Here is a 57,671-nt window from a genome sequence, read left to right as displayed (position 1 = left end):
CTTGATTTGAAATATGGGTAAGGAAAGGTACAACGCATTCCTTCCATTTACCTTGAACATCAGAAATCAGTGATTATAATTGTAGGCAAATTGCCTTTACCTGGTTAGTATCGATCACGATTGAACCTTAACTCTATTATGGATAAGAAAGAATTGCGCAGCCGAGGCTGGTTTGGAAAAAAAGGAAAAGATGGATTTATATATCGGGCCTGGATGAAAAATCAGGGATTTCCGGCCGATGAATTTGAGGGACGTCCTGTCATTGGGATTTGTAATACTTTTTCGGAACTCACGCCCTGCAACGGGCATTTCCGCGAATTGGCCGAGTCCGTCAAGCGTGGGGTTTGGGAAGCGGGCGGTTTCCCGCTCGAATTTCCGGTCATGTCGCTGGGCGAAACGCTCATCAAGCCAACGGCAATGCTTTACCGAAACCTGGCAAGTATGGACGTCGAGGAGTCGATCCGGGCCAATCCAATTGACGGTGTCGTGCTGCTTTGTGGCTGCGACAAAACCACGCCTTCGCTGGTAATGGGCGCGTGTAGTGTGGATATTCCTACGATCGTTGTGTCGGGTGGACCAATGCTCACCGGTCGCTACCGGGGCAAAAGCATCGGAACGAGCGACATTTGGCGGTTTAGTGAAGCCTACCGGCAGGGTCAGATTTCGCAGGACGAGCTAACCACCGCCGAAGCCTGCATGTGCCGCAGTCAGGGACATTGTGCCGTCATGGGCACGGCCTCTACGATGGCTTGTATGGTTGAATCGCTGGGGTTGACACTCCCCGAAAATGCAGCAATTCCCGCGGCTGATTCGCGGCGTAAAGTAAATGCCCACTTGTCGGGTCGGCGCATTGTGAGTATGGTCAAAGAAGATCTCCGGCTTTCACAGATTCTGACAAGAGAGGCCTTTGAAAACGCTATAAAAATCAACGCTGCTATTGGAGGTTCTACCAATTTCGTGATTCACCTGTTGGCTATTGCCGGGCGCATTGGCGTAGATCTCACGCTCGAAGATTTTGACCATCTTTCTGCCGAAATTCCGTTATTGGCTAATTTGCAGCCTTCCGGCGGGTATTTTATGGAAGACTTTTACTATGCTGGCGGCTTGCCGGTAGTAATCAAAGAACTGCTTTCAAGGTTGCATGGCGGCATCATTACGGCAAACGGTAAAACCGTTGAGGAAAACTGCGTAGCTGCCGAATGCTTTGATCCCGAAGTTATTGGTACACTCGAAAAGCCGGTGAAAGAATTAACCGGTCTGGTAGTTGTAAAGGGAAACCTGGCGGAAAATGGTGCCGTCCTCAAACCTTCGGCCTCACTCAAACCGGAACTGCTTCAACACCGCGGACGCGCGCTTGTCTTTGAAGATATTGATCATTATAAATTGCGCCTCGAAGATCCGGATCTGGATGTTGATGAAAATACGGTGATGGTTCTCAAAAATGTTGGTCCAAAAGGATACCCCGGCATGCCGGAAGTGGGCAATATGTCTTTACCAAAAAAACTCCTGGAAAAAGGGGTCATGGATATGGTACGTATTTCGGATGGCCGCATGAGCGGTACGGGCTTTGGTACTGTGGTACTGCACGTTTCGCCCGAGGCCGCAATCGGTGGCGTGCTGGCACTGGTGCAGGATGGTGACATGATTGAACTCGACGTTGAAAACCGCCGATTGCATCTGGATGTGTCGGATGAAGAACTTGCCCGCCGCCGGGCCAACTGGAAGCCTCTCGAACTGGGCTACGCTCGCGGGTATGTCAATCTGCATATCAACCACGTGATGCAGGCGCACGAAGGAGCCGATATGGATTTTCTGCGGGGAGGCTCGGGTGATGTGGTGACGCGTGATTCTCACTGATTTTTAAATTTTAGTTTTCCCAAAATAATGTTTGGCGCCTTTGGGCAACGTATAAAAACCAGATGAACGATTCACTTTTTGCCAATCAGGTAGCACTCGTAACGGGTGCAGGACAAGGAATCGGCTTTGAAATCGCACGGCAGCTTTCTCTCCGGGGAGCTGCCGTTGTGCTCAACGACCGTGACGCCACGCTTGCGCATCAGGCCGCCGAGGCAATTCAGCAGGAAGGTGGCACTTGCCTGGCAATGCCCGGCGACGCTGCCGATGAGCCTTTCATTCAGGCCCTTGTGCAGATGGCTGTGGAACGCTTCGGAAAGTTGACCATTGCTGTAGCCAATGCGGGCATTACGCTTTTTGGTGATTTCTTTGATTATCCTTCCGCTGATTTGCGCCGGGTTCTTGATGTCAATTTGGTCGGTTCGTTTTTACTCACTCAGGCAGCTTCCCGGCAGATGCGGACGCAAAAATCAGGTGGCCGTATCCTGCTTATGTCTTCGGTAGTTGGGCATCAGGCACATCAGCAATTAGCTGCGTATGCCATGACCAAAGCAGGGCTCGAAATGCTGGCCAAAAATCTGGTGGTAGAACTTTCGCCCTTCGGAATTACGATTAATGCCGTGGCACCGGGGGCCACGCTCACCGAACGTACGCAACAGGAAGACCCGACCTATTCGGATGTGTGGTCTGCCATTACGCCTATGGGCCGGCCTGCTACCCGGGAGGACATTGCGAACGCAGCTTTGTTTTTGCTCTCTCCTTTTTCGGGGCACATTACCGGCCAAAGCCTCGTGGTAGATGGTGGCTGGACTTCCGTAAGCCCCTTGCCTGACCTGAGCAATATGGATAAAAAGTAAGTTGTCTAACTTTCTTCAAACCATTTTTTGAAAATAGGTACTCGTTCTTTACTAATGAGAATCAGTTGATTGGAAATAGGATGAACGCGTATCAATAAGCGGCCGTTGAAGTAAAATTCAATTTCGCGAATACACCCCCGCGCCACAATAAACTGTCGGTTGGCCCGAAAAAACCGATCAGAATCCAGCAGATTTTCCAGTTCTTCCAGCGATTTTTCGATGGGGTACGTACGTTCGTCGTTGAGCGTACCCACTACTATTCCGTTTTGAATCGTGAACCAGGCAAATTCCTCATCTTTCACCGGAATCAACTTGTCGCGGTAGGGGACCAGAAAATTGCGACGGGTATTTTTCCGGGCCAAAAGTTGATGATGAATAATTTCTTCCAGCGAATGCACCTTCATTTTTAACAGTTCGCTGTTGGACTGATGAAACTTGTCGAGACTGCTGTGCAGGGCCGAAGATTTGATCGGTTTTAACAAATAATCCACGCTGTTGAGCCGGAACGCATCAATGGCGTATTCGTCGTGAGCCGTGGTAAAAATCACCGGACAGCGCACTGATACCTGTTCAAAAATTTCAAAGCAGGTGCCGTCGCCGAGTTGTACGTCCAGAAAAATCAGATCGGGAGAAGGGTGACTGCTGAGCCATTCGACCGACAGTTCCACACTTTCCAGAATAGCCAAAACCTGAGCTGACGGATCAATTTGCAGAATAAGATTTTGCAGGTATACGCCTGCCGGAGATTCATCTTCAATAATTAATATACGAGTCATGGAGATTCAATAAGGGGCACGCTTACGGTAAACTGTTGGGCATCTTCTGAGGACGAGGTCGTTTTACCCAAAATCAGCTGATTTCGTTTACCTAAGTTACTTAATCCAATGCCGAGACTTTCGGCCTGGGTTTTCTTGTTTATTGAGTTTGTAATAATGAGTTGGCTTTTGGCTTCATTAACCCAAACTTTGATATGCAATACACTGTTGGACGTAATGACGTTGTGCTTGATGGCATTTTCAATCAATATTTGGAGTGAAAGTGGCACAATGTACCACACCTTGCGAGTATCTGTATTTTCAAAACTAAACAAAAGTTTCTCACCAAAACGCGCTTTGTAAAGTCCCAGATACGATTGGGCCACATCGAGTTCTTCGGAAAGCCGCACGAGATTCTGATTCTGGATTTTTAGATTATAGCGTAAAATATCCGACAGATTATGCACGATATTCTGGGCACCTTCGGGGTCAGTAGTGATGGAGACATTCAGAATGTTGAGCGCATTGAATAAAAAATGCGGATTAAGCTGATTGCTCAACGCTTCCAGCTGATTCTTGACTTTTAATCGTTTAAGTTGCTCATTTTCAATCGTTACCTGATTGCTCTCGTGCACAACACTAATGAAGTACCAAAATCCACGAATGGCGCCTAAAATAACGAGATGTCTTACGAAGTAAGAAAAATGGTAAAAGCTAATTTCCGTAACAGGTTCGGCTATTGCCACCTCAATCTGAAACAGGAGCTCGGTGAGCAAAAGGAAAAGTATAGCCTGCACCGTTATTTTTATGGCAGACAACTGCCGATGATACCAAAGCGCAAGCGGATGGTGCGAATCAATTTCTACGAATGCAAACGTAATGCCGAACAACAGACTCGTGGAAAACTGCAACAGGAGTGCATAAAAACTGAACCCACCGAGCGATTCGAAGTAATGCGGGTTCCAGAAAAAGGTCAGAAAGCGGGGTAAATTGACGATCAGGCATATAACTATGCAAAAACGCCACAGATGTGCGGTACCAAAATAGCGCTGCGTTGCCATAATATTCAGGATTTTATTTGGATTTTTCCTGCACAAAGGCAGAACACAACACAAATGTCAGAAAATCAGGCACTCATACTTAGTTCGCTGTACATATTTATTTTGCGGCGAATTCCCCCGCGGGTTTCTTTTAGCAAAGACGCCACCGCTTTCAAAAGATCTATTTCGGCATTCTGCCAATTTCTTTCCTTAATTGAATCTTCCACACCGAGGTAAGTCCGTTCGCCATTGGGCCTGGGAATGAGCACTTCGTAGGTCGAGCCAAACGGAGTGTTTAGGTTTTTTTGTCCGGGCGCTACAATTTCGTGTAAAATGGCAGCCGATGCCTGAGTGGAAGATGCCGCTTCGCGAATGTAAACCCGGCTAAGTTCCATAATATCCAGAAGTACCTTCAACGCGTTTTCAATCCGGTTTTCGGTGGAGTGATAGAGTTCAGAAGCACAGCGGGCGGCTACTTTATGATACAACGAACGTTGATTCTGCTCTCCCTGAGCGATTTTTGTGGCCACCCTGTTTTCCCAACCTCGAATCACTTCTTTAAGAATTCCCTCCCATAAGTCCGGTTGTTGCGCGGGTAAAGACAATGCGTGTGAACAGGAGTGCTCAGTGATGTGACCTGCAACCGTGCCTTCTTCCTGAACAATAAGGCATGGCATAGAATAGCCCAGCACATGTACCAAATCACCGCACGCACCGTCGGCAAGCGATTCGTTTGTAACTAAGAGTTCGAACTTTGATTGGTAGCAGGCAAGCAATGCCTGTTTTTTGCTACTTACTACTTTTATTTTAACCTCGTAACCCGAAGATTGAAGGGTTTGAATGAGACAATTTTGCCATTCCTCACGAATTGACACCAAAAGAAGTTGTAAAGATTCCATAATGAGTTTTTCATTTTTAGCAGTTTCAAATCAGGATAAATAATGAAAAGGGACTCTACCAGTATGTATGAAGCTTCGGAGGTGATAACAGTCAAATGTGCGGATAGTTTGACTCAAAAGTTAGGAAATACATGCCAACGTCTGAAATATGTAGTTCAATGGGTGGAGTTTGGTGGTAGGCACGTGTTCAGTATGGTGCAGGATCTTAGGCCAGGTAGATTGGAATTGCCATCCGGGCAGGCCAGAAAATGGAGGGAAAGTGATGGAAATATGTAGTATAGGTATTTTTTGAGTAATTATACTACTATTATTTTTAATTAAAAAACCTGCATTTTTTATAGACAAAAAATAGTAATATCCTGTTACAAAAAAGAATAGTTATATAATTCACCAAAATAGGTATTTCATTTACTGTTCTGCTTCCTTTGATTAGCTATCAAAGGAAGCTGTGAATAAAAATGGGCTGGCTGAGCGAAAAGTTGAGGGGCGATCTGAACAGGTTCAGCCCTGAATTTTTCAGTTTCACTTATTTTTTCTCCTGCATTTTGCTTTCAAGATGTGAAATTCAAGCTGTCAAACCGAGGCACGAGGCAAAAACTATTTGGTGGACTGCTACAAGCCGAAGGTGATGCAAACCCTGTTTTTTCCTAAACAATTACTCAACGATGAACGCAAACAAGGCAATTTCACGACGGTATTTTTACCAGATTATGAACGGCATGAACTCCGAAGCCGCGTACGAAATTCTGGATCCTGAATTTGTATTTACTCTTCCTACGCACCCTGAACCCTTCCGCGGGCCGGACGGCTTTCTGGGTTTGGTGCAGATGCTCCACGGCGCTTTTCCTGATTTTTACATCAATCCTCAGGATATGGTGGCTGGCGATGACTGGGTTGTAACCCGCTGGATTGGCGGCGGTACGCACACCGGCGGCCCGTTGGTTACGGTCAAAGGCGATATTGAAGCCAACGGTCGTTCCTTTGAGATTGACGGCATGACGTGGCATACGATCAAAAATGGAAAAATTACCGAATCTATTGGTCATGAAGATACCCTTGGCCTGATGATGCAGCTCGGGGTAATTCCGTCTGAAACTCCCACGCCCGAAACGACCGCCGAACAAAACGAACAACTGGCGTATCGCTATTTTGAAGAAATCATGAGTCAGGGCAAGCTGGAAGTCATTGAAGAAATTCTCGATCCTTCCTTTGCCTTTATTATTCCTACGCAACCCGAGCCCATCGCGGGCTATGAAGCTTTCCGTGGATTTGTGATGTATCTGCGCAATGCCTTCCCGGACATCAAGTTTTCCGTACTTCGCCAAACCTCAGAAGGCAATAAAGTGGCTTCGCGCTGGTCGATTGAAGGGACTCACAACGGCGAGTTTTTGGGTGCAGCGCCTACTGGCAATCGCATCAAGGATTTTGGTATCGACATCTTCACGATTCGCCATGGCAAAATCGTCTCCGTACACGTCAATGAAAATGATTTTGGTTTGATGCAGCAGTTGGGGGTAATCCCGGCCTAAACAAACCTCACGCACATTTTTTTACTGACGCGAATTACGCACGCACAATTCCCAAAAAGAGAAGATTATGTCGACACTTCAAGAAAAAAATAAGGAAGTCGTCCGCCGGTATTGGTTTGAGCTTTGGAATGAAAAAAAAGGAGAGGTGCTGGACGAAATTGCGCTCGATCCTGTAACATTTCACTTTCCGGGCGGACAGGCGCATCAGCCACCTACGCTTCACAAATGGTTTGAAACCGCCCTTATTGCGTTTCCCGATGTGCACTTTCAGCTGCACGAAGAGCTGGCCGAAGGTGATAAAGTCGTAAGCAGATGGTCATATGTGGCTACCAACACGGGCGAGTTTTTAGGCCGACCGGCCACTCAGCTAAAAGTTACCGATCAGGGCATTGATATTTTTAGGCTGGAAGACGGAAAAATTGTAGAAATGTGGGTGGCGCAGGATAGTCTGGGCTTGCTTCAGCAGCTGGGTGTACTGCCCGAGTAGCTTCTGAACCATTCGCTATTTTTAAATCCCACCATGGATTTTTGATTTTATACAATAATTAATTTACTGTTAACTATTTAATTTACAAAACGTTATGTCATTTACTCCTGAACAAAACAACGCAATCTGCGTAGAATTTTTTGAAGCCGCCTGGAATACCGGCGAAGTACGCGAAGACCTTTTGGCGTCTGATGCCCTGGATCACTCACAAGTAGGCGGCAAGCAAAAAACCGAGCCGGGTTCCGGTTCTTTCAAGCACATTGTTGGCATGTTTCGTGGCGCAATGCCCGACGTAAAGCTGACGATTGAAGACGAAATTTACACAGCCGACAAGGTGGTTCACCGGTGGCGCCTCAACGGCACCGATACGGGCGGTGTCATGGGTATGCCGCCTTCCGGCAAAGCGATCACGATGTCGGGTACGACTACCGTGCGCATGCAGGATGGAAAAATTGCGGAACGCTGGGCGAATGTGGATGAGCTGGGTCTGCTTCAGCAATTGGGCGTAGTGCCTCCACCTCCCGGAGCCTAAGATTTCCTCTTTTCCATAGCTCATTTCGAGCTATGGAATCCCTTGATTTTCACAAAACTCTTCCATCAATTTTACTAAATTTTAAATAAGTCAATGGCAACTGCACAGGAGAATGAAAAGAAAATACTCTCCTTCTTCCGGGATATATGGAGTGAAGCGAATCTGGATGTAGTGGATCAGTTACTGGATCCCGATTTCAATTTTATCCTGTCTTTTGCTCATATAAAAGACCGCGAATCGTTCAAAAAGCTTGTTCAATTTAACCATCAGGCTTTTGAGAAACTGACGTATCACGTTGATGATGAAGAAGGGGATGTAGTGGCAGACGAAACAAAAGGGGCCGGGTTCTGGCGCATGACCTCCAAACATGTAGGTATGTGGCGGAACATACCGGGTAGCAACAAAGAAGTTGAAATCACGGGGCTCAGCTATTTCAAATTTTCCCCGGAAGGCCTGATTACCGAAGTCCGGGTTCATAATGATGTCATGGGACTGATGCAGCAAATCGGTGGTATCGAGCTAGTGTATGCATCCTGATTCAAAAAAACTTTTAAGAAATCTAATCTCTCGTAAATCATGTCAATTCAAAAAAATAAGGAAATCGTGCTTGGCTATGTGGATGCCATTCTGATCAACCGTGATTTCAGCAAGTTCAGGGACTTTACCGCCGACGATTTTTACATCGATCGCTCGGCAGTTCCAGAAGCTATTCAGGGTGAAGATGGCCTGCATACACAAATGGATATGCTCTACTCGGCTTTTCCGGATTTAGATTTAAAAGTAGTGAATGTAGTGGCTGAGGATGATATGGTAGTCGTGCGTTTTGCGGCGCCGGGTACTCACAAAGGTAATTTTGCCGGGATAGAACCTACCGGTCGCGTGGCAACCTGGAAAGGCTTGGTTATGTACCACGTAGTAGATGGAAAGATCAAGGAAGCCTGGGCCAATTGGGACGACTGGGGGCTGATTGAACAGCTTAAATAAGAACTTTTACTCAACGAGATTTAAACTACAACGTAACCAAAAAAAGCGAAGTTATGTCAAAGAAAATATTAGCCATTCTATCTGAATACGGCTACTGGGGCGTAGAGTTGGTGGGACCACTGGAAAAGCTGGAAGAAGCCGGCTATACCGTAGAGTTCATGACCAAGCATGGTAAAAAAGCAGAAGCGCTGCCGCCAAGTTATGATACTACCTACGTAGATCCTCCGCTCGGAATGTGCGTCACCACGCCCGAAGCCGCCGAAAAAGTAAAAGCATTTGAAGCTACTGACCGCCTGGCCGACTGCATGAATATGTCGGAGATGATTCCGGAGCGGCCATATTTTTCAACGCCTGATTTTTTACGGCAATTTGAAAAATACTACGCAGATCTGAAAGTAGCACAGGATAAGCTCACGAGCGAGTACGCTGCGGTATTTCTGGTAGGCGGCAGCGGGCCCATTATTGACATGGTCAACAATCAGCGCGTGCACGATATTATCCTGGCATTTTACAACAAAAATATGCCCGTTGCGGGAATCTGCTACGGTGTGGCGCCACTGGCTTTTGCCCGTGATTTCAACGAGCGCAAGTCAATTATCCGGGGCAAGCACGTAACCGGCCACTGCATTGAATACGACTACCACGACGGCACGGGCTTCCTGCATACCGATCTGAACATGGGACCACCGCCCTACGTACTCGAATATGTACTGGCAGACGCCGTTGGGCCGGAAGGACAATACCACGGGAATTTTGGAAAAGAAACCTCCGTAATAGTAGACTACCCCTTCATCACCGCGCGCTCGTTGCAGTGTTCGTTTGAGTTTGGAGAACAGTTTGTCAATGTGTTGGATAGTGGATTGAAGCGCTATGGCTGGTAAAACCGGAAATCAAAAGATCATCGAGCAGTTTCTGGCCGATGGCATGGACCACATGTTTGGCAATCCCGGCACGGTAGAACAAGGCTTCCTTGACGCCCTGGCCGAGTACCCTGACATGAAGTACATCCTGACGCTTCAGGAAAGTGTGGCCGTGATGGCGGGCGACGGCTATGCCCGCGCCACCCAAAAACCTACGCTGGTACAGCTGCACAGCTCGCCCGGCATAGGCAATGCCGTGGGCGCGGTGTATCAGGCCAAGCGTGGACATGCGCCGCTGGTGATTATTGGCTCAGACGCAGGAGTAAAATACATGAACATGGACGCCCAAATGGCCAACGATCTCGTGGCAATGATGGCTCCCGTGACCAAGTATTCGACCATGGCAATGTCGTCCAAATCGGTGTTACGTACGTTGCGTCGCGCCATCAAGATCGCCGCTACGCCACCGATGGGCCCTGTGTATGTGTGTTTGCCCATGGATGTGCTGGATGAACTGAACGATGAACCGGTTTTTCCGACGGCTATTCCTTCCACTCAGGTATTGCCCGCGCCCGACCTTGTACGTCAGTCAGCCGAAATACTACTGGCATCTCAAAAGCCCATGATTTTTGTGGGCGACGGCGTGGCTTATTCTGGTGCAGTGCCGGCCCTCACGCGTGTGGCCGAGTTGCTCGGTGCGGAAGTGTACGGGGTTGAATTTGGTGATTTGGTAATGGACAATACGCATCCTTTGTATCAGGGAACGACGGGTCATATGTTCGGCAGTTTTAGTTTGCCAATAACGACCAAAGGAGATGCCAACCTGATCGTAGGTACGTACATGGTTCCTGAGGTTTTTCCTACGCTGGACGATATTTACGCCCCAGATGCCAAAGTCATTCATTTTGATTTGAACGCCTACGAAATTGCCAAGAATCACCGGGTAGATTTAGGTGTAGTTTCTGATCCTCGGTTGTCGCTCGAAGCTCTGGCTGATATGCTGGAAGAACTGATGACGCCCGAATTTAAGGCTGCCGCTGAGCGCCGTACCTGTGAAATTACCGATGCTAAGGCTCCAAAAATCAAAGCAGAACTTGATAAAGACGTCGCGTTGGCGGGTGGACATCCGCTGCAAATGGCTCAATTTGCTCAGGTTTTGGCCACCAAAGTGCCCGATGATGTGATCATTTTTGACGAAGCCCTCACAAGCTCACCGGCTGTTTCCCGATACTTACCTCCACGCTTACCCGGTCATTACTTCGTCACACGTGGCGGGTCGCTGGGAGTTGGCTTTCCGGGAGCAATTGGTGCCAAATTGGCGCATCCTCAAAAAACCGTCATTGGCTTCTCGGGCGATGGCGGCAGCATGTACACGATTCAGGCGTTATGGTCAGCGGTGCGGCACAATACAGGCGCTAAATTTATTGTCTGTAACAACGGCTCATACAAACTGCTGCAACTAAATATTGATGTTTACTGGCAAGAGCGGGATATTCCCAAACACGATCATCCGCTTCCTTTCGATTTATCATACCCCGCCATTCGCTTTGATCTTCTGGCTCAGTCCATGGGAGTAGAGGCGGTACGGGTAGAGAAGGAGGAAGAAATAGCCCCGGCGATTGAACGAATGCTTGCCGACGACAAACCCTTCCTGATTGACCTGGTCCTTGAAGGCGACCATAAATCAGACTGGGTGCAGATCAATTGTTCTCAATAAAGACCTTCCCATTTACTCAACGTTATGAATTCTCAATCTACTTTTGACTACATCATCATCGGCGCCGGAGCCTCCGGTTGTGTACTGGCCAATCGCCTGAGCGCACAAGGTTCGCTGCGGGTGCTTGTGCTGGAAGCCGGGGCGTCTGACAACGATCCGGCGGTGCATCAGCCTGGCGGTTTTGTGAGCCTGTGGGGCTCTGCCAAAGACTGGGTTTTGCCTACCACTCCGCAGGAAAGCATGGGTGGGCGTGTTGTTACCATCAATCAGGGCAAAGTTGTGGGGGGCAGTACATCCATCAATGCGATGATGTACGTGCGGGGCAATCCTGGAAATTTTGACGAATGGGCCGCTTTGGGTGCCGAAGGATGGAGTTACGAAGAAGTATTGCCCTATTTTAAAAAACTGGAAAACTACGAAGGAGGTGCCTCAGATTTACATGGAACCGACGGAGAGCTGAGCATTCGGGATTGCCCGGATGACGTCATGCGCTCGGAACATTTTCTTAAAGGTGCCACCGAATTGGGCTACGATGGTCCAAACTGGGACTACAACGGTGCCCGACAGGAAAATGGCTCCGGGTTACTTCAATTTCACATTGATGCAAACGGCGAACGCGCCAGCGCAGCTACTGCATTTCTGCATCCAATTGCCAGCCGTCCCAATCTGTCTGTGCAATTGGGTGTGCAGGTAACTAAAATCAATGTCGAAAATGGCCGTGCCACTGGTGTAGTTTGCACAGATGCAGCCGGAGAAACGCAGACTTTTCTGGCTGAAAAGGAGGTAATTGTATCGGCAGGAGCGCTCGCTTCTCCCAAACTGCTTCTGCTTTCGGGCATTGGCCCGGCTCAGGATCTGACGAGCCTTGGTATTTCGGTCGTAGCCGACCGACCCGGCGTGGGGAAAAATTTACAGGATCACCTGCAATTACCCATGATTTTCCGGTCAAAAATCCCGATGGACATGACAACGCTGCTGACAGGAAACGTACTTTTTACCCGGACTCGCTCTGGTGAAGGCGTGCCTGATCTGCAACTCAATTTTACGCCGTCCATTCCGGCCCCGCTCGCCCCGGTTTTACCAGATTTGGGCGGTCCGGCCTGCATTTTTCTGCCGATTCTGGTGCAGCCCGAAAGCAAAGGAGAGGTGAAACTGGCCTCAGCTAATCCGGCAGATGCACCGCTGATTAATCCTAATTATTTGCAGGAAGAAGCGGATGTACAAACCCTCGTCAAAGCCGTTGAACTGGTGCGTTCCCTGGCCGCTACGCCAACTTTTCAGAAGTTAAGCGGTGGCGAACTCATGCCCGGTGAAGGCGCCGACCTGCCCGGCTTTATCCGTTCGCAGGCGTCGACGCTTTGGCACCCGGCAGGAACCTGTAAGATTGGCGCTGCTACCGACGAACTCGCCGTGGTAGATCCTCAGCTGAGGGTGTATGGCGTGGAGGGATTACGAGTGGCGGATGCTTCGGTAATGCCTACCGTTACGTCGGGAAATACCGTGGCTGCATGTTTTATGATTGGCGAAAAACTAGCAGACATGATTTTAAGTGAATAAAATTTTCTTTTTATAATAAATTGATTACTAGTTAATTACAAAAAAATACGTTATCCGGCATTACACACACCAAATTATTTTAACCAATAAACTTACTAATAACGCTATGCTTACTCAGGAAACAATACAAACATTTGCCGAAGACTGGTACAAGAAACTCGACGTACATGCACCCATGGTAGAAGTACTACCTATGCTGATTGATGAAGGCCTTGAAATGGTTTTCCCGGAAGCGACCGTCTACGGCTACGCAGGATTTGAAGGATGGTTTCAGCGCGTAATCCGCATCTTTTTTGATGAAGTACACACCGTAAAAAGTGTTGAATCTGAAATCAGCGGCGACACCGCCGTGTCGAAAGTAGTGGTGCAGTGGGAGGCAAGCGTCTGGAATGCACCCGAAGCATACAGCAAGCGCATCAAGCTGGACGCCTATCAAACCTGGGGCATAAAGACCGGCCCGGATGGCAAGCCGCAGATTACGCGCTACACGGTAGATGAGCTCAAATACCACGAAGGTTCTGCCGAGCTCTAATCCTGAACTATTCTTAAACCCATTCTTAAAAACCAAATTTTCTCAACGAATGAAAAACGTACCCGATACCAAACTGGGCCGAATGTACAAGGAGCACATTCAGCATATTCTGGATAAAAATATTGAAGCACTCCTGGACCAATATACCGACGACGCCTTGCTCATCAGCAGCTTTTCCAAAAGCCCGGTAATTTATAAAGGTCGCGAGCAGGTCAACGAGCACATGCAGGGAATTTTGGGCATCGATGGCCTCGAAACGGACATTGTGTTTTGGGCTGAAACCGAAGAACCCGAAACGCTGATGATTACCGAGCAGATAACGATGACCGTTGACGGCCAAAAAAGCGAGATGCGATTTGCCGATAGCTGGGTGCTGAAAGATGGAAAAATCGCCATACACTTTGCCGGCATGGTCCAACATCCCGACGGCACCCTGGCTTAATCCCCCATTGATTTACTACTCAACGACTACCCGTTTATGAGCACAAGTACTTCATTTAATCCGTACGAATCGGCAGGAATGCCTGCGTTTCATCTTTTGCCGCCACTTGCTATGGAGCCGCCCCAAAATTTTCACTCCTACCCACTGTCTGGTTTCGATGCTGTCATCGAGAAAGACGGAGGATTGTTGATTGGCGCTTCTACTACGTTTGAGACGCTGTTCAAAAATCCGTTGGTGCGCGAGTATACGGCTTTATACATGGCACTCAAAACCAGTACCTCGCCCGTGTGTCGGCGCGATAAAACGCTGGGCCGTGTGCTGTATCAGGATCGGGAAGCGCAGGGGCTGGCAGCGGCGCTCATGGCTTTTGATGCTACGCTTTTTGTGCTTGGGCCCAGGGGCGAGCGGGTCATCAGTTTGATTGATTATCTGACGCTGGAAAATACTCCGCTCACACCAGGCGAAACGGTCCGTCATTTTTTTGTGTCTGGGGAAGCTCGTCAAAGTAGTGTTTATCAGTCGGTTGACTACCTCCGGACCGGGCAGCCGCTCTGTGGCGTTGCGACCTGGGCAAGTCGTCAGAATGATGTTCTGGAACAGGTTCGTATTGTGCTGTCGGGCTGTACACCTGTGCCCATTCCGCTTCGACGGGTGAGTGCGTCGCTGTGTGGCAAAGAATGCTCGACGGAGCAGATCGAAGCTGCCACGCGGAAATTGGGAGAAGAGCGGCTGATGCTGTATAATCCGTCCATAACCATTGGAAGCCATTTGTTTAACCTTGCAAAAACCTTGATAAAAAGGGCCGTTCTGACCCTGTAAATATTCTCCTGAACCATTCAAAAAAAACTGCATCAGATATGAAATTGACAGGTAAAAAAATTGGGATACTGTTTGAAGCGGATTTTTTCGAAAACGAAATTTTCTACTACAAATTCAGATTTCCGGAAGAGGGAGCCGAAATCCATTTCCTGAGCCGGTTGTGGGGACAGCCTCGCCTCACGTTTCTTGGGCACGAGTATCGTGCCCCCATGGAATGCTGGGAAAGTTTTGAAAATATGTCGGACGAAGAACTCCGAAGCTACGACGCCATCATCGTGCCGTCGGGCATGGTGTCGGACCGCCTCCGCTACACCGAAGACGTCGAGAAGATTCCACCAGCAACGGAGTTTCTGAAACGGGCTTTTGCCGAAAAGTCGATCCTGAAAGGCATCATCTGCCACGGCTTATGGCTCGTCGCCCCGGCCACTGAGCTCGTTAAAGGCCGACCGCTCGTCTGTCACAACAACCTCATTGGCGATGCCAAAGCGTACGGCGCCATTTATACCAATCAGGATGTGGTGGTTGATGGCGATCTTGTTACGGGCCGTTCGGGAGGGCACGCACATTTATTTGCTAAAAAAATCATTGAAATTTTATCTGAACCCACCCAATAACCGCTGGCTGACGCATGAAAACTACCTTTTTTCACCTGGCTGTAACCGTCAGGGATTTGGCCAAATTTGAAGCATTTTATGCCAAATATTTCGGATTTCGTCGCGCCCGTGTCATTGACCTGGGCGATGATGCAGAATTGGTTTTTCTGAAAAACGACGACGGATTTTACTTCGAGGTTTTTCCGCCCGAAGAAGAGCGCCCGTATCCCATGGCCGCCGCCGACGGGTCACATTATCCCGGCCTGCGGCACATCGCTTTTCAGGTGGACGACGTAGATTCCAAGCTCGAAGAAATGGGGGAAGATGCACAGATTACGCTCGGGCCGCTTCGGTTTGATGATTTTATCAGCGGTTGGAAAACCGTTTGGCTTAAAGATCCAGAAGGCAATATCGTCGAAATTACCCAGGGATATAAAGATCAGGAAGGGTTGGAGTAAGGCGTTTTTTACAACTTGAATTCCCTCAAAATATCTGATTTACTTAACGTTATGAAAACTTCTATTCACTCTTAAAATTATTGATTTATGAATCTTGATTTCACCTTTTCGGATACTATCGCCGGGTATGTTTTGGAGTTTCAGCCGCAGGAACGGTGGTTTTTGCTGGAAACCTCGGATAAACGTCAATTCAAAGTAAACCTCATAGCTTCTACCTACGCTCGCACGCTTCGCAACCTGACGGAGCCCTATCAGGACGCTTCCGGGCAGATGGAGCATTTGCTGGCCAATGAAGGTCAGTTTGTGTATGTATACGGTACTTTTTATCCAAATGAAGATTCCGCGCAAACAGTTTTTGAAGCGCAGTGGATGATTTTCCCGGCAGCTGAGGCGGGTGTGTATCGGCAGGAAGAACAGGATTGGTGGATTGAGCAGATTAAATCTATTGCGACTAGTTACCTCAAATGGCAGTTTAACTATCCGCTGGAACCCATAAACTACAAAAATTACCGAACGTCGATTAATCTGGCAGGGTCCAAAAAAGGAGATTATTTGCAGGAAACCGACACCATTTCCCGAATGATTTATGGTTTTGCTTCGGCCTATATGCTTACCGGTCAGGATGAATTTCTGGAAGGTGCCGAGCTTGGTACTGAGTACCTGCGCGACCACATGCGGTTTTTTGATCAGGACGACGACCTTGTGTACTGGTACCACGGCCTGAAAGTAGAAGGACAGAAAGAAACCAAACTGCTTACGTCTGAATTTGGTGACGACTACGACTCCATTCCGATGTATGAGCAGATTTATGCGCTCGCCGGACCTACCCAAACCTACCGCATCACGGGCGATCCGCGCATTATGTTTGATATTGAAAAGACAATTGATCTTTTTGAAAAATACTACAAAGACAACGAACAGGAAGGCTATTTTTCCCACATTCACCCCATCAGCCTTGATCCGCGGGAAGACTCGCTGGCGCACAACCGGGCACGCAAAAACTGGAACTCTGTCGGTGACCACGCTCCCGCATACCTGATCAACCTGTATTTGGCCACGGGAGAAAAAAAATACGCTGACTTCCTGGAATATACCTTCGATACCATCACTCAGTATTTCCCGGACTACGAAAACAGTCCGTTTGTGCAGGAGAAGTTTTTTGAAGATTGGAGCAAAGACCAAACCTGGGGCTGGCAACAAAATCGTGCCGTGGTAGGCCACAACCTGAAAATCGCCTGGAACCTGATGCGCATGCAATCGCTCAAATCCAAGGAGTCGTATCAGGAATTTGCCGAGAAAATTGCCGCCCTGATGCCCGCCGCAGGCTCAGACCAACAGCGCGGAGGCTGGTATGATGTAGTAGAACGCGAGCTGAAAGTGAACGGTCATCATCAGTTTGTGTGGCACGACCGCAAGGCGTGGTGGCAGCAGGAGCAGGCGATTTTGGCCTACATGATTTTGTACGGAGTTTTGGGCAAAGACGAATACCTGAAATATGCCCGCGAATCAGCAGCGTTTTACAATGCGTTCTTTTTGGATACGGACGATGGCGGGGTTTACTTCAACGTGTTCAGCAACGGTATGCCGTATTTGTTAGGAACCGAGCGCTTCAAAGGCAGCCACTCCATGAGTGCCTACCACAGCACGGAGCTTTGCTTTCTGTCGGCGGTATATACCAATTTGCTGATTACTAAAAAACCAACGTACTTCTACTTTAAGCCCTATCCAAGGTCATTCAAAAACAATACATTGTTTGTTTCGCCGGATATTTTGCCCGAAGGAAGTATTTATATCAGCGAATGCTTCATCAACGATGAGCCTTACACAAATTATGACGGAAAGGCACTCAGCGTGACCCTGCCCGACACCGATCAGCAGGTGCGTGTGAAAGTTCTGATCTCACCGGTCCAGTAGTTGACCTCCAAAACCAGTACGATTATGAACGTTACAATTAAGACAGTTAAAGATATCACGGTCATTGAGGCCGAAGGGAGTATCGACAGCCGGACTGCCAGTGAGTTTGAGAAAAACACCGTAGAGGCTACGCAGGAGGAGGACAAGGTGATTATTGACCTCACCAAAGTTGAGTTTCTTTCGAGTGCCGGGCTTCGGGTATTGCTCATGCTTTACCGGCAGGTCAAAGCCCGTAATGGCAAGATTGTACTTGTGGGGGTTTCGGAAGAGATTCAGGATGTGATGGAAAACACGGGATTTATTAATTTTTTCATTCTGGCCGAACTCCTCGAAGACGGCGTAAATGCACTCAGCTGATATGGCAACAACCTCAGGAACAAACGATATACGCATCGATTATTACCCCACGCACGAGCACGAGGGCATCAAGTTTCGGCGGGGACATGCGCTGCCGTTTGGAGCTACTACGGTTCCTAACGGTGTCAATTTCAGCATCAGTTCCAGTGCGGCAACGTCGTGTACGCTGGTGCTGTTTGATCGGGGAGCTGCGCAGCCTTTTGCCGAAATTCCGTTTCCGGACGAGTTTCGGGTCGGCGATGTGTACTGCATGACGGTCTTTGACCTCGACGTGGAGCGGCTCGAATATGGCTACCGCATGGATGGACCCTTTGCCCCCGAACTGGGTCATCGGTTCAATAAAAATATAATCCTGAGTGACCCTTACGCCCGCTCGCTTGGCGGCCGGGACACCTGGCTGGCTCAGCCAAACTGGGATGATATTTATCCCTACCGCTCCCGGTTGGCGTTTGAGGATTTTGACTGGGAAAATGATCACCCGCTCGAATATCCCATCGAAGATCTGGTGATTTACGAAATGCACGTACGGGCTTTTACGCAGCACCCTACAGCCAAAGTCAAAAATTCGGGTACGTTCAGCGCGATTAAGAGCAAGATAAAATACCTAAAAGAACTGGGCGTCAATTGTATTGAGTTGATGCCGATTTATGAGTACGATGAATGGGAAAACAGCAAACCGAATCCGGTAACGGGCGAAATGCTCGTCAATTTCTGGGGATATAGTACGGTTAATTTTTTCTCGCCCAAAGCGGGCTATGCCGCTACCGGAAAGTTTGGGATGCAGGTCGATGAACTCAAAACGGTCATTAAAGAACTTCACAAAAATGGCATTGAGGTTATTCTGGACGTGGTTTTTAACCATACCGCCGAAGGCGACCACCGCGGGCACACGATTTCGTTTCGCGGAATTGACAACAAAACGTACTACATGCTCACGCCCGAGGGCTACTATTTTAACTTTTCAGGAACGGGTAATACGCTGAACTGTAACAACCCCGTGGTGCGCAACATGGTGCTTGACTGCCTGCGTTACTGGGCCGCCGACTACCACATCGACGGATTCCGCTTTGACCTTGCTGCTATTTTGGGCCGGGCGCAGGACGGCAGCCCGCTTAGTAACCCGCCGCTGCTCGAATCGCTGGCGTACGATCCGATCCTGGCCAAATGCAAGCTGATTGCCGAAGCATGGGATGCGGGCGGATTGTATCAGGTGGGTACATTTCCGGCCTATGGCCGCTGGGCCGAGTGGAACGGCAAGTACCGCGATTCGGTACGGAAATTTCTGAAAGGCGACGAAGGACTGGTAGGCGAAATGGCCCAACGGATTCAGGGTTCACCGGATTTGTACTACTACCGTGGGCCCACCGCAAGCATCAATTTCATTGCCTGTCACGATGGATTTACGCTCTATGATTTGTTTTCATATAACGAAAAGCACAACGAGGCAAACGGCGAAAACAACAACGACGGCGGCAACGACAATCACTCCTGGAACTGCGGCTGGGAAGGCGAAACCGACGACATCGAAATTAACTTTCTGCGGCATAAGCAAATCAAAAATGCGCTGTCGATTTTGTTCGTAAGTCAGGGTGTACCCATGCTGCTGATGGGTGACGAAATGGGGCGTACCAAGCTCGGCAACAACAATACCTACTGCCACGACAACGAGCTGAACTGGCTTGACTGGTCGCTGCTCAAAAAGAATAAACACCTGTTTGATTTTGCCCAAAGCATGATCAAATTCCGCAAGGCGCATCCGGTTTTGCGAAGCTCTACGCATTTTACACATTCTGATTACGTAGGCAGTGGCTATCCCGACATTAGTTTTCACGGCACCCGTGCCTGGCAAATGGATTGGTCAGCCAACAATCGTTCGTTTGCGTTCATGCTTTGTGGCGAACATGCCAAGCAGGGAGCCATCAAAGATGATATGATTTATGTAGCCATGAATATGTACTGGGAAGCGCTTTCGTTTGAGTTGCCGGCACTGAGCCGGGACCGGAAGTGGCACGTGTACGCCAACACCGATATGCCCGCAGCGGAGCAGGTAAGTACTTTGGGTAAAGAGCCCCTCGTACAGCATCAGGATCATATTATTGCGGGCGCCCGCTCCATCATTATTCTGGTAGGGAAATAAGTAAGAGAACCCCGCTTTTTAGCTAATTCCAAATCACTCAAACCTAAAAAACAATCAACAATGAGCTTTTCAATAAATTCAACTGTATCAGAAAATGCCGAAGGCGCCAAGGTGGCCCTGATCACGCTTACGGGCGAACTTGATTCTTTATCGGCACGTCTTTTTCAAAAAGAAATAGAAAAAGTTGCGCTGGAATCTCCCAAAGATTTGGTGCTCGACATGGAGCAACTATCCTTCATGGCATCGGCAGGTTTGCGGGTTTTGATTTTTTCCAAACAGAAAATCGGGCCGGCATTGAGTATCTATATCGTTAAACCTCAGGAGCCTATCGTAGATACGCTCGACAAAACCGGGCTTTTGCATAGCGTTACAATTGTTGATAAATATCCCAGCTAATCTTTTGTCTGATGGAATCAAGAACATTTCCGGGTACGGTCGATTCCATTGATCAAATCCGGCACTATATCATGGAAATATCTCAGGCGGCGGGCTTAGGCAAAAAGCCGACCTACAACCTCATGTTGGCTGCCGACGAAATAGCCACCAACATTATTCTGTACGGCTATCAGGAAGCAAATCAGGAAGGAGATATCGACGTGATCCATAGCCTGACGGACACGGAGCTTACGGTGATTTTTGAAGATACGGCCACTCCGTTTGACCCGCTTCAACGCGAACTGCCCGACGAAGAGGACCTCACAAAGCCCCTCGAAGAGCGGTCTATTGGCGGATTGGGAATATTTTTGACGGTGCAGGGAGTTGATGAATTTTCGTATGAATATGTAGAAAATCGAAACCGCAATATTTTCAAAATGTATGTAGTATCTTCGGAATAATATGTATGTAAATTGCATACAAACTTTGCTGAAAAACATAGCCTTCGGGCCTTTTGACATTACCTAATTTATCAGTTCCGGATACACAGGATGTGTTTTTTCAGGTTTCTGCATTAGTACAAGATATATGTCTGTTAACAGTCGATATACGAATCCATTTCCCGGCCTCAGAAGTTTTGAATCGCAGGATTCGGACCTTTTCTTTGGCCGGGAAAGTCATATCAAAGTATTACGGAATAAGCTTTCGCTTACTCGTTTTCTGGCCATCGTGGCGTCGTCAGGAAGTGGAAAGTCTTCGTTAATTAAGGCGGGCTTAATTCCTTCGTTGAGGCGGGAAAAATTGCAGGGAGCGGTGGCCGACGCCTGGGAAATAATCCTGTTTAAACCCGGTGCCAAACCGCTTACGGCCTTTTGCAAAGCCATCTATCGGGCGCTTTACGGCAGCTCAGCAGGCTATGAGGCTTTTGAAGAGGAGCTCAAACATGACCCGCAGGCGGTTTTTCCTTACCTGAAAAAAATGGCCGATAAGAACATCCTGTTGGTTATTGATCAGTTTGAGGAAGCATTTCGCTACGCAGAGTCAGAACCCGACGACTCCAACGTGACCCAAACTACGCGCCTGATTGCGCTCATCCTGCGGTTGATTGTGCAGCAGGAATGCCAGGTTTATGTAGTACTTACGATGCGGTCGGATTATCTGGATGAATGCACCAATTATCCGGGTTTTACAGAAGTTATCAACGAAGGATACTACCTGCTGCCCAAAATGAACCCGGAAGAAATCAGGCAGGCAATTACGCAACCCGTGGTTCTGAAAGGGGCGGTTATTGCGCCGGGGCTGACCGAGCGCCTGCTTACGGAGGTGCATACGAGCTACGATCCGCTGCCAATTTTGCAACATGCGCTGATGCGTACCTGGGATTATTGGGAAAAGCACGACCCAACGCACCCGCTGGACGAAGTTCATTATGAGGCGATTGGTACTATGAAAGAAGCAATTTCGCGCCATGCAGAAGAAATCTACCACGCCCTGCCCGACTCCCAAAGCCGGGTGGCTACGGAGCGGCTCTTCAAGGCGCTTATTGTGCTGGCACCCGGCGATATTGGCATCATGCGCCCGGCGCGGCTACGTACGATCGTTCGTGTAACGGGCATGCCCGAAGACGTTTTGATGGATGTGATCAACCGGTTCAGGCAGCAGGGAACGTCCATTTTGACGCCTTCTTATACCCAAAAAATAGACCGTGAATCGTTTGTCGATATTTCTCTTGAAAAAATAATGCTGCTTTGGGAGCGTCTCCGGGAGTGGATTCAGGAAGAAACGGAGTCGGCAAAGCTGTACAAAAAACTAGGGGTTTCGGCACAGCTGAATCAGGCCGGAAAAACGGGTTTGCTCATCAATCCCGAACTACAAACGGCCCTGAAATGGCTCAAAGAAAAGCAACCGTCCAAAGAGTGGGCCGAAAAACATGATCCTTACTTTGAACGGGTAATTAACTACCTGGATCACAGTAGGATCGAGTACGAAAACACCATTAAGAGTAACGAAGACAAGCAGAAAAGAGAGCTGAAACGAGCCCGATACTTTGCGATTGTGATGGGCATTGGCTCGCTGATGTCGCTGTTGTTTCTGGTCATCTCGCTGGTGCTTCGCTACGACGCGGAGCAGAGCCGAAAGCAGTCGCTGGAAAAGGAAAAGCTCGCTATGTCGGAGCGCTCGCGGGCAGAAGAGCAAACCAAAGAATCTATTTCACAAAAAAGAATTGCGGAGCAGCAGGAGATGATTGCGGAGCAGCAGCGCCGCCTCACCGAAGAGCAGCGCTCTATTGCGGTACGTGAACAGCAACTTGCTCAGGTAAAACGCCTGGAAGCCGAAGTGGCCAAGCAGGTGGCCGTACTGGAACGTATGAAGGCCGATACGGCCCAACGGATTGCGGTCAAACAAAAAGACCTTGCCGTACTGGCCAAAGCCGAAGCTGACCTGATGCGCTTTCAGGCTGACTCGGCGCGGCGTGTGGCGATTCTTTCACAAAAAGATGCCGAAGAGCAACGCGGAAAAGCCATTGCTCGCTCCGTGGCTATTCAGTCGTATCAAATGGCCGACAACGCGCAGGACGCTCTGCCCGGTCTGCTGGCGATTCAGGCATACCGCTTCAACGTCAGAAACAAAGGACAGGCCGACAATCCGGATATTTTCAGGGCACTTTCCAAAGCTACGGATTCCAAAACGATTTTGCGCTGGCACCGCGACATTGTGCGCACGCTTGTGCCCACCGGCAAAGCCGATCAGTATGCCTCTACCGGCGACGATGGTACGGTTAAGCTGTGGAGCACAAACCTGGATCAGCAGCCGACGGTTCAGACGTTTGCAACTGCCGAAAAGGTAGCGCCCTCGTTACGGGCAATTGGTATCGCGGCAGATGGCGCCTCGCTGCTTGCGGGCAGTTCCAGGGGTATGCTGTATCATTGGTCAACGGCGGATCCGGCAGCTTTGCCCAAAGTGGTGAAAGCGCATGCCGGCGTAGTTACGAGCATCATTGTCCCAAAAAAATCTTCTCAGGTTATTACCGTAGGTGGCGACGGAACCATTCGTACCTGGAAACTATCAGCTAACGGCCTGGATTCGCTGCAAAATTTGAAATCGGGGATTGATATTTTCTGCGCCCGGCTTACACCCGATGGCAAACGACTCGCCTGCGGGTCGAGCAAAGGCCGGGTAGTGATTTTTGATTTGGCCAATTTGGACAAAGAACCCGAAACCTACAATTACTACGGTTTTGGTACCAGGGTAACGGCTCTCGCTTTTTCACCCAGCGGAACAAACCTCATCACGGCTAATTCTTCGGGCGCGCTGTACCAATGGAATTTTACAAAAAATAAAATAGATCGCATTGGCCTGCCGCTTTCGGGGCGGCATACGTCGTCGGTCAACGACATCGTGTTTTCTCCCAACGGAGCATTCATGGCTACGTGTAGCTACGATTGGACGGTTCATTTGTGGAACTATGAAAATATTTCCAACCGACAAATCCAGCCCATCGTGATTGACGATTACGATACGTGGGTGCTTGGGCTTGCTTTTTCACCCGATAGCAAGCAGTTGGTTGCCTGTGGAGCCGACCGTACCATCCGAGCCTGGAATATTGACCCAAGAGATTTGTACGAACAGGTGGTGAAAAAAGCGGATCGCGACATGACGGTTGATGAGTGGAACCGGTTTATCGGGAAGGATATTCCTTACGAAAAAATAGTACAGAGTACGACGCAGTAAGAAGCCTGAATAAAGTGCCGAATTTGAAAATGAACGTGTTGAAAAAACTTCTAAAAAAAATGAAAAGCCTGCCTTTGCTGCTTGCATGCTGTATGCTGGCCGCATTGCCGCACACGCATGCTCAGCAGCCGGGCGTCTGCGATCAGACAATCCTGATTCCGGAAGCTGAAAAAAGGTACGCAACCGGCAACTTCGACGAAGTGCTGAGTCAGCTGCTGCCGTGCATCGAATCGGGCTTCAACGAGGATGGGAAAGTGCAGGCCTACAAAACCATAATCAAAACCTACCTGGCCATTGATTCCGTTCAGCAGGCACGAACCAGTATTCTCCGGATTCTGGAAATCAACCCTGCTTTTGAGCCCGATTTTTCCGCTTCGGAGCAGTTTAAAGTTCTTGTGCAGGAAATGAAAGATTTGCAGGAACAGATTATTCAAATTACGTCGGTATCCAAAAAAGCGGAGAATTTGTTGCAGGTTCCTGCTACTGTAATGGTAATTACGGAAAAAGATATCGAACAACGGGGCTACCAAAGTCTCGAACAAATGCTCCACGATTTGCCCGGATTTGATATTGCCAAGGGCAACGGCCCCGGTTACTCCTATTTTTATCAGCGAGGCTACCGGGCCGTAGCCAACGACCGCACCCTGCTGCTGATCGATGGAGTCGAGGAAAATGATCTGGTTTCCAATAATATTCCGATTTCCCGCCAATACCCCATTTCAGATATTGAACGGGTGGAGGTTATTTACGGCCCGGCGTCTACGCTGTATGGAGCCAATGCTTTTGCCGGGGTTATTAACGTAATTACTAAAAGTCATAAAAGCATAATCGGACTGACCAAAAAGCTGGAAGTAAAAGGGCAGGCCCGGCACGGCACCTGGAATTCGAGTTTTGTAGACGGCATCATAACCGGAAAAACCAAAGATTTGGCGTTCTCTGTGACGGGACGGTATTTCCGATCCGATGAGATGAATCTATCCCAAATGTATCCTACCTGGAACTACGACGCGCGAACACCGGCTGATTATGAAGGCGTACTTGCGATTTCGGGCAAAGATGCCAACGGTAACTTCCTGGCCCAAAACTACCTGAATAGCAGTGGATTATTGACCAAACATCCCGGAAGTAATCTGTTTGATATAACGTATTCAGGCGCGCAGGCATCTGAAATAAAACTTTCGCCGGAAGGCGTGCAGAAAGCCGCTTTGCTGGATAATCAGCAAGTGTTTGAAGGAAAAATCAATGGCGAACCCATTGGTTTTAATAACGATAGCCGCGATTGGTTCATGCGTGCCAAGCTCGAATTTAAAGAACTTACACTTTCCTTTTACAGCTGGCGCACCGATGAAGGCGCAACGCCCTGGTATACCAACAAGTCCCGGCTTTCGGCACCGAATTTTTCCCGCTGGATCACAACAAATACTGCATTCTCATCTATTTACACCAAAATATTTAGTGAAAAATTACAGGTATTGAATATTTCTTCTTTCAAAATCCATGAGATCGACGGCGGCACAAACCTTGCGTCCTATTCGGGGTACTACAATGCCCGGTATACGCTCCTGGATTTGGCCAATGGCCGCCTGCCAACAACTACCACGCAGTACAATTACCGGTATTCCAATCAGATTCGAAACGAGCTTCGGGTCTTTTGGACACCTACGCCAAAGCTCGACATCAGTAGTGGTCTGGAAGTTCGGGCGAGTTATATTCAGGGTGATTACATTCGGTCGGCGCTACCGTTTCCTGACGAAACCGGCTACATCGTCGATTCAATCGTTGGGGGTAATAACTACCGAAGCTACGACATTGGTTTGTACTCACAGCTGACGTATCAGCCCCTGAGCTATCTGAAACTGGTGGCCGGGCTACGGCTCGACGATAACCGGATTCGGAACAATGGAGGCTACGGCACGGTGCTGAATCCACGTTTGGCGGCGATTTATACCAAAGGGAAATTTATCTTCAAAGGGATTTACGCAACGGCATTTAAGGACGCATCAAACCTTCAAAAATACGGCACCGCGCCTGACCGCCGCCTCAACAACCCAACTTTGCTGCCTGAGCGCGTGCAAAATACCGAAGTGAGTGTCAACATGCGCCTCTCCAAAGAGTTCTCGATCAGTGCGGTTGCGTACAATGCTGAGTATAGCAACGTGATTGGTACGGCGCAGGTGCAGCTCCCCAACGGTACGTTTACCAATCAGTTTCAACCTATCGGAAAGCAGAGCATTTGGGGCGTGCAGGGCGAAGCATCCTACCGAGTCGACCGCTTCAATGCCTGGGGAAATTTTACGGTCACGAATCCGAAGGATCAGGAAAATGATTTGAGAATCAGTGATATAGCTGATTTTATGTGTAATGTAGGAGCTAACTACGAAGTAACTCCCAAACTAAATGTTAACCTGAGCGGCAACTACGTGGGGGCCCGCAAAACGGGAGCTGGTACGTCCGGGAGTCGCAATCCCATCACCCGCTTTGATCCCTACCTGATTATGGATGCAGCCCTTACGTATCAAAATATTTTGCAGGGGCTTTCGCTGCAACTTACAGTAAACAACCTATTCAATACCGAATATTTTTTCCCCGGCATTCGGGAAGCAGACAACCGAACCTTTGCCTCGCAGTTGCCGCAGGAGCGCCGCGCCATTTCGGTCGGTATGTTGGTTCATTTGAGATAATGAGTCAAGACCACACTTTTACAAATAATTCATTATTAAGTATTTAACCATGCTTGCACAACACTCAACGTTAACAAAATTCGGCATGACACACCCTCTAACACGTTCGCCACAACAAGCAGGCCTGGAACTTCTGGAAGTCGATTATCCGGAAAAGATCAAGGAAATCGGTCGTTTCAGAATCAAAGGCTGGAAAATGGAAAAAGGGGTAGATCCGGCATTTTTTTCAAAAGATACCTGGATTGATTCGCTGGATCAGCGCGCCAATCATTGGGTAATTACCAAAAACCAACAGATTGTGGCGGCCTCGCGGCTGAGTTTTCATGATTCGCTGCACGATGTGCCTTATGCCGATTTTATGAAAGATGAACACAAACGACTGGTCGAAAACCGTCGGATTGCATCCATCAATCGCCTCGTGGTGGCCCCGGATTACCGGGGAATTGGGCTCTCAGGCCTGTTGGATCAGGTCCGCATTGACCGGGCAGTAGCGCAAAAAGCGGAAGTCATCATTGCTTTTCCGCAATTGGTACGGCTGGAACCGCTCAAAAAAAAGGGGTTTATACTAATTGATCAACTGGAAAATATTCCGGAAATGCCCGAACGACCCTTCTTTTTGATGATAAAGAATTTATAAATACATATTCATAAACTAATAGCCGGGACCGGATATAATTACACTCAACCCAACAAAAGCTTGACCAAAGAAACGCTATATCGACTAGTTGACCTGAAAGAAGGCGAAGAGAAGGCCGTAGGGCTATTTATCGGCTATTCCTTCTTTATGGGCGTCGCTGTGGCCATTTTTTACACCGCCACTACCTCTTTGTTTTTGCATTCTTTTGAAAAAACGATGCTGCCCAAAGCGTACATTGTAGGCGGGCTGATGGTCTATGTGCTGGGTTGGTTTACGAGCTATATTCAGAAAAAAGTCCGGTTTTCGTCCCTGGTAAGCGGCTTGATTTACTTCCTGATGATATCCGTCACCGGGCTGCTGCTGTGCTATCAGTTCAGCGATATCAAATGGTTTATTTTCTTTTTGTTTATCTGGAACCGCATCTTTGTTTTTGTCAATGGCATCACGTTTTGGTCAACGGCTTCCCGCATTTTTAACCTGCAACAGGGCAAGCGACTCTTCGGGCTCATTAGTGCCGGGGAGGTTATTTCGTCTATTCTGAGTTATTTTTCGGTACCCTTGCTGCTCCGATTCCTGGCCACCGATCAGCTGCTTTACCTGGCCGCCGGGGCGGTAGTTGCCTGTATTTTTCTGATGAGTACCATCGTTGCCCGTTATAAAAATGAGTTGAGCGGAGTGGGCAGTGAGGTAACTTTTGCCGAAGGCAAAGACACGAGAACCTGGAAAGATTTCCTCCAAAATCCCTACTATGTGTTGCTTTTTCTGGTAGCGATGATGCCCGTGGTTGGGTTGTTTTTTGTTGATTTTATGTTCGCAATTGAATCCAAGAATGTCTTTCCCGACAACGAATTACTGGCGAGCTTTCTAGGTGTATTTTTTGGCTTTTGTGCGTTGGTTGAAATCAGTATAAAAACGGCGCTTTACGGAAAACTCATTCGTCGTTTTGGACTCAAACTTGCCATTTCATTGCTACCCCTCACGCTGCTTTTCAGTGTGACCCTTGCCGTTGGGTACGGGATGTTCAATGGCACCACGGCGCTCTTTTTTGCCTTTATCGTGCTGAGTCGTTTTTTCATGAGCTCCGTCCGAAAATCCATACACGAACCTTCCTTTCAGCTTCTTTTACAACCCATTATGGGCTACGAGCGGGCCGTGCTGCAAAGCCGAATTGAGGGAGGACCCAAGGCAATCGGCAACATTGTTCCCGGTTTACTATTGCTGTTGCTTACAAGTTTCAGTTTTGTGGGGATGGTCGAAATCGCCGCATTTTTTCTCCTGATTCTGATCGTTTGGTACTATTTATCCTTAAAAATTCAGGTTGAATACCGCAATGTGTTGGGAACATTGCTTGAAAAATCTCAGGAGACTTTTCAGCAGGGCCGAGATTTGTACGCGCAGATTGGCCGTAGAATCGTCCGTGACAAAAAAGCCCCGATCCTGAATTATGAAGGAAGTAATTTTGATTTTATTGTAAAACTGGCCGCATCCAGTCGCGTACCCGACCGCATTTTGGCCGCTGAGTTGCTGCGCGAATCGGGTCGTTATTTTGCTTACCGCCACCTGATCGCCCTGATCAATGATCCGGACTGCGACGTCAAAAAAGCGGCTCTACTGGCAGCGGGCGAAATCCGTAAACCAGAACTATGGCCTTTGCTTATCAACCATTTGGCCACGGATCGCTTCCATCAATCAGCGGCTTACGCCCTGATCAGCGTGGGCGAGCCGGTGGTGCGTGAATTGAGCCGGGCCTTCACACGTTCGGGGGGCAATACCACCGTACAGCTGCGCCTGCTGCGCATTCTCCGCCAAATTGGTGGACCTTCGGTGCTCAAATTTTTGCGCTCGGTGATGAATTATCCCGACGTGCTGATTCGGGATGAAGTATTTGAATCGCTTAAATGTTTGAGCTACCATGTCAATTCTACGGAGCGCAGTTTCATCGCTTCCGAAATCGAAGATCGAATCGCCCTGCTTGTCTGGATTATGGCCTCACAGCGCGACCTGGAAAAATACCCGCCCTGGTCTCCGATTCATGTGGCACTTGACCGCGAAAAACGGCGCCTGATTCCGAAACTATTTACCTTGCTTTCGCTGCTTCCGGGCGTGCAGTCGTTTGATTTTATAAGTGAAAAATTATTGAGCGACGACGAAGAAACTTACGGCTATTTGCTGGAAGTAATGAATATGACCTTACCGGAGGAATGGAAAAATAATTTGATTATGCTGTTTGAGGATAAACCCCTGTCTGAGCGTCTTCGGCAGTGTGAGCCTTTTTACCCGCATGCCAACCTGAGTCCTGAGGAACGATTGAAAAATATCATTAACCGCCATTTTTCCCGAATTTCCTGCTGGTTAAAGGTCATGGCTCTGGACGAGCTAACCCGGATTCCGGGCGATCATACGCTGATTTTGGCTGCACATGCCATTTCTCCCGATGAAATTATGGCCGAAACTTCCCTCTACACGCTGCATCGCACCAACCGAGTTCGGTTCGATGAATTGCAGGCCGTCATTCAGCAGCAAAAGGATAGTTTTCATAGCCGCATCATTTTTAAGGTAGAAAGCTCTCCGGGAAATCATGACCTGATGATTCATAAGGTGTGGGTACTACGGCAAACGGAGCTCATGGCTGCGCTCCACGAAGACGAACTCCTGCCGGTTGCCTGTTCGCTTTTTACTTACAAAACCGAAGAAGGACCGCTGCCTGATTTTGCCCTGCGCGGGCAGCACGAAAATTTTGTGATGGTGATGGCCGCCGGCAGCATGGTGGTTTCCTGGCCCGATGGGCGCGAGCAGATTCTGGAAACATTCGACACCCTTGAATTGTCGCGTGAACAGCTCGATCAGGTCCGAATCTGGTTGCGCGAAACCTCAGAAATTTATTGCATCGATGGACAAAAGATAAACGCCGTTTTACCCGAATCATTTATTGAAGAAGACCAACGGCAGGCCGTGGGCGAAGTTTCGTCAGAAGAAGTCCTATGAATTTAATTGCTCCCCGAACGCTCAATGCTATGATACGTTGTGTACTGCATATGGAAATTTACCCTGAACGAACCGCTGCCGGATTTTTCCGACAATTGGCGCTTTGGTTGTGCCTGCTGGGCTGCGGCGTGTTCTGGCCAATGCACACGCTGTACGCGCAGGCATTTGTGGGAGAAATGGGCAATCCGATTGCTGAACTACACACCGCCCGTGAATACAACGCGCACGGACAGAATTTTGCGATGGTGCAGGACAAGCGGGGATTGATGTATTTCGGAAATTTTGCGGGTATACTAGAATACGACGGCATGACGTGGCGCACCATCACGACGAAGAATTATGCCAAGGTTTCGGCGCTCTATCTCGATCCATCCGGGCGTATTTTTGTGGGGGCCAACGGCGAGTTTGGCTATCTGCAACCCGATGCTAAAGGCACGCTTTTCTTCAAAAGTATCAGCGATAGCCTGAAAACAGCCTTTGGAGAAATTTTGACGATCGTCGGAAAGCCCGAAGGAATTTATTTTGTATCTAAAAAAAATGTGTACCTCTGGAAAAACAACCGGGTTGTGAAGGAGTGGTACACCGATGACCCGATTTTGTCTGCTTTTGAAGTAAGCGGACAAATGTTTTTTTACCAGAAAAATAAAGGAATCACCCGTTTTAATGGTAAGTCGATCACAAAAATTCCGGTCAATCCCCGACTGAATGCCTTTTTGGACGTAACGAGCATGCTGCCGCTTGATGCTCAGTCGACGTTAATTGTTACGAGTAATCAGGGACTTTTTCAGGTAAAAAACAACTACATTGATCAATTCAAGACACCGGCAAATGCGTACCTGATCACCAATCAAATAAGCGCCGGCGCTCGTTTGAGCAGCAATTTGGTAGCCCTGGCAACTTTACAGGGAGGTATAGTGCTGATGGATTCGCTGGGCATAATCCGGCAGATTATTCGGGGCGATATGTTTGAAGAAGCGCAGGTCAATAGCCTTTTTGAAGCACAGGGCGGAATTTTGTGGATGGCCCTCAACAATGGTCTCGCGCAGGTAGATATTCCCTCGCCGATGTCAGTTTTTGATGACGCGGCCAATGTGAAAGGAGCCGTAAATCACTTGCTGCGGTATCAGGGAGAAATGTATTTGGGTACGCTCAATGGACTTTTTGTGGTCAATGGTTTTCGGGCGCAACAGATTAGCGGCTTAAACGCGAGTTGCTTTTACCTGGCCGAAGCGTCGGGAGGTTTGCTGGCAGCCACGAGCAAAGGGGTATACCGGATCAGCGGCGGGCGGGCGCAACCTCTCACCAATGATTTTGCGGTTTATCTGTACCCCTTGCGGAGCCGCCCGGGTTTTGTACTGGTAGGACTCGAAAACGGCCTCGCAATTCTGGATTTGTCCCGAAAATCGTATAAACTCGTGCCGGGTCTTGACGATCAGATTGTGGGTGTTGCCGAAGATACCAACGGAAATGTCTGGCTGGAAACGCTTTCCAAAGGATTGTATCGAACGGATCCTCAGTTTAGATCTTTGTCTTTGTACGGTATAGACAAAGGCCTCAAAACCCTGCTGTACAATCAGGTGTACCAAAGTTCGCAGGGGCTGCTGGCGTGGAACAAGAACGGGATTTTCAGATATAACGTAGAAAAAGACAGTTTTGAATCCTTCAATCTTTTTAAAACGGATTCTACCGCAGCGGCGTATTGGAAAGGCGAATTGGTGGAAGATCGCAGCGGGAATTTCTGGACTACGCGCGGGGATGAAAAGTTTGTGACGCTTTACAAAAAACAATCAGCCGGACAGTATGAAGAAATCGTCAAGCCTTTCCGGGCGTTTTCTGACCGGACCTTCAAAGTGATCTATCCCGATGCCGACAGCATTGTGTGGTTTGGTGGGCCGGAAGGAGCGATTCGGTTCGATTTGCGGCAATCTGACGACTTTCTGAAAACGTTTCCGGCCATTATCAGGAAAATAAATAATAAGACCGATACGCTGTTTAATGGATTTTTTCAACCCGGAACTACGGTAAAAAATACGGTGGTGAACCCCACCGGCACTCGCATCAGCTATGCTGAAAATGACATTAGTTTTGTGTTTTCGGCGCCAAGTTATAATGTAGGAGAAGAGTTGATGTTTCGGTTTTACCTCGAAAACTACGATGAAACCTGGTCGGATTGGACCACCCAAAATCAAAAAGAATATACCAACCTGAGTCCCGGGCGTTATGTGTTTCGGGTAAAATCACGGAATATTTATAACTCAGAAAGCGAAGAAGCCGTCTTTCAATTCGTGATCGAACGGCCCTGGTACCGCATGTGGTGGGCTTTTGTTCTCTACTTTCTAGTGTTTGTGGCTGTACTTTCCTACCTGATTCGCTGGCGTTTGCGGGCTTTGGTCAAGGAAAAAGATCAATTGGAAAATATGATTACCGAACGAACCGAAGAAATTTCGAGCCAAAAAGAAGAGCTTGAAAAGCAATCGGTTGAGCTGGCTTCCAAGAATGATCAGCTGGAAAAAATTGACCTCATTGTTCAATCCATCAATTCAGAAATTGAGTTTACGAGCCTGTTTGAAACCGTATTGGCCAAGCTCAATATTATCCGAAACATGGAAAACGCAACGGCGCTGATTTATGACAAGGAATCCAACAGTTTCAAATTTAAGGCGGCCTTTGGAGAAATCGAGCTTTCGCAGCTCGACGGATTGGCGCTGACGCTTCAGGAAGCTGAGGAACGCTACCTGACCAATGCCGCTGAAATGGCCGAAGATGTCTATTTCAAAACCGAAGTGCCTTTTCCGGAGCTGGGCAATGCGCTTGATGGGTTGGCTGTGCCAAAGTCGCTCATTACGATTGTGATCAACGTTGAGGGTAATGTGGAAGGATTTATTACGCTGGAAAATGCCTCGCGTACGCATGCCTTTGATCAGCGCGACTTTGACATGATCCGAAATCTGAAAGAGCACCTGATTGCGGCATTTATCAAAACCCGGATTCTGGAAAATCTTGAAAAAACACTAAACAACCTGAAAGTTGCGCAGGAAGAACTGATCCGGCAGGAGCGCCTTGCCTCCGTTGGGCAGCTGACGCGCGGAATAGTTGACCGGATTTTGAATCCGCTCAATTATATCAACAACTTCTCAGAGTCGTCGTACGATCTGATTGACGAGCTTACGGAGCTTATAGAGGAGCATAACGTGCAGTTTCCGGAAGAAATCGCCGATGATTATTTTGGTGATCTTGACATGCTGAAAGTCAATTTGTTAAAGATCAAAGAACACGGCAATAGTACCACGCGAATCGTGAAAGATATGCAGCGGTTGCTGAAAGAAAAATCCGTTGATTTTATTGAAACAGATCTAAACAGTTTTGTCGAAAATAAAGTGCAGGTGGCCACGCAGGAGCTCAAAAAAGAGCAAAAAGATAAAGAACTTGACCTGAACGTAACCTTTGAATTTGACGCTCAGTCGCCGAAGGTAAAACTGCTCCCTTACGAAATGAGCAGCGTGATTGCGAATATCGTCAATAATGCTTTTTATTCGATGCAGGAAAAGAAGAAGATACAGAAAAACCTTGAATCTCAGCTGGTTATTTCTACCCAAATCGTCGGGAAAAAGGTATGGCTACGCTTTAAAGATAATGGCAAGGGAATTCCGAAAAAAGAAATGGAGCAACTTTTCAGTCCATTTTTTACCACCAAACCTACGTCCAAAGGTACCGGACTTGGGCTTTATATGAGTAAGGACATTGTAGAAACTCACAAGGGAGAAATTGACATTGAATCCAAAGAAGGGGAGTATGTTTTATTGACAATCCGGCTGCCGATTGCCTGAGCAGGACGTCCTGTCAGATACATGTTTTGAGTACACGACCGCATAACGATTTACCGTATGGATGATTCCAACCAATTAGAAAACCTGCAGCAAACCAATGCATTGCTTTCAGACGATGTGGAGAGATTAAGTCAGGAAATGAAAGATGCGCAACGGCGCTTTGAGCAGCAAAGCAAGCTGGCTGCGATGGGCCAACTGATGGCGGGTATTCTGCACGAAATCAGAAATCCACTAAATTTCGTCACTAATTTTTCAAAACTAACGCTCGATTTGCTGGAAGAAATAAAGGAAATTCTGGCAAAAATGGAGGAGAATTCAGAGCGTGCAGATTTTGAAGAATTGGCCGAACTGATTGGCATGGTGGAGGTGAATATCAACCGGATATATGAAAACGGAGGGCGTGCCGAACGGATCACGCAGCGGATGCTCGGACAGACCCGAGCGGATGAACAAAAGTTTGTTCCGACAGATTTGAACCAATTGGTGGAGGAATTCGCTAAATTGGCCTATCAGGCGGTACGCGGGCAGGATCGGGAGTTTAATGTGTCGTTTACGTTTGAGCTGGATCCGGCTGTGGGCATGGTTGACCTGATGGCCAATGAGTTTACGCGGGTTATAATTAACCTGGTAAATAATGCCTGCTACGCCGTCAATGTAAAAAGAAAAGCGGGTAATGAGCCTGATTATGTGCCTCGCATCACGATTCGGACGGAACGGGCGGGCAACGAATACGTAACGGTCCGGATTCGGGACAATGGCATCGGAATTCCGGAGGAAATTGTCCAAAAGGTGTTTAATGCTTTTTTTACCACCAAACCACCCGGCGAAGGCACCGGCCTGGGGCTGTCGCTGAGCATGACCACGATCAACGATTTGCATCATGGCAAACTAACGGTAGAGTCGGAGCCGAATGTATTTACTGAATTTATGATTTGGCTGCCCGATCACCTGTCAACCTGGAACATTGTCCGAAATTAATCCTGAAAAACAACTATCATGGGAATGAAAATACTTAACGTTGATGATGAATTCGATATGGAAATGCTGATAACACAGCGTTTTCGCAAGCAGATTCGTGAAAAAAAGTTTGAGTTTGTGTTTGCACATAATGGCCTTGAAGCGCTCGAAAAATTGGACGAGCACGACGACATAGCGCTCATCCTGTCGGATATTAATATGCCCGAAATGGATGGACTTACGTTTTTGGGCGTGCTCAATGAGCGTAAAAATCCTTCGCTGAAAGCCGTGATGGTGTCGGCCTATGGAGATATGGAAAACATCCGCACCGCTATGAACCGCGGCGCATTTGATTTTATAACCAAGCCGATCAATTTTGAGGATCTTGAAATAACCATCAATAAAACAATTGAGCATGTAATGATGCTCAAATTGTATCAAAAAGAGCGCGATCAGCTTATTTCCATTAAAAATGATCTGAGCATTGCCAAGGAAATTCAGCAGTCGATGCTGCCCAAAGAATCGCCCCCGTTTCCTAACCGCACCGACCTGGATCTGCACGCTTTTCTGGAACCGGCCAAGGTCGTTGGCGGCGATTTGTTTGACTATTTTTTGATGGACGAAAATCGGCTGTTCTTTATCATCGGCGATGTGTCGGACAAGGGTATTCCGGCGGCCTTGTTCATGGCAATTACAAAAGCCATTTTTAAGAGTCATTTTTTAAATCCCAACTGCGGCACGCTCATGGACGAAGTGCGGCAGGTAAATTCTTTTTTATGCGCTGACAATACTTCCTTCATGTTTGTTACGGCGTTTTTGGGCATTATTGATCTGAAAACCGGAGTCGTCGAATACGTTGATGCGGGCCACGAACCCCCGCTGATTCGTCGGAAAGACGGAACGGTAGACGTGCTCAAAAAACATGGCGGCCTGGCGCTTGCGATTGATGCTTCCTTTGAATATACGTCTCAATTTATGACACTGTCTTCGGGAGATACGTTCTTTCTCTATACCGATGGTGCAACGGATGCATACAACTATGAGAAAAAGCGCTACGGCCTGCCCCGCCTGCAAGAGCACCTGCTGGCCCTGTCGGGCACTGAAACCCCCAAGGAAATTAATGATACATTTTTAGAGGACATAAAGGAATTTATCGGAGCTGAAGATCAGTTCGATGACATTACGATTCTGACGATTTTGTATAAATAGGTTTACGTCTTTGTAAAAACGTATTCGACGTTTTCCATATTTCTGATGGGCTGCACCCATCGCTGGTATCTATTGCCTTTTCAGGGCTGGCTATACATCAACCCTGAAAGGGCGTAAATCCATCAGCACAGGGTTACGCCCTGTGTCTGGAATGCGAAATTGAATTGTATGCGGTGTTATTGACGGTTTTTATTTCGACGTTTGTGATGTTTCCGATGGGTTCCGCCCTGTGTTTGGAATATGTATTGATAAAGGGGGACATGTGCGGTTTACGACGGATGTCGGTTATTCGTCAGCAGCACCAAAAAGTTGAGCTTCAAGATCATCAATACCGCCTTCGGGTGCAAGAAAAAGCTCGCTGGGTTTGTGCGTATGTACCGGCCTGACGGTCATAAAATGGCGAAATTGTTCGTCGGTAATAATGTTCGTTTGGAGGGCTCGTTTGAGTACAATAGCAAAGGGTACTTTAAAAAAATCGGCGATGTCGGCGGCGAGGTAGCCGGGCAGGCGGGTGATGCCCTCATGAAAAAAACTACGCACATCCTGCACAGGTAGCAAGCTTTGAAAAACGAGTTGTTCGGCACGTTGCGCCATGGATTCGGGCGCAGGATAGGAAGGATAAAGCCCAAGAGCGCTCGTGAGCAGGTAGGTATGATAGTAGCGTTCATTGGCATCGGCGAGGGCATTGACAAAAACCCACCCTTTTTGACGAAACAACGCAGCAAATCCAAGAAAATCTGCCGGAGCCGAGTGCAGTTGAGCCACTTTGACAACCTCTGGAAAAGGTAATTTGGCACCTAACTGACGAATAATGTCCTGCGCTGACGACACGTCGGCCATTTCTCCGGCGGGTTCGATCAGCCAATTGCCCGCCAGCAGTTCTTCAAAAATCCCATGAGCTGCCCGCTGACTTTCGACCTGCCCAAGTGCCAGAATCATGCGGTCGCCACGAACGGAGAAGTCGAGCGGTAACTGATTTTTAGGTAGTCTCTTCGCCATGAGAAAATTTATTTGATAAGTGACTGACCCTCAAAGATACACGCTTATACAATTCCGATCAATAGTTTTGTTACTTCCGGTTTTTTTATGGGTTGACCAAGTGCCTTAGTTACGCCATTGCAGGGTGTTAAGCAAATGCAGGGCGTCGCGCTGCATAAACTCAATGATAGGCGCAAGGGAATCGTTTTTGGTAGCAGTCGGGAAATAAATGGCGCCCCGAAGATAGTGCGTGGTGCTGTCTGTCACGTAAAATTGAAACGGACTTGGCACTTCGCCCTCGATCTTAAATAGAGTAACCGTCTTTCCGGTTTTGGTCGTCAGTCGTTGTTCCTGCAAAGCACTCGCCCGAATCTGATGCTTTACTGCCAACTTGTAGGCATCTTCAATGTACCCGCCAAGCCGCTGTGTGCTGTTCATGACGGGCTTGTAGGTAAGCTGAATGTTGGCGTTGAAGCGGGGGTAGTAAAGAAATATCCAGTATTTTTCGGCCATCGCAAACGTATCGGGCAAAATCACCGCTGCCGTGGAAAATTCAAAGGAATAGGGGTACTCCGCTGGTAGCGATTGATACGTTTGAGCGGGAAGGTTGATGCGGTTAAAGCCTTTGGGTTTGGGAAAATACGCAGGCTCTTCTTTAGAGCCGCAGCCTATAGTCAGGACAGCCAGGGTGCTGGCGATACACAAGGCAAATAAAACAGAGCAAATAGAACGATTCATAGGGTTAATTTAAACGGGCTATTGTTCTAAACGAATAGCCCGTTTTACTAGTATTTCGGCAATAGTTTTTGAGAATCTTTCGGTAGTATTGCGAACTATTCTACGGTTACAGATTTGGCCAGATTTCGGGGCTGATCCACGTTTCTTCCCCGCATCACGGCAATGTAGTAGGAGAGGAGTTGCAAGGGGATCACCGAAACAAGCGGCGTGAGCATTTCGTGCGTTTTTGGTATTTCTATCACAAAATCAACCATCGTCGGAATGAGCGTATCGCCTTCGGTGATGATGGCAATAACCCGCCCTTTGCGCGCCTTTACTTCCTGAATATTCGACACGATTTTTTCGTAGGAGCTATCTTTGGTTGCCAGGAAAACCACCGGCATGTCTTCGTCAATCAAGGCAATCGGTCCGTGCTTCATTTCGGCTGCAGGGTAGCCTTCAGCGTGGATGTACGAAATCTCTTTTAGTTTGAGCGCGCCTTCCAAAGCTACCGGAAAATTGAGTCCCCGGCCCAAATAGATAAAATTGCGGGCGTAGGTAAAAATAAACGCAATTTCTTTGATTTTTTCCGCTGTTTGCAGAACTCGCTCCACCTTGGCCGGAATCGTTTCAAGTTCGATTAAAAGCTGACGGTAGAGCTCTTCCGAAATCGTTCCTTTGCGCTGAGCTGCTTCAATTGCCATGAGCGTCAGTACGGTCACCTGCGCAGTAAATGCCTTTGTACTTGCTACACCGATTTCCGGTCCGGCATGCGTGTAGGCTCCGGCATCCGTGGCGCGGGCAATAGACGAACCGACCACATTACAAACCCCAAAAATGAGGGCCCCTTTGGACTTGGCCAATTCGATAGCCGCCAGGGTATCAGCCGTTTCGCCGGATTGAGAAATGGCAATGACAATGTCTTTTTCTTTAATAACCGGATTGCGGTATCGGAACTCAGAAGCGTATTCTACTTCTACGTTGATGCGGGCGAGCTCTTCAAACAGGTACTCAGCTACAAGTCCGGCATGCCAGGATGTACCGCAACCCACAATCACAATCCGCTTGGAATCAGCGAGTTTGTCCAGGTAGTTTCGCAAGCCACCCAACTGCAAATGCGCATCATCCGCCCGCAGACGACCGCGCATACTGTCAGCGATGGAGCGGGGCTGTTCAAAAATTTCTTTTAGCATAAAATGGTCATATCCACCTTTTTCTATGGTTTCGAGTTCCATTTCAAGCGTCTGAATGTAAGGTACTTGTTGTACGTTGTCGAGATTCAGAATCTGCAACTCATTATTCTTTACAACTGCAATTTCAAAGTCGTCTAAATACACTACATCTTTTGTATACTCAATAATAGGCGTGGCGTCGGAAGCAAAGAAAAATTCATCCTGCCCTATCCCAATCACCAACGGGCTGCCTTTTCGGGCCGCAATGAGCTGTCCGGGATGCTCGTCAGACATGATGACGATTGCGTAGGCACCCACAACTTCCTGCAACGCCAGGCGTACCACTTCTTCGAGGGGTTTGCCGGTTTCGGTACGGATATCTTCAATGAAATGAATCAGTACCTCAGAGTCGGTTTCGCTGCGAAAGGTGTGGCCTTTTTGCTGTAATTTTTGCTTGATGGCCGAATAGTTTTCAATGATACCATTATGAATGATTGCCAGCCTGCGGTCGTTAGAAAAATGTGGGTGAGCATTCGTATCGTTTGGTTCGCCGTGAGTAGCCCAACGGGTATGTCCCATACCGATGGTGGCTTGCGTATCTTTTGTTGAAAGTTCGGCTTCGAGCGCAGCTACTTTACCTTTTTTCTTATATATCGCCAACCCGTTTTCGTTCATAAGCGCAACGCCCGAGCTGTCGTAGCCTCGGTATTCCAGGCGTTTTAAGCCTTTTATAATCAGTGGGTAAGCCTCCTTGTTTCCAACGTATGCAACGATTCCACACATAGCATGTTCTATTTAGTAAGAAAAATTAATAAATAAGAAAAGTACAAATTACTAAAATAGTTTGACCTGCACAAAAAAAACCGACACGGGTTCGTTGTCGGTCTTTTCAAGATTCTGAAAAAGGCAGGAATCAGATCATTCTCTGGCCACTGTATAAAATACGATCAATTTGATGTCTTCGGGCTTTCCACTCATCACCAAACGACTCACACGATTGTTCATCTGCGATTGAAAACGAGTTCCACCCTGTCCGAGGGCATTTGTATAAACAGGCGCAACCAGAAAACTGTTTGTCTTTTTGTAGTCAGTTATCATCGCATTCAACTGCGTGGTTAAAAACCAGGTAAAGTTCTTGAACTTAGTATCGTAAAGTGCAACTTGTGGGTCTGGTACCTGACTGTATGCGGAGGCATCGTTATTGACAATTGCCTCATAGCCCAAAGCTCCGTAATAAATTCTATTGGTAGCGTCAGTCTCTAATAGCACAAGATAGGGCGGCATATTGAGTCCTGGTTCAATAGCTGAAAGTTCGGGTTTCAGGCTCAACTCAGCGCGATTGATGGCAATCGGACCATTGTTAGCAAGCGATTTCAGATACGGAATTTCAATTTTAGTTCTGATTCCGAGCGCGTCCTGCACAAAGGTGCGGTTGCCGGTACTGCTTGCCGGCACAGGCACAAGTGGTTGCAGATTTTCGAGTGCTGTACCGGAGCGGTCGGCGGTTACGCGGTTAAATCCAGCCCGGACAGAAGTCCCTGCATCCGTTCCCAAATTGGCATAAATCGGGAAGCTCACCGCTGTGGCATCTGTGGTTTTGTGGTACCAAATGCGCAGGTTCAGGGTTCTGTTTGAAATTGGGAAACCCACTACGGCTGTGTTTTCCGAACCGGGAATAAGCGCAAAGCCTTTCAGAACTTTATAAAATTCCGTATTGGTTTGTCCGGCCGTTTTTCCTGAAAGGGCAAATAATTCGCGTCCCAAATCGTCCGGTAACTTAAATTGAAGCAATCCGTTGCTTTGAGGCTTGGGCTGAAACGATTGCGTGGCAAGGGGAGTGGCGTCGTATCCAATGCTACTATTGTTGTAATAGTTTTTGGCAGCGTCCAGATCTTCATTCAGGCGATGTACCGAAAGCGTCTGCGTCGAAAGCGTATCGCCATACGTATAGTTATAAGGCGTATACAAAACGAGCGAATCATAGATTGCTTCTTCACCCAAATTCAATTGAAATTCAAGCGCCATGCGCATAAAAGCCGAAGCTTCAATTTTCCCAAAAAGCGGATCAGAATACCGACCAGCCAAATAAATATCGGGCAGGCTCGTCCGCACAGAATCTGCCAGCACGGTAGATGTACGTACGGTAAGCGTATCGGTATAGATAGTTCCAACGGGAGTTAGGGGAGTTACGCCAATATTTCCGGGAGGATCGCAGGCAAAGAGCAGGGTGGTCAGAACGACCACCCCGAAAGAGCTAAGTTTAGTTAACCAGGCCGTGATACAAATTGTAGTACGCTTCTGAGAAATTATCGTCTTCATCGACGAGGTCAACACGCTTGGGTAATTCATCAAGTATTTTGTTTAATTCTTCGCTGTACGATTCGTCTACCTTAACCACTGCATCAGCGTAAGCGCATCCGAGTTTAATAAAACCTTCAAAATCTGCTGACCGTAAATGGGCCAAAGCTTCGTCACTGACGTCCATGGCCTTGGCTTTATTCAACAAATCGGCATCAAATTTATAACTGAAAGCGTTATTATACACAGTAAATACGCTTTTTGTGTCTTTAAACATCGGATCGTTCCGATAGGTAGTTTTAAGATACATCGGAATCAGGGCGGTCATCCAGTCGTTACAGTGCACGATATCAGGCGCCCAGCCCAATTTTTTAACGGTTTCGAGTACGCCTTTGCAAAAGAAAATGGCACGCTCGTCATTGTCGTCAAAAAAGTTATTCTTTTTGTCAAAGAAAACGGATTTGCGGTGAAAATAGTCTTCGTTGTCGATGAAATATACTTGCAATTTGGCGTTGGGAATAGAAGCAACCTTGATTATCAGCGGTTTTTCTTCTTCGCCAACCGTAATATTAATGCCGGAGAGGCGTACAACTTCGTGAAGTCGGTTTTTGCGTTCATTGATGAGCCCAAAGCGAGGGACGAGGATTCTGATTTCGGCGCCGCGTTCCTGCATAGCCTGTGGTAGCTGCCTTACATAATCTGCTACATCGGTGGTTTGGAGAAAGGGATTAATTTCACTGGATACATACAGAATTCGTAGTTTGTCCATACAGATAGTTGGGCTTTTGTGAAAAAAAGATTTGCAAAATTATACAAAAAAAAACCGATTTTCAATAATTATTTGAAACTAATTGTCATATTGCGTGCAGTTTGGGTCATTCTATGCCTATAAATTTGCAGTTTTTCAATTCGCAGGCAATTCCGGTTTTTTGATTGATTCCCTACATCCTTCGTATTCGTTTGCCCGTTTTCCGCCTTCTTCGTATGCACATTTTTACATCTCCTGAGTCTCTTTACAACCACCTTCGTTCACTTGCCACTGCCGACCTGCACCTTGGGTTTGTTCCCACAATGGGAGCTTTGCACGAGGGACATCTGGCGCTCGTACGGCAATCGGTGGACGAAAATACCTATACGGTTTGCAGTATTTTTGTAAATCCAATTCAATTTAATAACCCGGACGATCTGCAACGCTATCCCCGCACGCTGGAAGCCGATTGTGCTATGCTGGAAGCCGCCGGCTGCGATTGTGTGTTTGCGCCTTCTGCCGAGGAAATGTATGCCGCAACGCCGGTTTTGAAGCTGGATTTTGGCGATTTGGAGCGGGTCATGGAAGGGGCTTTCCGTCCGGGGCATTTCAATGGCGTTGGGCTAGTTGTAGGCAGACTTTTTAATTTGGTTCAGCCGCAGCGGGCGTATTTTGGGCAAAAGGATTTGCAGCAGGTAGCCGTGGTGCGGCGCCTGATTCAGGATTTGGGTTTTCCCATAGAGCTTGTTTCCTGCCCTACGATTCGGGAGTTGGATGGATTGGCGCTTTCGTCACGCAATCGTCGACTGAGCCTGGAATATCGGGCAATGGCGCCCTTTATTTTTCAGATGCTGAATGAAGCCAAGGCAAAACTCCAATCAGGAGCGTCGATTGATGACGTGCGGGCTTTTGTCAAGGAAGAATTTTTAACGCACCCTGAGTTTTTATTGGAGTATTTTGAAGTGGCTCATGCCACCACGCTTCAACCCATAGAGGCACTCCAACCTGATGGACAAACTGCGCTGTGCGTAGCTGCCAATTTGGGTGGAGTGCGCCTGATTGATAATCTGGTTTTTTAGAATTCTACAATAAATCCAATCGTCGGAATGACCGACGCATCTTCATTGCGCAGGATCACGGGTTGTGCGTTGCTTCCATCGGAGGCAAGCGGCAGCCCGTCGGATGTGAGCCAATCTGGGCCATCAGCAGTGCGCTGAAAGGTGTACTGCGGCAAGGATGGATTGCGGGCAAGAAATGCATTCGTTACATCAAAAAAGACGTCCAATGTGGTTCGTTTGTAGTTCCATTTTTTATCAATTCTGAAATCAAACTGATTGAAGGCGCGTAAACGCAGGGTGTTTAAGTTTCCAAAGTTAAGTACTCCTGTGCCGACGCTTGCGTAATTACGTTGCGAAGCTTCCAGGTCGAAAGGCGTGTAGGGAGCGCCACTTGCGTACCGGTAGCGTAAGCCCATTTCCCAGCCCTTTTTGAATTTTCTTCCCAAAATCCCTGAAAAAAGATGCCGGCTATCCCAGGCCGAAGGAACCAAACGACCATTAACGCCCGAAAATTGACTCCAAACAAGTGTATAACTGGCAGTCGCAAAAATGTTCTTTGTGAGTTTTTGCTGAAAGAATACTTCCATTCCGTAGGCTCGTCCTTCCCCAATCGACTGCGTACGCTCGTTTCCGATGGAACCAAAATCTCCGCCCTGATTGGCCAGGGAAATTCCGTCCCGCACCGAAACAGGGTAGTTGGAATAATTCTTGTAAAAACCTTCGACCGTAAATCGCACGCTGGGTTTCGGAATAAATTCCAGTCCTGCCACCCAATGCGTGCTGCCAATGTAGCGGTTGTCCTGATTGACAAATTGTCCGGCCTCATTTCTAAAACCAAGAACGGTGTAAATCGGGAGCTTGTAGTATTGGCCCCACGAAGCGTTTACATTCCATTGGTCGCTGAGGGCGTAACTTGCCGCAAGGCGCGGCGATAGCGTACGCAGGGGGTTATTTCCGTCGTTGGTAAAACTATTCATATCCGTGCGCAAACCGCCTGAAAGGCCCAGTCGTCCGAAAGTTTTGGCTACCTGTCCAAAGAGTCCGTAGCGAAAGAAATCAACATCACTGGCAAACCGAACCTCCACGGGCAGCTGAATAACCTGCCCTTGCTCGTTGCGGATTTCAGGGCGAAATTGGTTAAAGAAAGACGTATTGTACTTGACATACTGCAAAACACCGCCGTAGCTAAATTTCCATCCGTCCACCGATTTGTTGACGTCTACCCGTAGCTTATTTTCAATTTCCTGCGAGCTAACATCCAGATTCTTAGGCGTTGAGTCGGGTTTGGTGTTGTCTTCGTAGCGCGTCAGCGAGTTGTTAAACATATTTCGGCTGAGCGCAACGTTCACAAACCCGTTGTCAATCAGTCGTTTAATAGACGCTCCCACTGTATAATTCCACTGCTGAATAATCGGATTGGCTCTCAGAATATACTCCCGGTCGGGCGTAGACTCTTTGGGAACCGCAAAGCTGAAATCATCGATGGCACCCACACCAAGGGTCGTCAGCGTGGTTTTGGCGTTGAGTTTGGTCGTTGTTTTGTACTGAAAATCCCAGTAACTGGGCCGAATGGGTAAATCAATCAAAGAAAATAGTAATTGCAAATAGGACCGGCGGGCAGAAGCCAGAAACGTAGTTTTGGGACCCAAAGGCCCTTCCAGCGTTCCGGCAAGTTCGGTGCCGCTGAGCCGTACATTTCCTGACAGTCGCTCGGGGTTTCCTTCGCGCTGCTTGAACTGAAATACCGAGGCAAGCGCATTGTCGTAGCGGGCTTCCCAACTGCTCGATTTGAGCGTTACATCTTCAATGAACGAGACATTCAGAATGCCCGTTGGCCCTCCGGCTGAGCCCTGCGTAGCGAAATGATTAATTACCGGAATCTCGATTCCGTCCAGATAGTACACGTTTTCGTTGGGTGCGCCGCCCCGAATGATGATGTCGTTGCGGAAACCACCCACGCTGCCGGAAGTACCCCCCACGCCCGGCAGGGCCTGAATTACCCGACTGATGTCAAAATTTCCGCCGGGATTCGCTCGTATTTCTTCGGTACTCAGCCGCTGAATCGAGTTAGGCGTTTCGACCGATGCTACGCTTGCTACCGCGCGATTGGCCTTGACCACCACTTCGCTCAGCGCTTTGGATTCTTCTTCGAGCTCAAAATTAATTTCCTGCGCATTTCCAGAGGTCAGGTTTACGTTAAACTTGGTGGCCGCGCCGTAGCCAACAAGTGTTGCTTTTAAATTATAGCTCCCCACGGGAGCCGTCAGACTGTATCGGCCCTCGGTGTCGGAGGTTGTGCCAAGTGTAGTGCCTTCAAGCAGAAGACTGACACCGATGAGAAGTTCCTGCGTATTTTTATCACGGATTATACCTTGAATTGTTCCGGTACGGCTTGTCTGAGCCCAGCCGGGCAAAAAGCTCGTAATCAACGTGATAAATAGAAAAAGTTCTTTAAAGGAAGTGAAAAAACGACCGTGAGAATGCCTGGGTCTTTTGCCTGTGAAATCAGAAAGTACGTTGCGTACTTGCGTAGTTTGTGGCCGCATGGTAAATATTCAGTAGTAAAAAGTTTAGCTAAATTTTGGGTGAAAAGTTTCTTGTAAATTTTTCAACAAAGTGAAAATGAAATCTTAAACCCCCATTAATTTACTACGTAAACATACTATTGATATAAATGTTTCTATGAAAACATTTTATTTTTTAATTAGTAGTAAAAACCTGAAATATTGGTGTTTAAGCTGGATTATGTACTTGACTATTTTAGCAACCTAGGGCAATGGGCTTTTTACTTCAATCCTTTTTTCATCTCTTAAACTAAGTAAAGAATGACTTTCAGTCGACGAGATTTCCTCAAAACTACTCCGCTGATGCCTATGGCATTTTCTGGGGCACTGCAACAAAAGAAAGAAGTTCCTCAGCGACTCAAACTTAGTTGTAATTTGTATTCCTTCAACAATCCGCTTCGGAAAGGTGAAATGACCCTGGAAGAGGTATTTGCTTTTTGTTCAGATGTAGGTTTTGCAGCCGTTGACCCCACGGGCTATTATTTTCCGGGTTATCCGGCAGTCCCCTCGGATGCCTATATTTTTGAGCTGAAAAGAACCGCTTTTTTACTCGGTTTGGATATAAGCGGGACCGGCATCCGAACTGATTTTTCTGTGAGCGATGCCCAAAAGCGAGCGGCGGATGTGGAGCTTGTGCGGCAATGGGTAGAGGTTGCGGCCAAGTTGGATGCTCCCGTGTTGCGGGTTTTTGCAGGAAAAGGGGTGCCGAAAGGTTTTTCAGAAAAAGAAGTGCTGGATTGGGTCGTTGAAAGCTTGCAGCAATGCGTCGCTTATGGCGAACAACATGGTGTCATGATTGTGCTTCAAAACCATAACGAACTCCTCAAAACCGTGGATCAGGTATTGTACATTCGTCAAAAAATCGATTCTAAGTGGCTGGGAATTAATCTGGATATTGGAAGTCTGCGGGCGGGTGATCCTTACGAGGGAATTGCTCGTTTGGCCCCGTATGCCTATACCTGGCAGATTAAAGAGAAAATCTATCGGACAGGAAAAGAAGAGGTTCCGGATTTGAAACGGCTCATGGAGCTAATCATAAAATCTGGATATCGGGGATATATTCCAATTGAAACTCTGGACGGCGACCCGCGGGTGCAGGTACCCCGATTTCTGGCAGAGGTCCAATTAGCTATGTCTTCTTCGTAAATGAAAAAATGTCCGTAACTTTTTAGAACATATCAAGTTATGTGTATCTAACTTAGACGACATTCTTCATGAAAAAAATAATAAACTTTATCGTCCCGTATCTTTACCTCATTCCTTTTTTCGTGGTCATTCTCCATCAAACAGACTACCAACCGATGCGAATGCTGACACCTCCGTTTATTATTTACATAGTTCTTGCCGGAGTAGGCTTTACGGTTATTCGGTTAGTTGTAAAGCAGGCCGTTGAGGACGAGAAGGAGCTGAACTGAAAGTATCCCAAAAGCCCAAAAAAAGGTCTGCCGATGCACGATGCATCCACAGACCTTTTTTCTATTTATCTAAATTATTTACACACCCAATTTCCAGTCACCGCGGTACTCACGCTTTACAAACTGATTGGCAGCGTCGAAGTTAGTAACCTTCATATTTTTACCATCCCACAGCAATTTCTTACGACCAGGATAGTTGAACCCGCGACCGTCCGCAGTAGCTTCACGCAGCGTGTAGCTTCGGATGCCAAGGTTACCCATAATGACGGTTTCGGTCAACGGTCCGGCATAGTCAAACGAAGACGTCAGTTCCTTGTGTTCTTTGCTGTTGAAACCTGCTTTGCAGGCATCAGTCCACGACGTCTGATGTCCGTATTCGGGCATTGCGGTGTATTTATTGTCAAACGCTCCTTTGGTCATTTCCAGTTTATCCCCATTTTTGAGATAGAGCTTTGGCACCAATCCGTAGGTTCCGCAGGTCATTACGCCTTTGTCGCCAATCAAAATGGCGCCGTTTGAGCTGTCATTGTCGCCAATCGGATCATTTGCGGGTATCAGTTCGGGGTGAGCGGGACGCAGGCCTCCGTCGTACCAAATCATGGTCACTTCCGATTTGTTGAGTTTCGTAGCAGGGAATTTGAGCTGCGTCCGTGATGAAGGCGGGCAGCCTTCGGGAATATACTCCGGCGTCCAGTCTTTCAGAAAAACCGAACCCACGCTGCATTCTACTTCGGTAGGATACCCAAGGCCCAACACCCGGAAAGGAGGGTCAATCAGGTGACAACCCATATCGCCGAGTGCACCGGTGCCAAATTCCCACCATCCGCGCCATTTGAACGGATGCCAGGCGGGGCTATAATCGACCCACGGCGCAGTTCCTACCCACAAGTCCCAGTCGATTCCGTCGGGTACCGGAAATTTTTGGGTTGGTACCGGGATTCCCTGTGGCCATACGGGGCGGTTTGTCCAGATCTGCACTTCTTTTACTGTACCAATGAGGCCTTTTTTAAACCAGTCCTGCATTTGACGCTGACCGGGATTTGACGCTCCCTGATTTCCCATTTGCGTAACGACCTTATACTTACGGGCAGCTTCGGTCAGCATACGAGCCTCATAAATATCGTGCGTCAGCGGTTTTTGTCCGTACACGTGCTTGCCAAGCTGCATGGCAGCCATAGCGGCAACGGCGTGCTGATGGTCCGGTGTAGAAATGGTGACGGCGTCAATGCTGTTGCCCATTTCGTCAAACATCTTACGGAAATCAGTATATTTTTTTGCGTTGGGGTGTTTATCAAACGATTCCTTTCCCCGGTTCCAGTCTACGTCGCAGAGCGCCACAATGTTTTCGTTGCCATTGTTGAAGGCATTCCGAATATCCGACGAGCCTTTGCCGCCAATCCCGATTCCGGCAATATTAAGTTTGTCGCTCGGGGCGCGGTAGCCTTTACCCAATACATGACGGGGAACGATGAAAAAACTTCCGAGGGCCGATGCACCAATGGCCGCAGCTGTACTTTTTTGTAGAAAATCCCGCCGTGAAACGGCATCTTTTGGGTCTTTTTTGGTCATGTTATACGTACTGAATGGTTAATTCGATGAATGTAATGACAGGAAAAGATATTTTTTCTCCGTTATTACTTATAACGAGTGTTGGGAAAAATTCCGGTTATCGGCCCGATAGTTTTCTTTTCAATGAACGAAGTGTTTTTTCAAGATCATTTTTATAATCCGTCAGCGGGCTAAAACCGACCCGACCTTGTACTGGTTGATTCAGGTAGCTGTTTTCCATAATCTGCCCGGTCAGGATATTCATGGGGCGTCGCATGTACATTTTTTCGATGGGCAGGTCAGACCATAGCGGGGAGTAATACATACAATCCTGGAAAAAATAATGCGTAACCTGACTGTGCCGCGTACTTCCGGCTCTTAGAATGGGCTCGCCTCCATGAAACAAATTGGCGGCCCAAATCAACGCCTGTCCTTTTTTTACCCGAAATACTTCTTTCTTTTGTCCGGTAGCTTCCATCAAATCCTGCACAAAGTTCTCGTATTCAATGTATTGGTTGTACTGTGAAACATCTTTTGAACCCATCAGCCCAATATCGGCCATGTCATAATACGGCAACTTATGGCTGCCCGGATAGTAGTGCAGCGGGCCGTTAGTTTCGTCGGTATCTTCCAGCGCTACCCAAACTCCGCACATAAAGCGCTGCGGAATAGAATAAAAATGAATGGCATCGCTATGCGTTCGTTGCTGCGAGCCTACGTGGAAATTCAGCGTCTGAAAAGGAAAAGGTTCACGCCGATACAAAATGCGCAGAATGTCCATGATTTTGGTACAGCCCGCTACCTCTTTCACTAAGGGGGTAATTGTCCAGGCATCCTGAATGCGGGGATCTTTGAAGTGCGGTTGAAGAAGTTCAATGATGCGATCGAAGGTACTTTCGGGCAGGCCGGTATCAATAATCAGATACCCTTTTTCGGCATACTGACGAACCTGCTCTTTGGTGGCTTCATCAAGAGACGAAGTTTCTAGTTCTTTTTTCAGAAATGGTGAATCAACCCAAGGGGTATTCATTGTGTATTTTGCCATACAAAAGGGAAAGATTTGGAAGGAAAAACTGGATATGGAATAAAACTACACAAGATATAAATTTCTGATTTTGAGATGAAGTCACCACCTGTATTATTTTTCTGTGAACCAGCTTGTTTTTGCTGTTGTTTTGACTGATGTAAATATTAGGCGTACATTTGGCGGGTTTTTTAGTGCCGGATGCGTCTTTGCATTCTACGACTTTTACAAAAATTACGATCATGCAAATTACCCTTATGAAGTCAAAGATCCACCGGGTCAAAGTGACGCAGGCCGAACTGAACTATGTCGGGAGCATCACTATTGATGAGGATTTGATGGATGCGGTGGGAATCATCGAGAATGAACAGGTACATGTGGTAAATAACAATAACGGCGAACGTCTTGTCACATACGCCATCAAAGGTGCACGAGGGACGGGTATTATCTGCCTGAATGGAGCCGCCGCCCGAAAGGCGCAGGTTGGCGATGTGGTCATTATCATTGCTTACGGAAGTATGTCACAGGAAGAATCCAAATCGTTTCAGCCGCAAGTTGTTTTTCCTGACGACGCCAACCGCATCGTACACTAGAAAATCAGATGCAAAGACTCCCGGTTTTTGCACCAACAGCAGACGAAAGTCACGGATCAAATTTAGGCTTTCGTCTGTTTTTTTGTCTTTCCAGGATCAAATCACTACTTCATGAAGAATGCATTACGGTATGTCATTTCGCTGGGTTTAGCCGGGGCTTTGCTCTGGTATGTATTTAAAGATATTGACCTGAGTGCCATGATGGAACGCCTGGCTCAGGCCGACTGGAGCTGGGTAGCGCTGTCGTGCGGGCTGGTGCTTTTGGCGCATTTAACCCGGGCCTGGCGCTGGCAAATGCTCATGGAACCTCTGGGCTATAAACCAACCCTGGCCAATACCTTGCTTTCGGTTTTAACGGGCTATTTCGCCAACTATATTGTGCCCCGCATGGGTGAGGTAACACGCTGCGGGACGCTGTATCGACTCGAAAAGGTGCCTGTAAATCAAAGTTTTGGAACTGTGGTTGCGGAGCGAGTCTTTGATGTATTGACGTTACTCTTGCTCATCATGCTCAATTTCTTTCTTGAATTTGATCGGTTAAGTCAGTTTTTCCTGGATTTTTTTGGAAGTAAACTTTCAGGAACTCCCGGCGCCGAAACGTCGTCAACAAGCACGCTTTTAATCATCCTTGGCGTAGTTTTTTTAGTACTGATCGCAGCTGCCTGGTGGGTATGGAAAAATGAATCGCTTCGGGAGAAGATTTTGAAAAATGCTTTGGTAGGAAAAATCGTCGATTTCCTGAAAGGAATGGCCGACGGACTGCTGACAATTCGGCGGCTTCGGAGCCCTGGTCTGTTTATTCTCAGTACGTTGATGATTTGGGTTTTCTATTTTCTGATTTCCTACGTGCTGTTTTTCTGTATTCCCGAAACATCCTCTTTGGGCCTATTGGCCGGGCTTACCCTGCTCGTAATTGGCGCAATCGGCATGACGGCCCCCACGCAGGGCGGCATCGGTGCGTATCATTTGCTGGTGGGCAATGTGATGATTTTATACGGATTGACTCAAAAAGATGGCATTACGCTGGCCACATTCGTGCATGGTACGCAGATGGTCTTCATGCTGGTGGTGGGAGCTATTTCGTTTTTGATTGTTTTGCTTAAAAATAAATCAACTGAGGAATCCGCTGTAAAAGAGCAGGTTACTCACTAAATTTGATTACTCAGGTTATATGCTGACAACAGAAAGCAAGATTATGCGGCTCGATGAAGCTGTGCTTCAGGTAGCCGACTGGCAACGTAGCCAACAGCGCGTGGTATTTACCAATGGCTGTTTTGACCTGGTACATTTGGGACATATTGATTATCTCGAAAAAGCCCGGGCGCATGGCGACCGCCTCGTGTTGGGTCTCAACACGGATGCTTCGGTTGGTCGGCTCAAAGGCCCGCTGCGGCCTGTGGTTGATGAGTATGCCCGCGCCCGTTTGATGGCGGCGCTGAGCTTTGTAGATACTGTCATTTTGTTCGATGAACCTACGCCAAAAGAGCTGATTGAAGCGCTGAAACCTGACATTTTGGTCAAAGGCGATGATTATTCTGTGGAAACAATCGTTGGTGCAGATTTTGTATTAGCTAATGGAGGTGAGGTCAAAACGATTCCTTTGGTAAAAGGTTATTCAACAACTTCCCTGATCGAAAAAATCAAACAAAGTTATTGAAAGCGTGGCTCGTTACTTTTGAACATTTTTTTCGTTAGTATTGAAAGAAACCCTTTTTTAACAATTAAACCAGAAAAAAAAATGGCAGGTGCATATTTAATAGGTATTTTGGTAATGGCCGTCAGCATGTATGTGCAGTGGCGGCTCAAAAGAAAATTTGAAGAATACTCGCAGGTGGGCCTGAGTGTGGGCCTGAGCGGCAAGGAAATTGCCGAAAAGATGCTCCGCCAAAGCGGGATTTATGACGTGCGGGTACTTTCTGTAGAAGGACGCCTGACGGATCACTATAATCCGCAGGACAAAACCGTAAACCTCAGCCCCGATGTGTATCATGGCCGGAGTGTATCGGCAGCAGCGGTAGCAGCGCACGAATGCGGCCACGCGGTGCAACATGCCACAGCTTATACCTGGCTTCGGTTCAGGTCGCAAATGGTTCCTTTCCTGACCATTTCGTCACGCTACATGCAGTGGGTTATTTTGGGCGGCATTTTGTTGCTTAACTCTACGCCAATTCCTTTGGCTATTGGAGTAGCCCTTTTTGCAGCTACCACAATTTTTAGTTTTGTTACGTTACCCGTTGAATACGATGCGAGCAACCGGGCATTGGCCTGGATTCAAAACAACGGAATTGTCACCCAACAGGAACACGGCATGGCTAAGGACGCTTTGAAATGGGCCGCCCGGACGTACCTGGTAGCGGCGATTGGTTCTTTGGCAACGCTACTCTACTACGTCAGTATTTTGATGGGAAGAAGGGACTAACCTTTGGGTTAAAATTAAATAAACAATTAAAAATCCCCCGTGATGCAGCATTTGCACCACGGGGGATTTTTAATTTTAGATGGGGTACTCTTAAAGCATACTCTGAATTCGCTGAATTAGTAAATCATGTAATCGACGACTGAGGTCTTTTTCCATGGTGACAAAAAGCTGCCATTCTTCGGCAGTCATCAGGCCAAAAATAACACCTAACAGTTGGTTACGTAGCGGAACGTCCTTTTGGAACATTTTACCTACGTAGCGCTTCCGGTCGGTTTCGGGCATAGACGAAAGGTCGATTCGATATTTTGAAATATGCTGCTGAAAAAGTGCTTCGAGGCGGTCGTGCTGATATTTGAGAATGGGCCGCCATACCTCGTTCTGAAATTTTTCAGCCGGATTCTGCGCCGGCTCGGTAGCAATGACGGGCCTCAGGGCAAGACGTTTCTGGTCAGAGGTTGTCATAGGTTTAAAATATTGGTGGCATAAAATGGTTTGAAGGCGTTGGGGATTTTTACTCTATAATATGTCCCACAAATTGAGCGGTATTGTCCAGAATATGCCCTCCTCGGCGATACCCGAGGGCACAAGGCTCTCCTGCATAAAATACCCCGGCCTGATACTTAAAATTCTGAGTGTCAGTCATAAATTCGACGTACTCCTGGTAAATGCTGCGTTGATCACCGTATTCACCTTCAACCTTTTCCAGGACAGTTCCCCCTTTTTCCAAAATCGCCACATTAGCTCCTTCCCGACCAAAAAGTACCTTGCTGACTGACTTTTTGTGCGGCATTACGTACCGTTCCGTTTGCAACAGCAGCGGGTGATACGGGAACATGTCCCACAGAATTTTCAGAATATATTTGGATTGAAAAAGTAGCGTATACGCCGGATTCAGGATCACGACCCGGCGGTCTTTTACCATGTCAGTTAGCAGCTGGGCGAGTTCAGGCTCGTCAAAACCAATGTGTTCCCACGGCACTAGTTTGAACCAAAAATCAAAACGTACGAAATCGCCTGTTTCAGGATTTTGATAAAAAACCCCTTCTTCTGCCGAAAATTCCACCTCATCCATGTAGCAGAATTCTACGTCAAAACCAGCTTCTCTGGCGGCCTCTGCCAAAAGTGCGACATTGGTATCGTCTTCTGGAAAATCGCGGAGAGTCGTAACAAGTAAGCTGGGCGTCAGGTCTGGATTAACATCCTTTATATAACTAAACTGGCTGGTCAGCGTTTCAAAAAGTGTATTAAACTGATGGCTGTCGTCCATGCCATTTGCCCGCAAATGAGCCCATTGCACCACGGCAGTTTCGGGCAGGCAAGTGGCTGTGTCGGCATTAAACTCAATAAGTTTTATAGGCTGTCCGTCAAGACCACCCGCAAAGTCAAATCGTCCATACAGATGTACGTGACGATCGTCTTCCCAAGTAAATTTTATGAGCTCCACCAGGCTATCCGGAATACCCATTTCCTTAAACAATAATTGGTCAATGGCATATTGGCCGGCCTCCACAAACATCCCGTACAGGGTTTTGGCAGCTTCATAGTAGTCATCTGCTTCGGCTTCATTGACTACCACAGCTTCCTGCACCAGATAGGGCAGGGTATCTTCTCCCAACATCCACTGCCAGCCCAATTTCCGCAGGGCATTTTCGGGATGTTGCGGCATTTTTTTTAATGAAATCATAAAAGAATCAGTGCAGTCAGGTTAGGCACCAAAAAGCTAAAAAAATAAAACTGTATTTAATACAAATGGCAGCTTATCCACCACCTTTGGCGGAAGAACGACTGCCGAAAAAGCCGCTGCGGCCACCGGTCGGACGAGTTGTTACGGTGCGGGTCGTGCGTGAAGCATTGACATCACTGTATGCACTTTGGGATTTCTGATAAGCGCCCGGATTGCTATAAAACGCACTTCCGTTAGGGTTCCGGTCGCGGAAAGAGTTCATGTAGCCGTTGTTCATGGTGCGGCCCAGCATATAGCCCATGCCTCCGTAAAGCAGCATGCTCGAAAGCCCGCTTCTGTGGTAACCCGAATGATGACGGGAGGACGATTGGGTGCTGTCTTTTTGAGCCGCAATTTCCTCATCTATAAGTTTTTTGGCAGCTGCAGGACTTATCGTTTCGGTGCGTCCGTCAAGGTACGTGACGATAGCCTCAGCTTTATCAATTTCTACGGTTTCTTCGTCCGTGATTTTGAATTCGCCGGGTTTTACCTCCTTAATATGCGAACGAATTCCTTTGGTATAGGTAGTTTCTTCATAGGAGTAATCTGCCTCATTGCTTTCATTGGAGCCGCAGCCGGGCAGCATCATACCACTCGCCAAAATGGCAAACGCAAGCGTGCTGCTAATGGTAATATCTTTGGCCTTTCTGATAAAATGGCCTTTACGGGTTGGAGTCATAGTATTGGTGATTTAATTTTTTAATAAAGGTTGATTCCGTTTGAGGAAGTAACAAATGTTTGTTTGAATACAACCAAAGTTAGCAAAAAACATCCCGAGGAAGAGGTGTTTTTGTGCAGGCGGCCCAACGTCAGGTAAAGTAGTCCGAAAAAATTGGATGAAAGGCAAACTCGACAGATACTAAGGAAGTTGCCCGCTGAAAGTCTTAAAAAAATCAGACCATCCGCTCGGCAATTCAGGGGATTCGTTTGTTCCAATAGATCACTACATTTTTTGTCGCTCTTCCTGCTGCTACCAAATCCAGATCGCCGTCGCCATCCAGATCTGCCGCCCGAATATCTTCACAAGCCATGTTTACTTTTTCATCAAGCGCATATTCCTGCCAGGTGCTCCCCGCCGGATCAGAAGCCATATACAAGCGTACACCTACCTGTTCGGCAGGATTTTTTTCGCGCCAGCCCATCACAATCTGATCGCGCCCCAGGCCCAGAAAGTCGCCTGTGACCAGTGCGTGCCCCTGATTGAGGCGGTCCGTTAGCACAGCCCGTGCATCTTTTGTATAAACGACCAGGCTATTGCCATGCATTGGTTCGATGGTTGTGGTAAAAAGCTGACTAGTACCCAGTTTTCCGGTTCTGATTTCGCCAACTCCCTGATTAAGTACCATCCAGTTGCCCGATGCTGCCCAGCCGTCCACGCCTTTCAGAAATACCTGAACGCCTTCTTTTCCGGCTACAGCCATGCCCAAAAACGCCCCTTTCACTTCCATGGGCTCCATGTTGTGGGTCATGTGCATACCCGTGTCGACCAGTTGGTAGGCCCAAAGTCCTTTCGGATTTTGAGGTACATCAAACGCAATCAACTGCACGGCCTTTCCTTCGCCCTTTTCGTTTCCTTCGCCGTGTAGCGGCAGCACCATCAGTTGGAAAGCACCATCAGAATCCTGTACCCAATGCATGCGGTGGATCGTTACTTCATGATGCAACCTGACGGGCTCCCAGCGCGCTGTACGATCAGCGGGGGGAATAAGATAAAACACCGCGCCAGATTCATTGGCATTGCGGGTTTCGCCGGGATTCCACTGCGCTCCAACGGCCACCTCTACTTTTCCATCCCCGTCAATATCCCGGGCCGCAATGCAGACGTTGTCCCGCTCGGTGAGGTTAGCTGCCAGAACATGCCGCACCCATGTACTACCTGCTGAGCCCGGATTTTGATACCATACAATTTCCTTTTGATCGGCCATCAGCACGTCGAGTCGTCCGTCGCCATCTACATCGCCGGTGGCGAGGCCGTAGCCAATGCTGATTTTGGCATCAATCACTTCTGCTTTGAAGGTTGGATTTTGGGCAAAAACAGCTGTAACCTGGCTAAAAAGCAGCAGACTAGCCAAACGTAAAGTCAGGGGAGTGTTCATAAGGGTATAGGTTCTTGTTCGACAGAATGATAGCTCCCGTTTAATGGAGTAGCTGCGCAAAAGTTTAATTGATTTAGTTAGTAAAAAAAGCTTTACTCAACTATTTATCAATCAAAAATTCAAGTAAGTGAAAAGCTACTTAGTTTTCTGCCAATTTTCCCTTTGCCAGAATAAGCTTTTTTACGTATTCAACGCCAAAATCACGTCCGGAAGTTACGAGATCTTCGTACGTTCGGCTGACCGGATAGTGAGGTTCAAGGTCGAATTTTTCAGAAGGCTTTACGTTATGATACAGCGTTTTGAGTGGAATTCTGACTTTGATTCGGGAATTTGGCAACTTCACCACCCGAAACCTCGCCGCAAAGTCGCCCCAATACGCTCCGCCTGGGGTTTCGCCTACCCGCACGCCTACGCCCTGACTTTCGGCATGTGCCAACACCGACACCGTAGCCGAATAAGAAGCTCCATTCACCAGAAAATACAGCTGCTTGCGGTACGCATATTTTCTGGCAGGTTGCGTATATCTTTTCGGTTCGGGAGCACTTTTCCAAAGCCCTGTGGTGCGGTCGCGGTGATGATGAAAGAAAAAATG

Annotated in this window: 50 protein-coding genes (1 of these 50 only partly in view); 34 read left to right on the top strand and 16 right to left on the bottom strand. The window is 47.8% G+C overall.

Annotated elements, in window-relative coordinates:
• The first annotated feature begins 138 nt into the window (after positions 1-138).
• Positions 139-1,857 (top strand): IlvD/Edd family dehydratase, encoded by a 1,719-nt coding sequence (locus EZE20_RS13895; protein WP_132118641.1) that lies wholly within the window; start codon positions 139-141, stop codon positions 1,855-1,857.
• Between the two features lie 62 nt (positions 1,858-1,919).
• Entirely contained in the window at positions 1,920-2,711 is a 792-nt protein-coding gene (locus EZE20_RS13890; RefSeq protein ID WP_132118639.1) for an SDR family NAD(P)-dependent oxidoreductase, read from the top strand.
• Positions 2,712-2,716: 5 nt separating this feature from the next.
• Here the strand turns inward: EZE20_RS13890 and EZE20_RS13885 are convergent, their stop codons facing one another.
• The 3 genes from EZE20_RS13885 to EZE20_RS13875 form a co-directional block, all read right to left on the bottom strand.
• On the bottom strand, positions 2,717-3,487 hold the full coding sequence (locus EZE20_RS13885; RefSeq protein WP_132118637.1) for a LytR/AlgR family response regulator transcription factor: 771 nt from the start codon (positions 3,485-3,487) through the stop codon (positions 2,717-2,719).
• Positions 3,484-4,527: a sensor histidine kinase gene (locus EZE20_RS13880; RefSeq protein ID WP_132118635.1), complete on the bottom strand. Its 1,044-nt coding sequence runs from the start codon at positions 4,525-4,527 to the stop codon at positions 3,484-3,486. The genes EZE20_RS13885 and EZE20_RS13880 overlap by 4 nt, the downstream gene beginning before the upstream one ends.
• A gap of 65 nt (positions 4,528-4,592) precedes the next feature.
• Complete coding sequence (locus tag EZE20_RS13875) at positions 4,593-5,405, bottom strand: hypothetical protein (protein WP_132118633.1); 813 nt, start codon at positions 5,403-5,405, stop codon at positions 4,593-4,595.
• A gap of 665 nt (positions 5,406-6,070) precedes the next feature.
• Between EZE20_RS13875 and EZE20_RS13870 the strand changes: the two genes are divergently transcribed.
• The 25 genes from EZE20_RS13870 to EZE20_RS13750 all read left to right on the top strand — a co-directional run bounded on the left by EZE20_RS13870 (position 6,071) and on the right by EZE20_RS13750 (position 36,726).
• Positions 6,071-6,934, top strand: coding sequence for an ester cyclase (locus EZE20_RS13870; protein ID WP_132118631.1), 864 nt, complete (start codon positions 6,071-6,073; stop codon positions 6,932-6,934).
• Positions 6,935-7,001: 67 nt separating this feature from the next.
• Positions 7,002-7,421, top strand: coding sequence for an ester cyclase (locus tag EZE20_RS13865; protein WP_132118629.1), 420 nt, complete (start codon positions 7,002-7,004; stop codon positions 7,419-7,421).
• A 94-nt stretch (positions 7,422-7,515) separates the two neighbouring features.
• Positions 7,516-7,953 (top strand): ester cyclase, encoded by a 438-nt coding sequence (locus EZE20_RS13860; protein ID WP_132118627.1) that lies wholly within the window; start codon positions 7,516-7,518, stop codon positions 7,951-7,953.
• A 93-nt stretch (positions 7,954-8,046) separates the two neighbouring features.
• A complete protein-coding gene (locus EZE20_RS13855) occupies positions 8,047-8,490 on the top strand; it encodes an ester cyclase (protein ID WP_132118625.1) in 444 nt (147 codons plus the stop codon).
• A 39-nt stretch (positions 8,491-8,529) separates the two neighbouring features.
• A complete protein-coding gene (locus EZE20_RS13850; RefSeq protein ID WP_132118623.1) occupies positions 8,530-8,937 on the top strand; it encodes an ester cyclase in 408 nt (135 codons plus the stop codon).
• A gap of 53 nt (positions 8,938-8,990) precedes the next feature.
• The gene (locus EZE20_RS13845; protein WP_132118621.1) at positions 8,991-9,818 is read left to right on the top strand and encodes a type 1 glutamine amidotransferase domain-containing protein; all 828 of its coding nucleotides are present in this window, start codon (positions 8,991-8,993) and stop codon (positions 9,816-9,818) included.
• Positions 9,808-11,514 (top strand): thiamine pyrophosphate-binding protein, encoded by a 1,707-nt coding sequence (locus EZE20_RS13840; protein WP_132118619.1) that lies wholly within the window; start codon positions 9,808-9,810, stop codon positions 11,512-11,514. Before EZE20_RS13845 ends, EZE20_RS13840 begins: the two co-directional genes overlap by 11 nt.
• Positions 11,515-11,538: 24 nt before the next feature.
• Complete coding sequence (locus tag EZE20_RS13835) at positions 11,539-13,071, top strand: GMC family oxidoreductase (RefSeq protein ID WP_132118617.1); 1,533 nt, start codon at positions 11,539-11,541, stop codon at positions 13,069-13,071.
• Positions 13,072-13,177: 106 nt separating this feature from the next.
• Complete coding sequence (locus EZE20_RS13830) at positions 13,178-13,603, top strand: hypothetical protein (RefSeq protein ID WP_132118615.1); 426 nt, start codon at positions 13,178-13,180, stop codon at positions 13,601-13,603.
• Between the two features lie 49 nt (positions 13,604-13,652).
• Positions 13,653-14,045 (top strand): nuclear transport factor 2 family protein, encoded by a 393-nt coding sequence (locus tag EZE20_RS13825; RefSeq protein ID WP_132118613.1) that lies wholly within the window; start codon positions 13,653-13,655, stop codon positions 14,043-14,045.
• Between the two features lie 36 nt (positions 14,046-14,081).
• Positions 14,082-14,864 carry an FAD binding domain-containing protein gene (locus EZE20_RS13820; protein ID WP_132118611.1) on the top strand — a complete coding sequence of 261 codons (783 nt, stop codon included), beginning with the start codon at positions 14,082-14,084 and terminating at the stop codon, positions 14,862-14,864.
• 38 nt (positions 14,865-14,902) lie between these two features.
• A complete protein-coding gene (locus tag EZE20_RS13815) occupies positions 14,903-15,478 on the top strand; it encodes a DJ-1/PfpI family protein (protein WP_132118609.1) in 576 nt (191 codons plus the stop codon).
• A gap of 14 nt (positions 15,479-15,492) precedes the next feature.
• On the top strand, positions 15,493-15,915 hold the full coding sequence (locus EZE20_RS13810; RefSeq protein ID WP_132118607.1) for a VOC family protein: 423 nt from the start codon (positions 15,493-15,495) through the stop codon (positions 15,913-15,915).
• Between the two features lie 87 nt (positions 15,916-16,002).
• Positions 16,003-17,829 (top strand): AGE family epimerase/isomerase, encoded by a 1,827-nt coding sequence (locus EZE20_RS13805; protein WP_132118605.1) that lies wholly within the window; start codon positions 16,003-16,005, stop codon positions 17,827-17,829.
• Positions 17,830-17,853: 24 nt separating this feature from the next.
• A complete protein-coding gene (locus EZE20_RS13800; RefSeq protein WP_132118603.1) occupies positions 17,854-18,186 on the top strand; it encodes an STAS domain-containing protein in 333 nt (110 codons plus the stop codon).
• Position 18,187: 1 nt separating this feature from the next.
• Entirely contained in the window at positions 18,188-20,323 is a 2,136-nt protein-coding gene (glgX, locus tag EZE20_RS13795) for a glycogen debranching protein GlgX (protein WP_132118601.1), read from the top strand.
• 60 nt (positions 20,324-20,383) lie between these two features.
• Positions 20,384-20,719 (top strand): anti-sigma factor antagonist, encoded by a 336-nt coding sequence (locus EZE20_RS13790; RefSeq protein WP_132118599.1) that lies wholly within the window; start codon positions 20,384-20,386, stop codon positions 20,717-20,719.
• Between the two features lie 11 nt (positions 20,720-20,730).
• Positions 20,731-21,159, top strand: coding sequence for an ATP-binding protein (locus EZE20_RS13785; RefSeq protein WP_132118597.1), 429 nt, complete (start codon positions 20,731-20,733; stop codon positions 21,157-21,159).
• 127 nt (positions 21,160-21,286) lie between these two features.
• Positions 21,287-24,430 (top strand): WD40 repeat domain-containing protein, encoded by a 3,144-nt coding sequence (locus EZE20_RS13780; RefSeq protein WP_132118595.1) that lies wholly within the window; start codon positions 21,287-21,289, stop codon positions 24,428-24,430.
• Between the two features lie 59 nt (positions 24,431-24,489).
• Positions 24,490-27,111: a TonB-dependent receptor plug domain-containing protein gene (locus EZE20_RS13775; RefSeq protein WP_165933477.1), complete on the top strand. Its 2,622-nt coding sequence runs from the start codon at positions 24,490-24,492 to the stop codon at positions 27,109-27,111.
• 85 nt (positions 27,112-27,196) lie between these two features.
• The gene (locus EZE20_RS13770; protein ID WP_165933476.1) at positions 27,197-27,748 is read left to right on the top strand and encodes a GNAT family N-acyltransferase; all 552 of its coding nucleotides are present in this window, start codon (positions 27,197-27,199) and stop codon (positions 27,746-27,748) included.
• A gap of 60 nt (positions 27,749-27,808) precedes the next feature.
• Complete coding sequence (locus EZE20_RS13765; protein WP_132118589.1) at positions 27,809-30,733, top strand: MFS transporter; 2,925 nt, start codon at positions 27,809-27,811, stop codon at positions 30,731-30,733.
• Between the two features lie 29 nt (positions 30,734-30,762).
• Entirely contained in the window at positions 30,763-34,560 is a 3,798-nt protein-coding gene (locus EZE20_RS13760) for a sensor histidine kinase (protein ID WP_165933475.1), read from the top strand.
• A 57-nt stretch (positions 34,561-34,617) separates the two neighbouring features.
• A complete protein-coding gene (locus EZE20_RS13755) occupies positions 34,618-35,538 on the top strand; it encodes a sensor histidine kinase (protein ID WP_132118585.1) in 921 nt (306 codons plus the stop codon).
• A gap of 18 nt (positions 35,539-35,556) precedes the next feature.
• Positions 35,557-36,726, top strand: a complete 1,170-nt coding sequence (locus tag EZE20_RS13750; protein WP_132118583.1) for a PP2C family protein-serine/threonine phosphatase — start codon at positions 35,557-35,559, stop codon at positions 36,724-36,726.
• A gap of 285 nt (positions 36,727-37,011) precedes the next feature.
• Here EZE20_RS13750 and EZE20_RS13745 read toward each other — a convergent pair whose 3' ends face one another.
• The 5 genes from EZE20_RS13745 to EZE20_RS13725 form a co-directional block, all read right to left on the bottom strand.
• Complete coding sequence (locus tag EZE20_RS13745; protein WP_132118582.1) at positions 37,012-37,725, bottom strand: hypothetical protein; 714 nt, start codon at positions 37,723-37,725, stop codon at positions 37,012-37,014.
• A 105-nt stretch (positions 37,726-37,830) separates the two neighbouring features.
• Positions 37,831-38,442 carry a gliding motility lipoprotein GldD gene (gene gldD / locus EZE20_RS13740; RefSeq protein ID WP_132118580.1) on the bottom strand — a complete coding sequence of 204 codons (612 nt, stop codon included), beginning with the start codon at positions 38,440-38,442 and terminating at the stop codon, positions 37,831-37,833.
• A 95-nt stretch (positions 38,443-38,537) separates the two neighbouring features.
• The gene (gene glmS / locus EZE20_RS13735; protein ID WP_132118578.1) at positions 38,538-40,376 is read right to left on the bottom strand and encodes a glutamine--fructose-6-phosphate transaminase (isomerizing); all 1,839 of its coding nucleotides are present in this window, start codon (positions 40,374-40,376) and stop codon (positions 38,538-38,540) included.
• A 135-nt stretch (positions 40,377-40,511) separates the two neighbouring features.
• On the bottom strand, positions 40,512-41,912 hold the full coding sequence (locus tag EZE20_RS13730) for a DUF4270 family protein (protein WP_165933474.1): 1,401 nt from the start codon (positions 41,910-41,912) through the stop codon (positions 40,512-40,514).
• Positions 41,854-42,660 carry a glycogen/starch synthase gene (locus tag EZE20_RS13725; protein WP_132118574.1) on the bottom strand — a complete coding sequence of 269 codons (807 nt, stop codon included), beginning with the start codon at positions 42,658-42,660 and terminating at the stop codon, positions 41,854-41,856. The genes EZE20_RS13730 and EZE20_RS13725 overlap by 59 nt, the downstream gene beginning before the upstream one ends.
• A 215-nt stretch (positions 42,661-42,875) precedes the next feature.
• Between EZE20_RS13725 and panC the strand changes: the two genes are divergently transcribed.
• Positions 42,876-43,718: a pantoate--beta-alanine ligase gene (gene panC / locus EZE20_RS13720; protein WP_132118572.1), complete on the top strand. Its 843-nt coding sequence runs from the start codon at positions 42,876-42,878 to the stop codon at positions 43,716-43,718.
• On the opposite strand, the gene EZE20_RS13715 is transcribed toward panC, so the two are convergent.
• Entirely contained in the window at positions 43,715-46,243 is a 2,529-nt protein-coding gene (locus EZE20_RS13715; protein WP_132118570.1) for a TonB-dependent receptor, read from the bottom strand. The two genes, panC and EZE20_RS13715, sit on opposite strands and share 4 nt — an antisense overlap.
• A gap of 279 nt (positions 46,244-46,522) precedes the next feature.
• Here EZE20_RS13715 and EZE20_RS13710 point away from each other — a divergent pair, with 279 nt between their 5' ends.
• Together EZE20_RS13710 and EZE20_RS13705 are read left to right on the top strand one after the other, a co-directional pair.
• A complete protein-coding gene (locus EZE20_RS13710) occupies positions 46,523-47,407 on the top strand; it encodes a sugar phosphate isomerase/epimerase family protein (RefSeq protein ID WP_132118568.1) in 885 nt (294 codons plus the stop codon).
• 68 nt (positions 47,408-47,475) lie between these two features.
• Positions 47,476-47,676, top strand: coding sequence for a hypothetical protein (locus EZE20_RS13705; protein WP_132118566.1), 201 nt, complete (start codon positions 47,476-47,478; stop codon positions 47,674-47,676).
• Between the two features lie 78 nt (positions 47,677-47,754).
• Here EZE20_RS13705 and EZE20_RS13700 read toward each other — a convergent pair whose 3' ends face one another.
• Positions 47,755-49,245 (bottom strand): Gfo/Idh/MocA family oxidoreductase, encoded by a 1,491-nt coding sequence (locus tag EZE20_RS13700; protein WP_132118564.1) that lies wholly within the window; start codon positions 49,243-49,245, stop codon positions 47,755-47,757.
• 97 nt (positions 49,246-49,342) lie between these two features.
• Positions 49,343-50,269, bottom strand: a complete 927-nt coding sequence (locus EZE20_RS13695) for a phytanoyl-CoA dioxygenase family protein (protein ID WP_132118562.1) — start codon at positions 50,267-50,269, stop codon at positions 49,343-49,345.
• Between the two features lie 221 nt (positions 50,270-50,490).
• Here EZE20_RS13695 and panD point away from each other — a divergent pair, with 221 nt between their 5' ends.
• The 4 genes from panD to EZE20_RS13675 all read left to right on the top strand — a co-directional run bounded on the left by panD (position 50,491) and on the right by EZE20_RS13675 (position 53,260).
• Entirely contained in the window at positions 50,491-50,841 is a 351-nt protein-coding gene (gene panD / locus EZE20_RS13690; protein ID WP_132118560.1) for an aspartate 1-decarboxylase, read from the top strand.
• A gap of 111 nt (positions 50,842-50,952) precedes the next feature.
• The gene (locus EZE20_RS13685; protein WP_132118558.1) at positions 50,953-51,993 is read left to right on the top strand and encodes a lysylphosphatidylglycerol synthase transmembrane domain-containing protein; all 1,041 of its coding nucleotides are present in this window, start codon (positions 50,953-50,955) and stop codon (positions 51,991-51,993) included.
• A gap of 19 nt (positions 51,994-52,012) precedes the next feature.
• Positions 52,013-52,498, top strand: a complete 486-nt coding sequence (rfaE2, locus tag EZE20_RS13680; RefSeq protein ID WP_132118556.1) for a D-glycero-beta-D-manno-heptose 1-phosphate adenylyltransferase — start codon at positions 52,013-52,015, stop codon at positions 52,496-52,498.
• Between the two features lie 81 nt (positions 52,499-52,579).
• The gene (locus tag EZE20_RS13675; RefSeq protein ID WP_132118554.1) at positions 52,580-53,260 is read left to right on the top strand and encodes a zinc metallopeptidase; all 681 of its coding nucleotides are present in this window, start codon (positions 52,580-52,582) and stop codon (positions 53,258-53,260) included.
• Positions 53,261-53,350: 90 nt separating this feature from the next.
• Here EZE20_RS13675 and EZE20_RS13670 read toward each other — a convergent pair whose 3' ends face one another.
• The 5 genes from EZE20_RS13670 to EZE20_RS13650 all read right to left on the bottom strand — a co-directional run.
• The gene (locus tag EZE20_RS13670) at positions 53,351-53,722 is read right to left on the bottom strand and encodes a glyoxalase (protein ID WP_132118552.1); all 372 of its coding nucleotides are present in this window, start codon (positions 53,720-53,722) and stop codon (positions 53,351-53,353) included.
• Between the two features lie 49 nt (positions 53,723-53,771).
• On the bottom strand, positions 53,772-54,944 hold the full coding sequence (locus EZE20_RS13665; RefSeq protein WP_132118550.1) for a glutathionylspermidine synthase family protein: 1,173 nt from the start codon (positions 54,942-54,944) through the stop codon (positions 53,772-53,774).
• A 73-nt stretch (positions 54,945-55,017) separates the two neighbouring features.
• Complete coding sequence (locus EZE20_RS13660; RefSeq protein ID WP_132118548.1) at positions 55,018-55,662, bottom strand: hypothetical protein; 645 nt, start codon at positions 55,660-55,662, stop codon at positions 55,018-55,020.
• A gap of 235 nt (positions 55,663-55,897) precedes the next feature.
• Entirely contained in the window at positions 55,898-57,079 is a 1,182-nt protein-coding gene (locus EZE20_RS13655) for an FG-GAP repeat domain-containing protein (protein ID WP_132118546.1), read from the bottom strand.
• 139 nt (positions 57,080-57,218) lie between these two features.
• Positions 57,219-57,671: the 3' portion of a S41 family peptidase gene (locus EZE20_RS13650; RefSeq protein ID WP_132118544.1), read on the bottom strand. The gene runs 1,011 nt beyond the window's last position; the window shows 453 of its 1,464 coding nt (coding positions 1,012-1,464); its start codon lies beyond the right edge, outside the window — the gene reads right to left on this strand; its stop codon occupies positions 57,219-57,221.

The organism is Arundinibacter roseus (assembly GCF_004348825.1).
Classification (GTDB): domain Bacteria; phylum Bacteroidota; class Bacteroidia; order Cytophagales; family Spirosomataceae; genus Arundinibacter; species Arundinibacter roseus.
Note: the sequence above shows the minus strand (reverse complement) of the source record. Positions and strands in the feature narration are given on the sequence as shown.

Coding starts and splice junctions, on each gene's coding strand:
- EZE20_RS13895 (WP_132118641.1), top strand. CDS start 139: ATGGATAAGAAAGAATTGCGCAGCCGAGGCTGGTTTGGAAAAAAAGGA.
- EZE20_RS13890 (WP_132118639.1), top strand. CDS start 1,920: ATGAACGATTCACTTTTTGCCAATCAGGTAGCACTCGTAACGGGTGCA.
- EZE20_RS13885 (WP_132118637.1), bottom strand. CDS start 3,487: ATGACTCGTATATTAATTATTGAAGATGAATCTCCGGCAGGCGTATAC.
- EZE20_RS13880 (WP_132118635.1), bottom strand. CDS start 4,527: ATGGCAACGCAGCGCTATTTTGGTACCGCACATCTGTGGCGTTTTTGC.
- EZE20_RS13875 (WP_132118633.1), bottom strand. CDS start 5,405: ATGGAATCTTTACAACTTCTTTTGGTGTCAATTCGTGAGGAATGGCAA.
- EZE20_RS13870 (WP_132118631.1), top strand. CDS start 6,071: ATGAACGCAAACAAGGCAATTTCACGACGGTATTTTTACCAGATTATG.
- EZE20_RS13865 (WP_132118629.1), top strand. CDS start 7,002: ATGTCGACACTTCAAGAAAAAAATAAGGAAGTCGTCCGCCGGTATTGG.
- EZE20_RS13860 (WP_132118627.1), top strand. CDS start 7,516: ATGTCATTTACTCCTGAACAAAACAACGCAATCTGCGTAGAATTTTTT.
- EZE20_RS13855 (WP_132118625.1), top strand. CDS start 8,047: ATGGCAACTGCACAGGAGAATGAAAAGAAAATACTCTCCTTCTTCCGG.
- EZE20_RS13850 (WP_132118623.1), top strand. CDS start 8,530: ATGTCAATTCAAAAAAATAAGGAAATCGTGCTTGGCTATGTGGATGCC.
- EZE20_RS13845 (WP_132118621.1), top strand. CDS start 8,991: ATGTCAAAGAAAATATTAGCCATTCTATCTGAATACGGCTACTGGGGC.
- EZE20_RS13840 (WP_132118619.1), top strand. CDS start 9,808: ATGGCTGGTAAAACCGGAAATCAAAAGATCATCGAGCAGTTTCTGGCC.
- EZE20_RS13835 (WP_132118617.1), top strand. CDS start 11,539: ATGAATTCTCAATCTACTTTTGACTACATCATCATCGGCGCCGGAGCC.
- EZE20_RS13830 (WP_132118615.1), top strand. CDS start 13,178: ATGCTTACTCAGGAAACAATACAAACATTTGCCGAAGACTGGTACAAG.
- EZE20_RS13825 (WP_132118613.1), top strand. CDS start 13,653: ATGAAAAACGTACCCGATACCAAACTGGGCCGAATGTACAAGGAGCAC.
- EZE20_RS13820 (WP_132118611.1), top strand. CDS start 14,082: ATGAGCACAAGTACTTCATTTAATCCGTACGAATCGGCAGGAATGCCT.
- EZE20_RS13815 (WP_132118609.1), top strand. CDS start 14,903: ATGAAATTGACAGGTAAAAAAATTGGGATACTGTTTGAAGCGGATTTT.
- EZE20_RS13810 (WP_132118607.1), top strand. CDS start 15,493: ATGAAAACTACCTTTTTTCACCTGGCTGTAACCGTCAGGGATTTGGCC.
- EZE20_RS13805 (WP_132118605.1), top strand. CDS start 16,003: ATGAATCTTGATTTCACCTTTTCGGATACTATCGCCGGGTATGTTTTG.
- EZE20_RS13800 (WP_132118603.1), top strand. CDS start 17,854: ATGAACGTTACAATTAAGACAGTTAAAGATATCACGGTCATTGAGGCC.
- glgX (WP_132118601.1), top strand. CDS start 18,188: ATGGCAACAACCTCAGGAACAAACGATATACGCATCGATTATTACCCC.
- EZE20_RS13790 (WP_132118599.1), top strand. CDS start 20,384: ATGAGCTTTTCAATAAATTCAACTGTATCAGAAAATGCCGAAGGCGCC.
- EZE20_RS13785 (WP_132118597.1), top strand. CDS start 20,731: ATGGAATCAAGAACATTTCCGGGTACGGTCGATTCCATTGATCAAATC.
- EZE20_RS13780 (WP_132118595.1), top strand. CDS start 21,287: ATGTCTGTTAACAGTCGATATACGAATCCATTTCCCGGCCTCAGAAGT.
- EZE20_RS13775 (WP_165933477.1), top strand. CDS start 24,490: ATGAAAAGCCTGCCTTTGCTGCTTGCATGCTGTATGCTGGCCGCATTG.
- EZE20_RS13770 (WP_165933476.1), top strand. CDS start 27,197: ATGACACACCCTCTAACACGTTCGCCACAACAAGCAGGCCTGGAACTT.
- EZE20_RS13760 (WP_165933475.1), top strand. CDS start 30,763: ATGATACGTTGTGTACTGCATATGGAAATTTACCCTGAACGAACCGCT.
- EZE20_RS13755 (WP_132118585.1), top strand. CDS start 34,618: ATGGATGATTCCAACCAATTAGAAAACCTGCAGCAAACCAATGCATTG.
- EZE20_RS13750 (WP_132118583.1), top strand. CDS start 35,557: ATGGGAATGAAAATACTTAACGTTGATGATGAATTCGATATGGAAATG.
- EZE20_RS13745 (WP_132118582.1), bottom strand. CDS start 37,725: ATGGCGAAGAGACTACCTAAAAATCAGTTACCGCTCGACTTCTCCGTT.
- gldD (WP_132118580.1), bottom strand. CDS start 38,442: ATGAATCGTTCTATTTGCTCTGTTTTATTTGCCTTGTGTATCGCCAGC.
- glmS (WP_132118578.1), bottom strand. CDS start 40,376: ATGTGTGGAATCGTTGCATACGTTGGAAACAAGGAGGCTTACCCACTG.
- EZE20_RS13730 (WP_165933474.1), bottom strand. CDS start 41,912: ATGAAGACGATAATTTCTCAGAAGCGTACTACAATTTGTATCACGGCC.
- EZE20_RS13725 (WP_132118574.1), bottom strand. CDS start 42,660: ATGGACAAACTACGAATTCTGTATGTATCCAGTGAAATTAATCCCTTT.
- panC (WP_132118572.1), top strand. CDS start 42,876: ATGCACATTTTTACATCTCCTGAGTCTCTTTACAACCACCTTCGTTCA.
- EZE20_RS13715 (WP_132118570.1), bottom strand. CDS start 46,243: ATGCGGCCACAAACTACGCAAGTACGCAACGTACTTTCTGATTTCACA.
- EZE20_RS13710 (WP_132118568.1), top strand. CDS start 46,523: ATGACTTTCAGTCGACGAGATTTCCTCAAAACTACTCCGCTGATGCCT.
- EZE20_RS13705 (WP_132118566.1), top strand. CDS start 47,476: ATGAAAAAAATAATAAACTTTATCGTCCCGTATCTTTACCTCATTCCT.
- EZE20_RS13700 (WP_132118564.1), bottom strand. CDS start 49,245: ATGACCAAAAAAGACCCAAAAGATGCCGTTTCACGGCGGGATTTTCTA.
- EZE20_RS13695 (WP_132118562.1), bottom strand. CDS start 50,269: ATGGCAAAATACACAATGAATACCCCTTGGGTTGATTCACCATTTCTG.
- panD (WP_132118560.1), top strand. CDS start 50,491: ATGCAAATTACCCTTATGAAGTCAAAGATCCACCGGGTCAAAGTGACG.
- EZE20_RS13685 (WP_132118558.1), top strand. CDS start 50,953: ATGAAGAATGCATTACGGTATGTCATTTCGCTGGGTTTAGCCGGGGCT.
- rfaE2 (WP_132118556.1), top strand. CDS start 52,013: ATGCTGACAACAGAAAGCAAGATTATGCGGCTCGATGAAGCTGTGCTT.
- EZE20_RS13675 (WP_132118554.1), top strand. CDS start 52,580: ATGGCAGGTGCATATTTAATAGGTATTTTGGTAATGGCCGTCAGCATG.
- EZE20_RS13670 (WP_132118552.1), bottom strand. CDS start 53,722: ATGACAACCTCTGACCAGAAACGTCTTGCCCTGAGGCCCGTCATTGCT.
- EZE20_RS13665 (WP_132118550.1), bottom strand. CDS start 54,944: ATGATTTCATTAAAAAAAATGCCGCAACATCCCGAAAATGCCCTGCGG.
- EZE20_RS13660 (WP_132118548.1), bottom strand. CDS start 55,662: ATGACTCCAACCCGTAAAGGCCATTTTATCAGAAAGGCCAAAGATATT.
- EZE20_RS13655 (WP_132118546.1), bottom strand. CDS start 57,079: ATGAACACTCCCCTGACTTTACGTTTGGCTAGTCTGCTGCTTTTTAGC.